At 40.3% G+C, this 57671-nt stretch carries 53 protein-coding genes (2 of these 53 cut by a window edge); 27 read left to right on the top strand and 26 right to left on the bottom strand.

All coding sequences use genetic code 11. The annotated features are described in order from the left end of the window. The 9 genes from ACYVFA_RS20640 to ACYVFA_RS20600 form a co-directional block, all read right to left on the bottom strand. Positions 1 to 110, bottom strand: partial view of an SRPBCC family protein gene (locus ACYVFA_RS20640; RefSeq protein ID WP_460473753.1) — the start only. Its footprint begins 361 nt before the window's first position; 110 of the gene's 471 nt are visible here — the first part of the coding sequence; it begins with the start codon at positions 108 to 110; the stop codon falls past the left edge of the window. 103 nt (positions 111 to 213) lie between these two features. Further along, complete coding sequence (locus ACYVFA_RS20635) at positions 214 to 2202, bottom strand: plastocyanin/azurin family copper-binding protein (protein WP_460473752.1); 1989 nt, start codon at positions 2200 to 2202, stop codon at positions 214 to 216. A gap of 225 nt (positions 2203 to 2427) precedes the next feature. Beyond that, entirely contained in the window at positions 2428 to 2910 is a 483-nt protein-coding gene (locus ACYVFA_RS20630; RefSeq protein ID WP_460473751.1) for a hypothetical protein, read from the bottom strand. Then, positions 2910 to 3362: a hypothetical protein gene (locus tag ACYVFA_RS20625; protein WP_460473750.1), complete on the bottom strand. Its 453-nt coding sequence runs from the start codon at positions 3360 to 3362 to the stop codon at positions 2910 to 2912. Before ACYVFA_RS20625 ends, ACYVFA_RS20630 begins: the two co-directional genes overlap by 1 nt. Positions 3363 to 3427: 65 nt before the next feature. Then, positions 3428 to 6139, bottom strand: coding sequence for a hypothetical protein (locus tag ACYVFA_RS20620; protein WP_460473749.1), 2712 nt, complete (start codon positions 6137 to 6139; stop codon positions 3428 to 3430). Beyond that, positions 6136 to 6939 carry a hypothetical protein gene (locus ACYVFA_RS20615; RefSeq protein WP_460473748.1) on the bottom strand — a complete coding sequence of 268 codons (804 nt, stop codon included), beginning with the start codon at positions 6937 to 6939 and terminating at the stop codon, positions 6136 to 6138. Before ACYVFA_RS20615 ends, ACYVFA_RS20620 begins: the two co-directional genes overlap by 4 nt. Positions 6940 to 7031: 92 nt before the next feature. Beyond that, a complete protein-coding gene (locus tag ACYVFA_RS20610) occupies positions 7032 to 7595 on the bottom strand; it encodes a hypothetical protein (protein ID WP_460473747.1) in 564 nt (187 codons plus the stop codon). 308 nt (positions 7596 to 7903) lie between these two features. Continuing rightward, positions 7904 to 9211 carry a hypothetical protein gene (locus tag ACYVFA_RS20605; RefSeq protein WP_460473746.1) on the bottom strand — a complete coding sequence of 436 codons (1308 nt, stop codon included), beginning with the start codon at positions 9209 to 9211 and terminating at the stop codon, positions 7904 to 7906. 263 nt (positions 9212 to 9474) lie between these two features. Next, the gene (locus ACYVFA_RS20600; RefSeq protein WP_460473745.1) at positions 9475 to 11172 is read right to left on the bottom strand and encodes a LamG domain-containing protein; all 1698 of its coding nucleotides are present in this window, start codon (positions 11170 to 11172) and stop codon (positions 9475 to 9477) included. A 137-nt stretch (positions 11173 to 11309) separates the two neighbouring features. Between ACYVFA_RS20600 and ACYVFA_RS20595 the strand changes: the two genes are divergently transcribed. The 3 genes from ACYVFA_RS20595 (at position 11310) to ACYVFA_RS20585 (ending at position 13939) form a co-directional block, all read left to right on the top strand. Next, positions 11310 to 12209 carry a nucleotidyltransferase family protein gene (locus ACYVFA_RS20595; protein ID WP_460473744.1) on the top strand — a complete coding sequence of 300 codons (900 nt, stop codon included), beginning with the start codon at positions 11310 to 11312 and terminating at the stop codon, positions 12207 to 12209. A gap of 18 nt (positions 12210 to 12227) precedes the next feature. After that, entirely contained in the window at positions 12228 to 12701 is a 474-nt protein-coding gene (locus ACYVFA_RS20590; RefSeq protein WP_460473743.1) for a GNAT family N-acetyltransferase, read from the top strand. Between the two features lie 158 nt (positions 12702 to 12859). Then, positions 12860 to 13939, top strand: a complete 1080-nt coding sequence (locus ACYVFA_RS20585) for a dipeptidase (RefSeq protein WP_460473742.1) — start codon at positions 12860 to 12862, stop codon at positions 13937 to 13939. Here ACYVFA_RS20585 and ACYVFA_RS20580 read toward each other — a convergent pair whose 3' ends face one another. From ACYVFA_RS20580 to ACYVFA_RS20570, 3 genes are all read right to left on the bottom strand, one after another. Further along, positions 13940 to 14305 (bottom strand): LytR/AlgR family response regulator transcription factor, encoded by a 366-nt coding sequence (locus ACYVFA_RS20580; protein ID WP_460473741.1) that lies wholly within the window; start codon positions 14303 to 14305, stop codon positions 13940 to 13942. It lies immediately after the preceding gene. Positions 14306 to 14540: 235 nt separating this feature from the next. Next, positions 14541 to 15611, bottom strand: coding sequence for a zinc metalloprotease (locus ACYVFA_RS20575; protein WP_460473740.1), 1071 nt, complete (start codon positions 15609 to 15611; stop codon positions 14541 to 14543). Positions 15612 to 15618: 7 nt separating this feature from the next. Continuing rightward, on the bottom strand, positions 15619 to 17064 hold the full coding sequence (locus tag ACYVFA_RS20570) for a hypothetical protein (RefSeq protein ID WP_460473739.1): 1446 nt from the start codon (positions 17062 to 17064) through the stop codon (positions 15619 to 15621). 188 nt (positions 17065 to 17252) lie between these two features. On the opposite strand from ACYVFA_RS20570, the gene ACYVFA_RS20565 reads away from it, so the two are divergent. Further along, positions 17253 to 19430, top strand: a complete 2178-nt coding sequence (locus ACYVFA_RS20565) for a tetratricopeptide repeat-containing sensor histidine kinase (protein ID WP_460473738.1) — start codon at positions 17253 to 17255, stop codon at positions 19428 to 19430. On the opposite strand, the gene ACYVFA_RS20560 is transcribed toward ACYVFA_RS20565, so the two are convergent. Then, positions 19396 to 20028 (bottom strand): response regulator, encoded by a 633-nt coding sequence (locus ACYVFA_RS20560; protein WP_460473737.1) that lies wholly within the window; start codon positions 20026 to 20028, stop codon positions 19396 to 19398. The genes ACYVFA_RS20565 and ACYVFA_RS20560 overlap by 35 nt on opposite strands. Positions 20029 to 20182: 154 nt before the next feature. On the opposite strand from ACYVFA_RS20560, the gene ACYVFA_RS20555 reads away from it, so the two are divergent. The 9 genes from ACYVFA_RS20555 to ACYVFA_RS20515 all read left to right on the top strand — a co-directional run bounded on the left by ACYVFA_RS20555 (position 20183) and on the right by ACYVFA_RS20515 (position 29287). After that, a complete protein-coding gene (locus ACYVFA_RS20555) occupies positions 20183 to 20410 on the top strand; it encodes a putative signal transducing protein (RefSeq protein ID WP_460473736.1) in 228 nt (75 codons plus the stop codon). Beyond that, complete coding sequence (locus tag ACYVFA_RS20550; protein ID WP_460473735.1) at positions 20382 to 21215, top strand: phosphatidate cytidylyltransferase; 834 nt, start codon at positions 20382 to 20384, stop codon at positions 21213 to 21215. Before ACYVFA_RS20555 ends, ACYVFA_RS20550 begins: the two co-directional genes overlap by 29 nt. Positions 21216 to 21286: 71 nt before the next feature. After that, positions 21287 to 21997, top strand: coding sequence for a carboxypeptidase-like regulatory domain-containing protein (locus tag ACYVFA_RS20545; RefSeq protein ID WP_460473734.1), 711 nt, complete (start codon positions 21287 to 21289; stop codon positions 21995 to 21997). Between the two features lie 356 nt (positions 21998 to 22353). Beyond that, positions 22354 to 23457: a carbamoyl-phosphate synthase small subunit gene (gene carA, locus ACYVFA_RS20540; RefSeq protein WP_460473733.1), complete on the top strand. Its 1104-nt coding sequence runs from the start codon at positions 22354 to 22356 to the stop codon at positions 23455 to 23457. Between the two features lie 90 nt (positions 23458 to 23547). Further along, positions 23548 to 23772: a hypothetical protein gene (locus tag ACYVFA_RS20535; protein ID WP_460473732.1), complete on the top strand. Its 225-nt coding sequence runs from the start codon at positions 23548 to 23550 to the stop codon at positions 23770 to 23772. A gap of 221 nt (positions 23773 to 23993) precedes the next feature. After that, positions 23994 to 25310: a threonine synthase gene (thrC, locus tag ACYVFA_RS20530; RefSeq protein WP_460473731.1), complete on the top strand. Its 1317-nt coding sequence runs from the start codon at positions 23994 to 23996 to the stop codon at positions 25308 to 25310. A gap of 115 nt (positions 25311 to 25425) precedes the next feature. Beyond that, complete coding sequence (locus ACYVFA_RS20525; RefSeq protein ID WP_460473730.1) at positions 25426 to 27018, top strand: LytTR family transcriptional regulator DNA-binding domain-containing protein; 1593 nt, start codon at positions 25426 to 25428, stop codon at positions 27016 to 27018. A gap of 136 nt (positions 27019 to 27154) precedes the next feature. Beyond that, positions 27155 to 28159 carry a hypothetical protein gene (locus ACYVFA_RS20520; RefSeq protein WP_460473729.1) on the top strand — a complete coding sequence of 335 codons (1005 nt, stop codon included), beginning with the start codon at positions 27155 to 27157 and terminating at the stop codon, positions 28157 to 28159. A gap of 120 nt (positions 28160 to 28279) precedes the next feature. Further along, on the top strand, positions 28280 to 29287 hold the full coding sequence (locus ACYVFA_RS20515; RefSeq protein WP_460473728.1) for a Gfo/Idh/MocA family oxidoreductase: 1008 nt from the start codon (positions 28280 to 28282) through the stop codon (positions 29285 to 29287). Between the two features lie 174 nt (positions 29288 to 29461). On the opposite strand, the gene ACYVFA_RS20510 is transcribed toward ACYVFA_RS20515, so the two are convergent. The 5 genes from ACYVFA_RS20510 to ACYVFA_RS20490 form a co-directional block, all read right to left on the bottom strand. Next, the gene (locus ACYVFA_RS20510) at positions 29462 to 30451 is read right to left on the bottom strand and encodes an aldo/keto reductase (RefSeq protein WP_460473727.1); all 990 of its coding nucleotides are present in this window, start codon (positions 30449 to 30451) and stop codon (positions 29462 to 29464) included. Positions 30452 to 30516: 65 nt separating this feature from the next. Then, positions 30517 to 31374, bottom strand: coding sequence for a helix-turn-helix domain-containing protein (locus tag ACYVFA_RS20505; protein WP_460473726.1), 858 nt, complete (start codon positions 31372 to 31374; stop codon positions 30517 to 30519). 122 nt (positions 31375 to 31496) lie between these two features. Continuing rightward, on the bottom strand, positions 31497 to 32549 hold the full coding sequence (locus ACYVFA_RS20500; protein WP_460473725.1) for a hypothetical protein: 1053 nt from the start codon (positions 32547 to 32549) through the stop codon (positions 31497 to 31499). A 111-nt stretch (positions 32550 to 32660) separates the two neighbouring features. After that, the gene (locus ACYVFA_RS20495) at positions 32661 to 33644 is read right to left on the bottom strand and encodes a hypothetical protein (protein WP_460473724.1); all 984 of its coding nucleotides are present in this window, start codon (positions 33642 to 33644) and stop codon (positions 32661 to 32663) included. A gap of 126 nt (positions 33645 to 33770) precedes the next feature. After that, positions 33771 to 34442 (bottom strand): hypothetical protein, encoded by a 672-nt coding sequence (locus ACYVFA_RS20490; protein ID WP_460473723.1) that lies wholly within the window; start codon positions 34440 to 34442, stop codon positions 33771 to 33773. A 495-nt stretch (positions 34443 to 34937) separates the two neighbouring features. Here ACYVFA_RS20490 and ACYVFA_RS20485 point away from each other — a divergent pair, with 495 nt between their 5' ends. The 7 genes from ACYVFA_RS20485 to ACYVFA_RS20455 all read left to right on the top strand — a co-directional run bounded on the left by ACYVFA_RS20485 (position 34938) and on the right by ACYVFA_RS20455 (position 42733). Continuing rightward, a complete protein-coding gene (locus tag ACYVFA_RS20485; RefSeq protein WP_460473722.1) occupies positions 34938 to 35354 on the top strand; it encodes a hypothetical protein in 417 nt (138 codons plus the stop codon). Between the two features lie 228 nt (positions 35355 to 35582). Next, the gene (locus tag ACYVFA_RS20480) at positions 35583 to 38324 is read left to right on the top strand and encodes a DUF1553 domain-containing protein (protein WP_460473721.1); all 2742 of its coding nucleotides are present in this window, start codon (positions 35583 to 35585) and stop codon (positions 38322 to 38324) included. A gap of 154 nt (positions 38325 to 38478) precedes the next feature. Next, complete coding sequence (locus tag ACYVFA_RS20475; RefSeq protein WP_460473720.1) at positions 38479 to 39177, top strand: TapB family protein; 699 nt, start codon at positions 38479 to 38481, stop codon at positions 39175 to 39177. Between the two features lie 174 nt (positions 39178 to 39351). Further along, positions 39352 to 39885: a gluconate 2-dehydrogenase subunit 3 family protein gene (locus ACYVFA_RS20470; protein ID WP_460473719.1), complete on the top strand. Its 534-nt coding sequence runs from the start codon at positions 39352 to 39354 to the stop codon at positions 39883 to 39885. 30 nt (positions 39886 to 39915) lie between these two features. Then, the gene (locus ACYVFA_RS20465; protein ID WP_460473718.1) at positions 39916 to 41631 is read left to right on the top strand and encodes a GMC family oxidoreductase; all 1716 of its coding nucleotides are present in this window, start codon (positions 39916 to 39918) and stop codon (positions 41629 to 41631) included. 155 nt (positions 41632 to 41786) lie between these two features. Continuing rightward, positions 41787 to 42179 carry a DUF3592 domain-containing protein gene (locus tag ACYVFA_RS20460; RefSeq protein WP_460473717.1) on the top strand — a complete coding sequence of 131 codons (393 nt, stop codon included), beginning with the start codon at positions 41787 to 41789 and terminating at the stop codon, positions 42177 to 42179. A gap of 98 nt (positions 42180 to 42277) precedes the next feature. Further along, entirely contained in the window at positions 42278 to 42733 is a 456-nt protein-coding gene (locus tag ACYVFA_RS20455) for a DUF3592 domain-containing protein (RefSeq protein ID WP_460473716.1), read from the top strand. A gap of 73 nt (positions 42734 to 42806) precedes the next feature. Here ACYVFA_RS20455 and ACYVFA_RS20450 read toward each other — a convergent pair whose 3' ends face one another. Next, positions 42807 to 43442 (bottom strand): hypothetical protein, encoded by a 636-nt coding sequence (locus ACYVFA_RS20450; RefSeq protein ID WP_460473715.1) that lies wholly within the window; start codon positions 43440 to 43442, stop codon positions 42807 to 42809. Positions 43443 to 43564: 122 nt separating this feature from the next. Between ACYVFA_RS20450 and ACYVFA_RS20445 the strand changes: the two genes are divergently transcribed. From ACYVFA_RS20445 to ACYVFA_RS20435, 3 genes are all read left to right on the top strand, one after another. Continuing rightward, a complete protein-coding gene (locus tag ACYVFA_RS20445; protein ID WP_460473714.1) occupies positions 43565 to 44299 on the top strand; it encodes a hypothetical protein in 735 nt (244 codons plus the stop codon). A gap of 40 nt (positions 44300 to 44339) precedes the next feature. Next, positions 44340 to 45083, top strand: coding sequence for a hypothetical protein (locus tag ACYVFA_RS20440; protein WP_460473713.1), 744 nt, complete (start codon positions 44340 to 44342; stop codon positions 45081 to 45083). Positions 45084 to 45149: 66 nt separating this feature from the next. Beyond that, positions 45150 to 47162, top strand: a complete 2013-nt coding sequence (locus ACYVFA_RS20435; protein WP_460473712.1) for a beta-L-arabinofuranosidase domain-containing protein — start codon at positions 45150 to 45152, stop codon at positions 47160 to 47162. Between the two features lie 78 nt (positions 47163 to 47240). On the opposite strand, the gene ACYVFA_RS20430 is transcribed toward ACYVFA_RS20435, so the two are convergent. Next, on the bottom strand, positions 47241 to 48503 hold the full coding sequence (locus ACYVFA_RS20430; RefSeq protein ID WP_460473711.1) for a replication-associated recombination protein A: 1263 nt from the start codon (positions 48501 to 48503) through the stop codon (positions 47241 to 47243). Between the two features lie 155 nt (positions 48504 to 48658). Here ACYVFA_RS20430 and glgB point away from each other — a divergent pair, with 155 nt between their 5' ends. Then, a complete protein-coding gene (gene glgB, locus ACYVFA_RS20425; protein ID WP_460473710.1) occupies positions 48659 to 50629 on the top strand; it encodes a 1,4-alpha-glucan-branching protein in 1971 nt (656 codons plus the stop codon). 118 nt (positions 50630 to 50747) lie between these two features. Here glgB and ACYVFA_RS20420 read toward each other — a convergent pair whose 3' ends face one another. The 6 genes from ACYVFA_RS20420 to ACYVFA_RS20395 form a co-directional block, all read right to left on the bottom strand. After that, positions 50748 to 51413 (bottom strand): MCP four helix bundle domain-containing protein, encoded by a 666-nt coding sequence (locus ACYVFA_RS20420; protein WP_460473709.1) that lies wholly within the window; start codon positions 51411 to 51413, stop codon positions 50748 to 50750. A gap of 149 nt (positions 51414 to 51562) precedes the next feature. Beyond that, entirely contained in the window at positions 51563 to 52207 is a 645-nt protein-coding gene (locus ACYVFA_RS20415) for a TerD family protein (protein WP_460473708.1), read from the bottom strand. 42 nt (positions 52208 to 52249) lie between these two features. Beyond that, complete coding sequence (locus ACYVFA_RS20410) at positions 52250 to 52507, bottom strand: hypothetical protein (protein ID WP_460473707.1); 258 nt, start codon at positions 52505 to 52507, stop codon at positions 52250 to 52252. Positions 52508 to 52787: 280 nt separating this feature from the next. Continuing rightward, positions 52788 to 53516, bottom strand: coding sequence for an MBL fold metallo-hydrolase (gene bla, locus ACYVFA_RS20405; protein ID WP_460473706.1), 729 nt, complete (start codon positions 53514 to 53516; stop codon positions 52788 to 52790). A gap of 238 nt (positions 53517 to 53754) precedes the next feature. Next, the gene (locus tag ACYVFA_RS20400; protein WP_460473705.1) at positions 53755 to 54255 is read right to left on the bottom strand and encodes a GNAT family N-acetyltransferase; all 501 of its coding nucleotides are present in this window, start codon (positions 54253 to 54255) and stop codon (positions 53755 to 53757) included. Positions 54256 to 54304: 49 nt separating this feature from the next. After that, positions 54305 to 54916, bottom strand: coding sequence for a DJ-1/PfpI family protein (locus ACYVFA_RS20395; RefSeq protein ID WP_460473704.1), 612 nt, complete (start codon positions 54914 to 54916; stop codon positions 54305 to 54307). 130 nt (positions 54917 to 55046) lie between these two features. Between ACYVFA_RS20395 and cmk the strand changes: the two genes are divergently transcribed. The 3 genes from cmk to ACYVFA_RS20380 form a co-directional block, all read left to right on the top strand. Then, complete coding sequence (gene cmk, locus ACYVFA_RS20390; protein WP_460473703.1) at positions 55047 to 55748, top strand: (d)CMP kinase; 702 nt, start codon at positions 55047 to 55049, stop codon at positions 55746 to 55748. Between the two features lie 4 nt (positions 55749 to 55752). Continuing rightward, positions 55753 to 56811 carry an NAD(P)/FAD-dependent oxidoreductase gene (locus ACYVFA_RS20385; protein ID WP_460473702.1) on the top strand — a complete coding sequence of 353 codons (1059 nt, stop codon included), beginning with the start codon at positions 55753 to 55755 and terminating at the stop codon, positions 56809 to 56811. A 167-nt stretch (positions 56812 to 56978) separates the two neighbouring features. Next, positions 56979 to 57671, top strand: the 5' end (the start) of a protein-coding gene (locus ACYVFA_RS20380) for a BamA/TamA family outer membrane protein (protein ID WP_460473701.1). 1629 nt of this gene lie beyond the right edge of the window; the window shows 693 of its 2322 coding nt (coding positions 1-693); the start codon lies at positions 56979 to 56981; its stop codon lies beyond the right edge, outside the window.

The following is a 57671-nucleotide window of genomic DNA, read 5'->3' as shown; positions in this document are numbered from 1 at the left end:
GTCATCTCACCCGGTGCCATCCAGACTTCCAAGGCTTTTGGGTCGGTAAAAGCTTGATAAAGCACCTCGACAGAAGCCCTGATATCTCTTGAATTTTTAGTTGTAGACATAAGTTTTCATTTTATCAATTAAAACAAGAGCGGCTTCTTATTGTTTAGCTATACGCTGAATCAATAAAAAGCCGCTCTTCAATTATATAATATATATAATCTCTTACTTTACCACTTTCAAAGTCCCCTGCATCACTGTATAATGCCCTGGATAGGTACATACAAAGGTATAATTACCCGGTGCAGTGGGCGCTACAAAATAGATAGATTCCGATGCCTCTGGTTGCATCAAGGCTGTATGGGCAATTACCTCCGGTAAATCCGGTACATAGGCTTTGCTCTCTCCGTCCAATCCCATTTTAAAGGCTGCTTCTCCCACTTTACCTACGGTGCCTGGTTTTACCACTACAAAATTGTGTAGCATATCATCGTTATTATTAAACACAATCTGGATTTTGCTACCTGCTTTTACCTGAATGTTGGCAATGTCAAATTTCAAACCCGGTTTAGTGGCTATCGTGATCGTCTGGTCTGCTTTTCCTCCCCAGCTTTCCGGCATTTCTATTACACGTTTGGCACTGGCTTTCATTTCAGTTTTAGGCATATTGCTCATGCTATGCCCTGCGTGCTCTTCGGCTGCTTTTTTCTCAACTACTGCATATTTCTTCACATCCATCGCAGGTGCGGCATCGTTGATATTATTCAGCGTATAATACCCGAAATTATGCAATAACGGGCGGTCTTCTGCACTTCTGATACCTTCTAAACGCAATTCATGAATATATCCTAAACGTAAAGAATCAATCGCCAGACGAACACTCATACCATCTTCTGCCACCTGAATCGCCTTGATTTTCAAAGCTTTGGCATTGATAATCGGGCTACCGTAATTGTGATGATATTTATAAGTAAAGCTATTGGCTTTGTATGACTCAATGTCTTTGGCAATGTCTTTATTGACAGGTTGCGTAAACTCAATCAGGAACCCATCAGGCATTGATTTGATAGTTTTCATTTCGAAAGGCGTTCGGCCTGTCCATTCCAGACGTTGTAAACCAAACTCATCTTTCCCTGTTGATGACCAACCACGGCTGGTCATACCCACAAACATTGAGTTATCCAGACCCCATTTCATACGCAGAATACCCGATTGGAAACCCTCACGGAATGGGAAACAAGCACCCTGGCTTTTGCCTTTTACTTTCTCCAGAAACACACGCATAATCTTGCTATGCCCTTGATCACCCACAAAAAGCTGTCCTTCAAACGGCCCGAATTTACCAGCTGATAAATCTTCGGCAATATCAGAAGTAGAAATACCCATTAAGGTATGCGGAAACCAAACCGCAGGCACTTTCAGATTAGGTACTTTCGGTGCAATGTCATACATCGGCTCGCCTGTATCCAATACATTCGAAGCTTTCAGTTTCAATGGCGAATTAGGCTCTGATGTCCAGATTAAACCCTCAGGATTTCCGGCGAAATCACCTTCTTCCAGTTGCGTCATACGTCCAGAACCTACCCAGTCGCCCTGGTTTTCGGTATAATAAATATCTCCGTTTTTCAATACGGCAAATCCAGCCGGAGAGCGTAAACCTGTTGCCCAGGGAGTCATTTTTCCATCAGGTGTCAGGCGCAACATCCAACCACGCCATTTAGATAAACTAGCTCCATGACCAATCCAGCCCAGATTGAGCGTAATCAACATATCGTTGTTTGGCAATAAAACAGGGCCATAAGAATATTCGTGATAATTACCCGAAAGCGGGAATTTATAGAAGGCACTATAATCGTCAGCAACGCCATTGCCATCGGTATCCTTCAGAATCGTCAGTTCACCTCTTTGCGTAGCCCAAAGGTTACCGTTGATATAATTTAAGCCCAATGGCTCGTGCAGACCAGAAGCAAATTTCTTGTAAGTTGGCGTAGTGCCATTTTTCATGTAAGGATTTGACACTAACCATACATCGCCACGACGGGTACAAACCCCCAGGCGGCCATCCGGTAAAACAGTTAATCCACCTACTTCTAACTGGATGCCTTCCGGCACAGGAAGTGTGACGATACGATAAAAATCTTCTTCAACTAAAGGACGATTCTGTGCAAAAACACCAGAAACAGTAAACAGGAATAAAATGAATATTTTTTTCATTTCTAATGGGTTGGTTGAATATCTGAAAAGCTATAAATGTCAAAATGACAGGTAATAGGCTTTCCTGTACAAATGTAGGAAAAATGTGCATAGATTATCATTAAAAATTGTAATAATGACACGGATAAATAATTGTGGCGCTAGCTTCCAGCTCGCAGTTGGTATAAACACAATGTGTCTGGTAATCAATGAAACCGCGAGCTGGAAGCTCGCGCCACATTTAAGTCAAGGACTAGAAATCGTATAAACCACCGTAGTAGAATAAGATTGCGCAGGTATCAGCACAGATAGCCCTCTGATTTCATATTGTACGTTAATAGTGGCCGCAGATAAAGAAAGTACAATACCCGTAGAAGCCGTAAAAAAAAGTTGATTGCTTGCCGTCAACTGAAAATAGTTAGAATTCCCGGCGGGTGAAACATTTCCTAAGGCACCTATGGTTTCGCCTGTTTTATGAATCCACAAGCTAAGATTCGAGTTCCAGCTTACATCTGTTTTTTTTACATAGACCGTATAACTGGTAAGCCAGGCTAAAGAAATAATAGTCTGATTGGTAAGGCTCGTCCAGTTGCTGGTATAGTTTTCACCGGCTTCGGTAATAGTACTGGCAGGAATACTGCTTGACCACGCACCAGAGACGTTTGGCAACTGAGCAAAACTTTGTGCATGAACCAATAAAAATAACAGGACTGGCAGATACTTTTTCATTAATTATCAATCAAAGTATAAATAACACTAAACGACGCACTCGCTTTCAGCAATTGGCTATAATTCTGTATTTCAAGTGTATACGTCAGATTATACCCATTATTGTCATTGCCTGTGAAGGCCCCGCCAATGCCATTGATAATAGTTGTGGCACTGGTTGTAAGATAGACCGGGCTTGTAACTGAGCCAAAAGTGCCGCTTCCGATACCAGAAGCCACTCCGGTTTCTAATTTTAACCGCACACCATTCGGAACACTCCCCGAAACCACCTGCGCCGTGATTCTACGGGTAGCACCAGAGGCCACCGCCGAAGTAAGATTAATCCATTTGGTACTATTGCTTGCCGGAGCAGTAATAGGTGACCCAGCTTCGGTGGGCGACTGAAAGGCCATGGTAATAGCCGAGTTATTATTCAAATCCAATAGAGCAATGGCCGGCAACGTGACACTCACGCTTGCACTGGTTTGCCCCAAAACCAATTGTGTAAGCAAACAAAACAATATACTGCACGCCCATCTCATGGTTGCATCACTACCTGATAGCTTTTATTAGAAAAATGGATTTTACGTTGTGTCGCCAACACATTAAACGCCATGTTGTTAATCACTCCTTCTTTAATTACAATATTCTGCTCTGCATTCTCAATCGTCAGCTGATTCTGTTCATTAGGAAACCATGCTTTGATTTTCCAGCTACCGGGTTTAATTTCTTTGAACGAAAAAGCATTTTTATCGTTAGCTTTTGTCAGAAAACTCTCATTCTCATTAGAAATCTTAATCAATATCACAGGATTTTGTTTTTTTGCCTTTTCTTCATCCGTCATAGCAAAATTCAATTTGCCTTCTAAACCGCCCGATTTAAGCAGAGGAATAGTCACAATTCGGGTACTATCTGCTGTTACATTGATCTCAATCGGAGTTTTGATAGCAGAAATTGCTCCCGAACTCAGAGATGATTTGTCGAGTGTCAGATAATATTTATCCGGTATCAAATCATTAAAATAAAAGACACCGTTGGCATCGGTTACATATTTCTTATTCCCCAACTGAATCATAACGCCTTCCTTTTTTACAGATTCTGTAAGCCCGGAAACTTGCCCTCTGATATGCCCGAGGTTTCTGTTTTTTGCCAAAGGGGTATTCAACACAAGCGTATATTTCAGCAGAAAAAATAGCGTATTCTGATTAAACTCGGTATAGTTAGGGATAAATACCCTGCTGCCCGTCAGGCTTAATCTGCTATTACCGATATTCCAGTTGACTGTTAAATCCATAAAAGTACGCCGTTGCACCAGTTCGTCGGGCGCATATCGGTTTCTGTACATAAAATACGCATTGAAATGCTTGTTGACATTGGCCCGCATAGACCCTCCATAAAATATATAACTCATAGGCTGATTATTGGTCGAAAACTTATGGGTATACTGATGTTCCGTAAAAGCACCTATCCAGACCTTCTTTAGAAGCTGTATCTGCGGCTGAACCATGTTTGAGATACTCTTGCCGCGAACATTTTTATCTACATGATCCAATAAGTTTTCAGCATAGCCGTATCGACCATCATATACCAGATTGAATTTTTCGGTATTCAGGTAATAATTTAATCGGGCATAGTTCTCCCGGTAATAAAATGCTTTGGGCATCTGCCTGTCTTCTTTCTCTTGTATATTATAACTCAGAACCAGCTGATGCTTGTTATTGGGCGAGAACGACAGCAATGCCGTGTGATTGGAATAGTAGGGAGACGTAGTTGAAAACAATAAATCAAAGCCCGGATTGACACGCGTCACATTGTTCATCAGTCCTAGACTGATTTTCTTCGATAAAAAATAATTGACCGAATTGACCAATTGCCAGCTATTATTGAAAAAGCCATAGAAACTCTTTCCGGCATAAATCAGATTATTGCTGAACAGGAATTTCTTATATTGAAAACTCAATCGGTTAAATGCCCCGAAATCGATTTTTGCATTGGCAGCACTTAGCGCCACTTCTGTTTCCAGTGTAAGCGTTTCAGTTTTCAGGTGAAGCGATGTACCCGCAAAACTGGCCCATAACCATTGGTTCCGTATCTGTACATTTTTAGTCAGATAATTGAACGAAACAGCTAATTTATCTTTTGGAAAATAGGTAAACCGGCCACCAAAAGTACTTTTCTGAGAAAAATAAAACCGGGGCTGTAAATAGAAAACCGAAAAACTGGTTTTGGTAAAGTGCTGGTCAAATTTCACTCCTCTGCCAAATCTCCCGAATTCCATCAGGTTATTAAAAGACAGCGAATAATCACCTATCTGAACAGTTGTATTCTTTTTATAGGTATAAGCCAGCGAATATTGACTGAAACTGCTCATCATGGGCATATTCAGCTGGTTGGGCCCATGAATCAGAAAGTCGAGGTAGTGTTTTTGCTTGAAATCCAGAAAACCTCTGCCTTTCACATCATACTGATAAGCCCCCACCTGATAATCACTATTCACAAACCGGCTATAACCCAAACCCACTTCCAAAGGGAAGCGCAGATAGGGGTCGTTTTTCTTATTCTTTTTTGAATAAACCGGAACCGAGAGTATCTGCATAATAGGGTCGGCAGAGTTACTCATAAATACCTTAATTGTAGGCGAAATAGACCACGAACTGCCATCACCTTCCGGTACTTTCTGAGCTGCATTCACTTTGATATTCTCTCCGGGTAGTATTGTCAGCGAATCACCCTTATGGTTGCGTTTCCCGCTTATGGTTTCAACCCAAACTTTTTCTGTATTATTCCCCAAATTCTGAATGAGATACTCTATTTTTAATGAATCGCCTTCCTGTAAATACTCAGGCACTGAAATGGGTGTCACTTCTATTTTTCGTTCCTCAATCACATGAACCGTAATAATCTTTTGTAGCTGTTCAATGCCATTCTGATATACCGTGATTATAACCGGATAATTGCCAGAAGGTGTAATAGGCGCAGTAGCTACTGTATAAATATACCGTATGGCTGATTGCCCGACTATGGTCTGCGGATTTTTGACAATCAACGTATTCCAGCCGTTTGGTAAGGTCAGCCGAATGCTGGCAGAATCAATAAAAGGGCTGAGACTCTGAACTTCGAAAAACAGACTGAAATGAGTATGCGGGTTAATAGAAGACGGGACATTAAGTAACCGGATACTTAAGTTTTCCTGTGCAAGTCCTATATAAAAACTTCCAATGAACGATATAGAAAATGCAAGCTTTTTCACTGAATGCTGATGGTAATATTGGCCCCGAAGAGCTCTTTCCCGTTATCTGCTACCACAATTCCGTCATATTTGCCCACAGGCAAGCCTTTGAGTTCCAGATCAAAGTCATTACATTTTTTAGGATACAGCCTTTTGGCCTGACTTTCAATTACTTTCAGTTTTTCACCATTGGCACCATATACTTCCAGTGTCAGTTTAGTTTTAGAGGCATAGTCGCCTTTATTGGCCAATAGCACATGAATAGTCTGGTTTCCAGCCTGATTCTTCTGATAGACAAAGTTTTCAAATGCCAGTTGCGGACTCTGAAACGTGCCTACATCTACAATCATCTGCACAGCATATCTTACCCTCGATGATATTTTTACGCCTTCCTTATCATCTTCTTTCACGGGGTCGGCGCCTTCAACCATGATAATATTCCAGTAAGTGCCCGATAAATCGGCCGAATTGGGAATCGTAATTGTATACAAAATATCGTATTCTTCGCCCGCAGCCATTAGTTTTTCGTCTATATTGGTCTGTATCCAATTTCCTGAAGAACGGGTGTTGTTGCCAAGCTCGCTATACTCCACAGCACTGCTGCAAGACAAGCTCAGGTCTTGTTTGTATACCAATATACGTTCTTCATTTTTGCTCAGATTTTTCACCCTTATTTTGCCTGTCATTACATTTCCGGCTATGCCCGAATGTGTATGTGTAAGGCCATTTTGTACCTGTATTCCGGCAAAAGAGGCGATAGGAATAATGAAAAGGCCAATCAACTGAAGTCTCAGTAAACGGAAGTAGATTTTTAATTTCACAGTAAAAGTTATTTTTTAGTTAATATTAGCAAAAGTATGTCAGGGTAACAGGCAAAGCCCATTACCAATTGCCTATTACCCTGTTACAGGTACTAGTTATCCGTAAGTGTATACGTAATAGTAAGTGTAGTGGCGGTTTTCTTCAAATCGCCATAACTACCGCTGGTAGGTGCAAACGAATAAGTCAGGTTACTCCCTTTAGATGACCCATTTCCAGTATAACAACTTCCGATAGCTGTAACCAAATCCTGATCAGTTGTAGAAAGTGTTAGTGCTGAACCCACAATTGTGCCTTTAGTACCCTCCCCATCGGCACTAAGCGCACCAGGTTGTACTTTAACGTCTAAGCCTGAAATAGTGGCATTCATTTTTACCTTAATGGCACGCGATGGGTCTGTGCCTGCTCCATCAGTTACAATAGAAGTCCAGTTTAGCCAAAGGTCAGTATTGTTTGATATACTCTTTAGGGCATCACCCGCATCATCAGGGGCTTCAAAGGTAATGGTAAAATTTCTGGTGCCGGCGGTTTCGATGTCAAGAAGCGCAACTTCGGGAATGTTCACGGTAATCGTGTGATTGTCGGTTTTAGTGTCTGTTTGTGCATAAGCACCGATACTCAGACCAAGCAAAGACGCAAGGAGAGACAGTTTTCTCATTTTTTTAGTTTTTAAAAATTCAACAAAAGTTAATTGGTAATAATACACACATAATCTTTAACAGCATTTTGGTACCTAAAAACTGTCTTCAATTACTAGGTATTAAAGCCAATGCAAAAATTAAGCCATTTTTTTATTGCTTGGGTATACTCTTATCTCGTTGCGGATAATCTTATAGGGTGGAGTCAGTGTGAAAAATATCAATAGTATTTTTACAATAGTAGATTTAGTAATACTAAAGAAAGGAAAAAAAATGATTATAGTTTATAATAAATGATAATCTTATCGGGCGGGTACGTTTTTTGACATCACTCCAACATTTTTCTCAACGCCTCAAAATCATAATGTGCCATAAAATTATTAAACAACCTTTCTGAAAACCCCCGTTCAGGGCTTATCTCATACCGGAACTGCACTTCAAATAGTAAGGGCTTGGTAGGGTCTCCTGCGGCTTGTTTAAAATATTGAGGATTATATTGATACAAGGCAATGGTTTTTTCGCCCTCTTGCTCAAAGAATTTGCCAAGATCAGCCACTCGTTGATTGCCATCAGTAATATTTCTGCCGTAGGAAGCTACTACGGCTGGTTTTTGTAGGAAATCGGCTTTTTCGGTTGCCAATATTTGCTGCACTTTGGCTCTTTGAGCTTCGTATAAAGACAGATATAATCCTTTGTCGGCTTCCAGCACGGCTAATCTTTTTTTTGCGAAGTCAGAAGTATTGCCCGCTAGGCTCTTGATTTGCTCTGCGTGGCTGTAGAAGAAATTGGCTTTTTCTATTTCATAATATTCCAACAGGTCTTCTAGGTATTGCTTTCGGGTGATAGGTATTAACAAAGGAACCCCCGGTTTGGTAATCAGCCAATGTTTATCTATCCAATGATACGCTTTAGGATTAGGTTTATCATACCTGGACCCCGACATCCAGTTTTCAACAGCACCCTCACCATTAATGAGTTTCAAGAAATCGGTATGAAAGTCTTTATAGTTGTTCGACCGACTTGTTAAGACTACTGCCTCTGATATATATCTGGAGATACGGCTCGGGTTAGTTATTCTGTCTTTGTCATAAGTAGGCCCCATCTTCGCATCAATCGGAATCTCGTAATGAGCTGTATTTCTATCTGATAAATAAAAACTGCCTGTACCACCTGGAACCACCTGTCCATCGGCAAACGTCGGATTGATATCTACCCGTAGCACTGTCCGGTATTCATCCACTGTCTTTACTACGTGTTCAGTTACATGGCATACATTCATATAAACGCCCAACTGATACCCGTATCTGGTATAAGTCTCATTTCGGTAGGTGGTCTTACCCCAATTGGCAAAACTGACTCTGGCCACACAACCTGTGAGTGTAAAATCTTTGCGGCTGGCTTCTTCCAGTTTTTCCAGCACAATTAAGTTTTTGGTCATAGCAGCCTTTTCCGTTGCCGTACCTTTAAGATTAAAAGGGTATTTTGGCTGTGTATGGTCAGTATATTTTCCTGGCAGCCTGTCTGCTTCGGCTTGATCCTGACAAGGGACTGGCGGAGTAGGGGAGGTAGCAGCTTTTTGTGCGTAAATATTTCCAAAACTTATAAGCAATAGTAAGAGTGCGGCATATTTTTTCATACCAAATAGTTTTAGGTTGATAAACGTTTCAGATGATTATCGAAGGAAAATTACAAAGGTTTGAAGGGGAGGCAATGGAAAGGAGCAATAAAATACTGATAAATTTACTGGGAGGCAGATTCCAGATATATCAAAATTCGTAGGGGTTCAAAATTTTGAACCCCTACCGAGTACCCTTTTATTGTAAAAGATATTTCAACAAAAAAGCCGATCTGAATCTAAAATTCAAATCGGCTTCTATCATAATAATCTATAATAACCTCCTACCACATAGTAGTATAACTCACACTACCCGATAACGGCAGAATAATCTCTTGTCCGGCTTTGGTGCTTCTTACAACGGCTTTTAGTTTCGGGTCAAGCTGAATATAAGTATCGTTAGATGGGCTTTCCAAAAGGTAATAGCCTTTATTAACCATTGTAATGGTTTTGGCTTCACCCAGTTTCACATAAAGGTTACTACCGCCATTAGCTGTAATAGTGGTAGAAATACCACCATCCGTTGATGGTACCAGTTTTTCTGTCAGTTCAGCACCTTTATATTGGTATTTGAAAGTAGGCAAACCTTCGCCATCCAATGAATACCCTTTAAATATCAGGTCTTTATAATCATCCAGTGTATCAGGCATTATACCATTGGCATCAGTCAGCATCGCAACGGTTGGTTTGCCAGAGAAAGTAGTTTTTACACCTCTTGGTCTTAATAATTGTGGCTCACCACGTTGATAGAACATTTCGGTTACATCAGCAAAATCTCCACGCCATGCATAAAGCGGAGCGCCCTGATCTAAATCATACGTATAATGCGTGCCTGCCGGAGTACCCACCGAAATCACGTGTGTACGTTTCTTTCCATCAAACATCACAAACGAACGAATCAATTCTACCTGGCTGCTCGGCGTAATATCAATCTCACCCACAGCCTGTGGCGAAGGAAGAGAAGTTTCGGCATGAAGTGCATAAGGTCTGATTTCCGGCCCTGCAGCAAATAAGCCTAGTTCAGCTTTCCACCATACTTTATTATAACGTAGTTCGAACGGATGCTTGCCTTTTTTCAGGTCTATAAAAGCCGCTCTTGGTTTTCTATAGCTTTCAGGCTCCATCGGCAATAAATCTTTTCCATCAACAGTCAAAGACCCTTTTCCGGCATAATCAGCAATCAACGCATAACTACCATCTTTATCTACATCAATATTTCCTCTGAAAACCAATAGGAAACGATTGAAACCTGCACCGAAATCTTTGGTTAAGGTTGTAGCTGTACCTTGGCTGTTTGGCTTTTCGCTCTTTGGTGCAAACTGCTGGTTCCAATCCCAGGTTTCATACATTTCATAGGCCAGGTCAGTCAGTTTCAAAGGTTTATCTTTGCCGTATTTCAGATATTGTACGTTTCTTACAGCCACTGTTCCACTCTTGTTTTCAAAAGCCAGCGGGCCTTCGTTGGTGCTTGTAGTAGGAATCACATATCCCTGATGAATCACCACACCATTCAATGTTACATTTTCTATCACCAATGCTCCACCAAAAGGCGCATCCGAGAAAGTCACTTCCAGACTTTGCCATAAACCTACAGCCTTGCCTGCATTTTGCTCCGGCAATTGCAATGTCCCATCAGGTCTGATGATTGCACCCATTGCACGGGTATTGCTCAACACAATGCCATGGCGACCCTGAATGTAGAAAACGCCGTCGCTGTTATTGCCCAACATAAATTCAAATCTGACTTTGGCATCGGCTGTTATGAGTTTTGAAGAGGCTTTGCCAGGGGTGTTTGAGAATAATATTTTATTACCGGCAGTGAATCCGGCCTTTTTACCGAAAGGATTATCTACGGTTTCGGCTTGTTTCCAATTGCCCGAATCCCAGTTATCAGTAGCTAGCTGATTCAATGGAAATTCTTGTGCAAATGCCTGAAAACAAAGAAGTAATGCCCCGAAAATGGACAGCGAACGTAGGGTCATGGTTGAATGTGTTAGAGTTCTTTGTACAAAACTAGGCGATTAACTGTATTTTTTACAATTAAAATCGAAAAAACTTTTTGATGGTTAATAAAACAGTTTTGTACTTTTGTTGAGAATTCATGAAACCAAAGCATTTTATGTCAAAACCAACATTATTGATTTTGGCGGCCGGAATGGGAAGCCGCTATGGAGGAATTAAACAATTAGATAAGTTTGGGCCAAATGGCGAAACAATTATCGATTATTCATTAAATGATGCTATCAAAGCCGGATTCGGTAAAATAGTATTCATTATCAGAGAAGAACTCAGACAAGATTTTCAGGAGATATTCGGCCCGAAACTGGAAGGCAAAATTGAGTACGATTTTGCTATTCAGAGCGTACAAAGCTATGTGCCAGCCGAATTGGGCACGATAGAACGCACCAAGCCCTGGGGAACAGGCCACGCCGTGTTGTGTGCCTGGGAACAAACCAGCACCCCGTTTGCAGTAATCAACGCTGATGATTTTTATGGCTACGAAGGCTTCAAAATCATGGCCGATTTCCTGTCGACTAATACCGACGAAACCTGTCAGGCAATGGTAGGCTATCAGATTAAAAATACCTTGTCAGAAAACGGTTCGGTATCAAGAGGCGTTTGCGAACTGGATAAAGACGGTTTTCTGGAAGTAGTAACCGAACGCACCAAAATCTACCGCCAGCCAACCGGACAAATCGTATTTGAAGAAAGCGATATTCTGACCGAACTGGAAGAGGATACCATCGTATCGATGAATTTCTGGGGCTTTATGCCATCTGTATTCCCGATAATCAATGAGATGTTTAAAGAATATTCTGCCAAAAATATCAATTCACCTAAAGCAGAGTTTTATATCCCAACCGTCATGACTTATCTGATTAAGAATGATTTGGGCAAATGTAAAGTATTCTCAAACGAATCTGAATGGTTTGGTGTAACTTATCCGGAAGACAAACCAACCGTTACCGAAGCCCTGAGAAAATTGCACGAAAACGGTTTATATCCTGTTGAAGCCTGATAAACTGCCTTATAAAGTATGAATATCACCTACCGTAAAGCCACCCTTGCCGATATACCAGAGTTGGCAAGGCTCAGGGTTGAGTTTCTGAAAGAAGTCCAGAACCCGGAAACCTATTTAGTGAATGAAACTCAACTAAATGAGATTCTGCAGGAATTCTTTCAGCAACACATAGAAAACGACGAAATAGTGGCATGGATAGCCCTCGCCGATGGTGAAGTGGTGTCTACCAGTGGCCTATGTTTTTCTACAATCATGCCAGGCTTTACGTTATTAGATGGTCGTGTGGCCTATATCATGAATATTTATACTTTACCCGACTGGCGCAAAAAAGGTATTGGCAGACAGGTCTTTCATCATATTCTTGAAGCTGCTAAGGAAAGAAATTACAAAAGAGTAATACTTCACGCCACAGAAGATGGCAGACCTATCTATGAGAAATTTGGCTTTAAAGCTACGAATGATGAGATGGAGCTGAGAATTGCGAATTAACGAATAGCGAATTAGTGAATAATTATGATCCATTTACTAAGCATCCCTTTGCTTTTGAGTATATAGTTGTAAAAAATAATTTGTCAGCTAATTCAGAATTAAAATATTCACTAATTTACTATTCGCTAATTCGCAATTAATCACTAAATGAATTAAATATGCTAATCATCGACGCCCACCTGGACATGGCCATGAATGCCATTGAATGGAACAGAGACTACCGACGCCCGGTAGAAGAAATTCGGAGGATGGAGAAAGACATGACTGATAAAATAGATCGTGCCAAAGGCGTGGTATCATTGCCTGATTTACGCAAAGGCAAAGTTGCGGTGGTTGTAGCTACCCAACTGGCACGATACAGCGAAAGCAACGGCAATATGCCCGGCTCAGGCTGGAACTCCCCTCATCAGGCATGGGCCATGACACAGGCACAGGTATCCTGGTATCAGGCAATGGCTGAGGCTGGCGAAATGGTGCAGATTACCACAACAGCGCAATTAGATAACCATATTGCCTTATGGGAAAATACCGCCATTGACGACGTTACCAAACCCGTTGGTTTTATTCTGAGCCTGGAGGGAGCCGATTCTTTAGTCAATCTATCTTATCTCGAAAAAGCCTATGCCTATGGTTTACGCGCCATTGGCCCTGCCCACTATGGCCCGGGAAGATATGCGCCCGGCACAGGTATGACAGGCGGACTGACCAGAGAAGGGAGAGAACTCGTAAAAGAAATGGATAGACTCGGCATGGTGCTGGATGCTACTCACCTGACCGATGAGGGCTTTGATGAAGCTCTGGATTTATTTCAGGGACAAGTGTGGGCGAGCCATCATAATTGCCGCACCTTAGTACCTCACCAACGCCAGTTGAATGACGAACAAATTAAAAGACTGGTAGAAAGAGACGCTGTTATCGGTGGCTGTCTGGATGTATGGATGCTGAAACCCGGCTTAACACAAAGACTGATAAACCCACGTGAAATTGGAGCGAATCTGGAAGTATTGATAGACCACTACGACCATATCTGCCAGATAACAGGCAATAGCCTGCACATTGCCATTGGTAGCGATTTAGATGGTACTTTCGGCACTGAACAATCGCCGTATGATCTGGATACCATTGCTGATTTACAAAAATATCAGCACCTGCTTGCCAAAAGAGGCTATTCAAATGCTGATATTGAGAATATATTTCATAAAAACTGGCTAAGACTCATGCGAAAGGCATTGGCCTAGTTACTGGAGACGTTTGAGGGGGGCTTCTTCCTCAAATTTCTTGATTTTTCTTCTCGATACAAAAATTCTTTCGCCTGTCGACAGATACGCCCAGTTACCTTCCACATTTTTTTCAAATCGTTTCAGGTATTTCAGGTTCAACAATGTGCCTCTGTGAATACGCGTGAATTCTCCTTTGCTTAATAAAATCTGTTCATAAATTTTCATTGTGTGCGACGATAGAAACTGTCGGCCATTGTTCAGATAAAACCTGGTGTAGTTCTCAAAACTTTTCAGATACACCACGTCATCGGCGCGAATACATTTTTTTCGGTGATTAAACCATATGAGGTTGGTTTCGGGAAATACGTCATTTCTAGTTTTCATGATTTAAAAAGGGGCTTTTGGCTTATAAATAGTTTTTTACTTTATGATAGTTTACGAGTCTGAATCTGATTTGAGCGGCTATTCGAAGTACAGATATTGGTACGCAACAAAAGTCGCGGATTAAACCGTGCGTGTCAATCACGGTAAACCGTGATTTATTCATACAGGAAAACCTGTAGGTGGCTTTTGAAAGCCGCGGGGTACTTCGTATGGCTGATATGCCCTTAATCCCTGATTAATTACAATAAGGATTAGATTTAACAGACACCTTTCCACTGGCAGCAGGCGAAAACTTTGTGCCTGATTTTACCAGAACTTTCTTCGCCTGATAAAACTGCTTTGCCGTTCCATTAACCGTAAGATTCGAATTACCATCTGATATATACACCAAATCCCGGGCTAGAGTATAACCTGTGCCGCTTGAAATAGTAACATTGCCAAATACCGGCGTATAAAGAATATCATGTAAAGTGAAAGCTTTGAGAGAATTATTGGTTGTCAGAAATGTTCGCATTCTATCACCTTGCCCGGCCGTAAAAGTATCATTACAGGCAAAATTTCCATACCCCATCACGTTGTTGGTCATCGGAGAATACGAGGCATTACAGGCATCTTTGCCAATACCCGTATAAACACAAAGGGCATTCACGCCTCCATTATCATCAGCGGGAGTATCACATAGCACGTCTCCGGCAGTAGTACAGTTTTCACAATTACCCGAGCGAGCTACATTTTCCTTATTGGTAGGATTCCCGTTATTATCATTCCAGGGTTCAAACGTATGATATAAGCCCAGACAATGCCCCATTTCATGTGCCAGAATTGCATCAACCCCAAGATTCCCCACAATGCTCAGATAAGTATTCGGAATAGCATAGGCATATCCTGAATAACCGGGTAAAGAGCGGTGGACAAAAATATTCAGAAAACCCGATTCCATATATGGTGCCAGCTCGCTCTCTTCTGTGTCTACATTCTGGGTATTCAGATCCGTATTATTTACCTGCTTCATACCAGCCATCAGAAAACAGATATTATGCGATTGAAAAACATTCGACATCACCTGCATATACCCTGCAATACGAGCATCAGTATCAGCCCTGTTACCGCCATTATCATCAGCGAAAACAGTGATATAAACCTTTACGGTATAAGGAGTATTAATGGCATTAGTGAGCTTAAGGCTATCTTTTGTTTGCTGTGAGAAAATGATAGGTTTTCCTTTGCCATAGGTTCCACATATCTTGGTTTGTGCCTGAGCAGCCACACCTGCCAGAAGCAGAAAGAATAAGCGTAGTTTTTTCATGGTCTGATTAATTCTGAGATTTTATACTAGCTAATTCTTTCTTCAGGGCCACGTTTTCATCCTCTACTTTTTTCAATCGTTTATTGATTTCGATTAAATAAAGCGTCAGTTCCTCAATCTTTTCCATTTGTAGTTTACTCATATTCCCCACTGCCAATGCTTTATTCTCAATTTCTTCTGCCTTCGGTATATTTGGCAAATGCCCGTTAGTCAGTATAAAATTCTCTACCTCAGGCAATGGTTTTAATCGATAGTTGGGTTTAAAAACATAATCAGGCCAAGGGGTAACTAATACCTCCAGTTCGGTGCAGATAACCTTGCCATCTACACTCATTTTATAGCCAGCCGGAATGGTAGAACCGCCAAACTGAAAACGCTCGTCGGTAGTAATCGTAAGTGCAGGTTGACCATTATTTACAAATAAAGCCAATGGGTGATTAGAGATAGTGCCAAACCAACCCGCCGAATAACCGACAAAAGTTCCTACCTGAATCCCGACATTATTGGCATGAACTATCCCTGCGCTGTTGCCAATGGTATTTACCTGTAATTTATAGGTAGGGGTTGTATTAAAGCCTATCCCTACATTACCGTTGTCGAGGATAGTCATCACATTTCCTGAGCTGGCGTGTTGCTTGAAAAGATAGGCATTCCCGTTGTTTGCATACCATTGATAGCCCTTGGCAACATTGCTTCTGTCATAAAAAAGGTAGCCGGCATCAGACCCCTGGCTTTGTATGTTGCCGTTTCCGGTAATTCTCATTTTTTCAGCAAAAGCGGCACTTCTACCTACACCAAGAACAATGTTGTCGGTAGTTGTAGGTACAAATAATTGAAAGGCAGCTCCCTGTATACCAATGCCATAATGATTGTCTGTAGTAGCAGTATTGCCTCCCCAGAGCGAAATTTTATCACCCACAGCATTCGGGAATGTCAGCGGGTGCTTTGGTGTCATCGTTCCTATACCCATTTTGGTATTGGTCATGTCAAACCCGAATTTCCAGTTTGAGACAGCACCCATGCCAAAAAGCCCAAAAATATCGTCGTTGTACATACCAACAAATGCCCCTTCTGTATTATTCGCTTTATTGTACCAGATACCCGCAGTTTCATTGCTCAGGTGTCTTATTCTGCTTCTTCCTTTTACATCCAGCCAATAAGCAGGAATATCAGAACCTATACCGATTTTTCCATCAGTATTAAGAATAAACTGCTGACCAATACTATTGGTACCAAATCTTAGCGCATGATTGGTGTAAGTCTGAATATAAGCTAAACTGTTGTTGACAAAAGTACCTAACTTAACCGTACCGGTGGCATCTGTTTGCTCAAATCCCTTTCCGGTTTTTGTGATAAAAGTATTAGCCTGAAGCCCGGATGCATCGGGTCTGATTTCTACAGATTGCCCCAGAGCAGAGGCAGAAATCAGGATAAATAATATAAGTTTTTTCATGGGTTACTAAAGTTTAAATTTGTCTGAAATCGTGTCAACAAAATTCAGACTTTGCAGGATAGAAATCAATTACGGAAATCCGTTATTTACCTCACGGAAAACCGTGAATTTTAAACGAAATCACTTGTATATTAGTAGATTCAATTAATTTTATGAACAATTGCATATCCATGAAACCGAACCACTAAATGAAAAACGGCTCTCATTTATTCTTACGTTTTCTATTGTCAGGGATACTTCTTCTGCTGATACCGCCCGCTTATGCGCAATCATCAAAAATTCAGATTCCAAGATTTAAACAAAGCCGGAATGGAGAGCAAGCCTATGAAGACAGCCTGAAACGGGTGGGTAAACAACTGGAAATAGCACTGGCAGACAAACCCCAGACATGGACCTACGATTCTTTACGCATTGCACTTTTCTGGATGATGAGCGAGGTCTATGTAGATGCCAACCGTTATAATCTTGATACAGCCTCAGCTTATGCAGACCAGCTTTATAAATATGCCAGAAAATATGATAAGAAGCGTCTGATGATGGATGCGCTTTTCAGAAAAGAAATCAGACATAACCGCCTGCATGAATATTCTGAATCATTGAAACTATGTTTTGAAGCCATTGATTTATGCGATCAACTGGGTAAAGACTGTGGGCAACGCTGGAAAATCGAGCAGATTATGGGCAATGTTTTTATGTACTCAAGAGACTATGCCAATGCCGAAAAATATATCCTGCAAGCATTCAACAGCATCAACGACCCTGCCAGCAATGTAAAAACAACGCTACTAATCAATAAAGGTGTTTTGCAGGGTACTCTGGCAAAGATTTATAGCCGATGGAAAAAAAATGAAGAAGCTGAAAAGGCTTATATGCAGCAACTGGAAATGATGAAAAGCGCCAAGTGGGAGCTAGCCATAGCCAATGCCAACGAAGAACTGGGCGATTTTTATAATTCCAACGGAAACTCCACCAAAGCCTTACCTTATTTTGATGAAGCTTTGCGTATCAATTTCGCAAAAAATAATGAAGAGGGCATCGCTACTGTTTATAACAGTATTGCGTTGGCAAACCTGAATCTGAATAATAACCAAAAGGCATTAGAATTTGCCGGAAAAGCTTTGGCTTATTCAGTCAGAAATAAGTTAGTCTTGCTACAGCCCCTGACTTATGATATTATTTATCAAGCTCAGAAAGCTCTGGGGAATGAACTGGAAGCCCTGAGAGCCAACCAGAAATACTGGCAATTAAAAGACAGTATAGACCTCAAAAAGAGACTCATTGATTTGGGCGATGTGAGGCGGCTGTACGAATTGAATCAGGCAAAAATTCAGCGGGAGAAAGAAAAAATCATTGAAGATTACCGGGTAAATTCGATGCAGAAGCAATACGAACTGGCCAGTCTGAAAAGCGAAAAACTGATGCAGGAATATAAGCTGACAGCCGTGAGTGAAGAACTAAAAAAAGAAGAGGCACTTGCTACTACCGAACAATTGAAGATTCAGGCAGAAAGACAGAAGCATGAGCAGGAAAAACTGCATAAACAAATAAAACTCAACGAACTAGGCAGTAAGCTGACTCTGGAACAGCAAAAACGGACTTCTCTGGGCTTTATCATGGGTTTGATTTCAATTCTTGGCATTTTCGCCATTATTTATAGTCTGGTTTTACAGAAAAAAAACAAACAATTAAAAATCAAAAACCGGGAGATTCAGGAAGCTTTATTGAAAGGACAGACCATTGAGCGCAAACGCGTAGCATCCGAACTACATGATAATGTAGGCTCGTTACTTTCGGCAGTGCGGGTAAGTTTATTAACCCTTGACAGTGAAAAACTACCAAATCAGGATCTGAAAATTTATAGGCAGATACAACAGATGGTAGAGGATGCCTGCAAGGAAGTACGTTTAATCTCACATAATCTTTTGCCTGAAGAACTTGAAAAATTTGGTCTCGAAAAAGCCCTTGAGAAAATGATAGAAAGGCTGAATTTTTCTACAAAAATAGAATTTACCCTCAACACGAAAGGCTTAAAAGAGGTTACCCTTGATAAAACCGCAAGTTTTCACCTGTATTCAATCTGTTTAGAGTTGATCAATAATATTCTAAAACACGCCGAAGCTACCGATGGCGTAATTACCTTTCGGTTTAATAACAATACCCTCGAATTATTTGTGCGCGATAATGGCAAAGGCATAGCTGTTAATCTCACACAAGCTCAATCAAAAGGAAAAGGATTGACTATTGTAGAAGAGAGGGTAGGGGCTATGGGAGGAATCATTGACATTACGTCTAACGAAGGTACCGGAACACTCACCCATATCAGTATCCCGATTATTCAACCAGTTTATGCCGCATTGCAAACTTAATGAGGCCAACTACATTTTTGGCATCCAGTTTTTTTATCAGGCTTTTCCTGTGCGATTCTATGGTATTGACGCTCACAAAAAGCTTATCGGCTATTTCGTTGGTAGAATATTCCTGCGCAATGAGTTTGAGTACATCTATTTCACGATTGGATAATTGTGCCAGTTCGTTGCGCTGAAAACCATTATTGCTTTTTTCGCTGGTAATCAGTTTTAATACTTTCTCACTATAATAAGGTAAACCCCGATGAAGTCTTTCAATGGCTTCTTCCAGTTCGGCCTTGTCGGTATCTTTTAAGAGGTAACCTGCTGCACCCGCTGCCACAGACTGTCTGATTTTATAAGGCTCATCGTCAATAGTTAAAATCAGAACCCTTATTTCCGGATATTTTTCATGAAGCACAGCTGTAAGTTCCAGACCATTCATTTCAGGCATTTGTAAGTCTGAAATGATAATATCAGCCTGATTGTCTTGTAAATAGGTTAATACTTCTGATGCCTTTCTGAAAACATTTATCTGCTGTACTCCTCGCATTTGTATAAGCAGAGAATAAAGCGATTGTCCGAAAAGGTAATGGTCATCCAACAGAATGAGACGCATGAATATATTTTAAATAATATATGGCGAATAACAAGCAAGTTAGTTTTTTTTTCGGCTTGCTGAAAAAAAAATTAAAAAACCCGGTGCAATCAGACAAAGGATACACATTTAAAGAAATTACCTCTATATTTGATGAAAAAATAATATTGAAAAGATGGTAAAATGGGTAAAGGTTTTTGAAACCCCTGATGTTTTTAAAGCCGAACTCCTCAAGAATGAATTACAGAATCACGAAGTGATGGCCGTAGTTTTAAATAAAAAAGACCGCAATTACCTGCTGGGATGGTGTGAAGTACAGGTACCCGACCATCAGGAGAACATTGCAAAGGTGATTATTGATATTTTTAACCAAAATGACACAGAAACTCAACCAATTATCTAACCTAACCCAACGAATCATTGCTGCTGTTGTAGGAGTAACCATCATATTAGCCGCTGTGCTCTATAATGAATGGACATTCTGGATTCTGTTTCTGGCTATCAGCGTACTCACACAGCGGGAGTTCTATAAATTATTAAAACTGGACGCCAATCTTCCGCTAACCTTTTACGGAACATTCTGTGGTATTGTCTTGAACGCCCTGACATTCTTTATAGAAAAAGATATGCTTCCGTTTAAGTTTTATTATGTGATTGTACCTCTGCTGACTACTACATTCTTTATAAAACTTTATAAAAAGAAAGATTCTAAACCCTTTGCCAACCTTGGGTACACTTTTTTAGGAATTACTTATGTGGCCGTGCCATTCGCCTTAATTAACGAACTGGTACTGACCGACAGAGGCTACGAGCCGAAATTGATTTTAGGCTGTCTGCTTATCTTGTGGGCTAACGACACTGGTGCCTATTTTGCCGGAAGGTTTCTGGGCAGACGCAAATTGTTTGAGCGTGTATCGCCCAAAAAGACCTGGGAGGGGTTCTTCGGAGGTGCAATATTGGGGCTCGTAATAGCGTTTATTTTAACACAGTACTTCGACTGTATTTTGCCCTGGCAATGGTATGGAATCGCTGTGATTATTTCTGTTACCGGAACCCTCGGAGATTTGGTAGAATCATTATTTAAACGTAGTATTGCTATCAAAGATTCGGGAAGTATTATTCCAGGCCACGGCGGATTTCTGGATAGATTTGACGGACTCTTACTTTCGATGCCTTTTATCGTAACGTTCCTGAAGATTTTTGTCTAGTCTTTTCTGAACTTATCTGATTGAAAAAACTGTTTTTAATTTTTGTACCAAGTACCCTTATTGACTATACTATGAAAAGAAATCTTACATATTTATTTATTTTTATTTGCTTGGTAGTGAGTAATTTAGCCCACGCGCAAGGCGAAATAAAGAACATCACTTTCTCGGGTGTAGTCATTGACGGACAGACCAAAGAACCATTGCCGGGTGCTTATATCACCCTTCCGCAAGCTGGTAGAGGAACCTTGTCTAATAGCAGAGGTTATTTTGCGATTTCGGTATTTCCGGGCGATACAGTAGTGTTCAGCTATCTGGGTTTCAAAAAGCAGTTTCACGTGATTCCAAGAAAAACTGATGTCGATTATTCGGTATTTGTGGAGTTGCAGGTAGACTCTAAATTGTTAAAAGAAGTTAAAGTTTATCCGTTCAGCACTGAAGAAGAATTCAAGCAGGCATTGGTAGATATGAAGCTACCGGATGAACGTGAAAGACAGATTCTGCGTGAAACTTATAGTGCTGAAAACATAGCCAAAATGGCCTCCGTACATGGCATGACTGCCTACGATAACTTTAAATACGGGCAAAACCAATATATCAAACAAATTGAAAATCGTGGACAGTTGACAACCAACCCACTACTGAACCCTTTCTCATGGGCGAATTTCGTGAAATCAATTAAAAGTGGCGCATGGAAAGATAAATCATGGAAAGCTGGTGCTGAAGCTGCCCCAGCTGATAACGTAACCCGCGACCAGTATTTCAGAAATATGGGTAAACCTTGATTAATGGATTCGTACGATACTCTTTTTCGTCATTATACCCAGTTGTTGCTATTTAAAACACCAGAGACACATTTAGTATATCATGCGGACTTGAGTCCGCATAGATAAAAAATACCTTTGTTTGCTTAGACGGCGGACCGTTTCTATTCGCTGTGGTTTCGATGATGGTAATTGTATATTATTTGATTAATTTGCATTATAAAAAGAAAAAATACGCACTATCATAGATTTCTTCCCAACGTATCCAATTTTTTTATAACTTTGTTCTCCGATACTGTACTGCAACTGAATGCCCCGGTGCATCGAATCAGACAGGTTATTTTCATATTTATCGGAACATATACAATCTCCTTTCAATGACTCATACACCTTCTGACGCCATTTTACTTCTTGAAGATGGTACTTTTTTCAAAGGTAAAGCTCTTGGTAAAATTGGTACTTCGGCTGGCGAAATCTGTTTTAATACCGGTATGACCGGCTATCAGGAAATTTATACCGACCCGTCTTATTTTGGCCAAATCGTTGTCAATACTACTTCTCACATTGGTAATTATGGAGTAGTGCTGGATGAAGAAGAAGAATCTAAAAGCGTGACCATCAGTGGTATGGTTTGTAATGCATTTGCCAACCATTATTACTCACGCACAACAGCAGATTTTTCTTTGCAGGAATATTTCGAGCGTGCAGGTATCGTGGGCATCTGCGATGTAGATACACGTCAGATTGTTCGCCATATCCGCGACAAGGGAGTAATGAACTGTATTATTTCTTCTGAAATCCTTAATCCGGAAGATTTAATGGTAGAATTGAAAAAATGCCCGTCTATGGAAGGTCTTGAACTTTCGTCGGTAGTAAGTACACCAGAGCCATATACTTTAGGTGCAGAAGATGCCAAATATAAAGTGGCGGTGCTTGATTTCGGTGTGAAGAAAAGCATCCTGAAAAACTTTACTTCAAGAGATTGCTACATCAAGGTTTTCAATGCAAAAACGAGCATCGAAGAAATTAACAAATTCAGTCCTGATGGTTTCTTCTTATCAAACGGCCCAGGCGACCCATCGGCCATGCCTTATGCAGTAGAGACTATCAAAGAAGTAGTAGAAGAAGGTAAACCGGTATTCGGTATCTGCTTAGGCCATCAGCTATTGGCACTAGCCAGCGGAATTGATACCTATAAAATGAAAAACGGACACCGTGGCCTGAACCATCCTGTTAAAAACCTGATAACAGGCCTTTGCGAGGTAACTTCTCAGAATCATGGCTTTGCCGTAAAACCAGATCAGGTTACAAATAATGAGAATATAGAACTGACACACGTGAATCTGAACGATAATACAATTGAAGGTATTCGTCGCAAAGATAAACCAGCTTTCTCGGTTCAATACCACCCGGAAGCCTCACCAGGCCCGCATGATTCAAGATATTTATTTGATGATTTCGTGAAAATGCTTGATAAATAATATCCGCATGGTATGTTATTAAAAGCGATGATATAAATTGATAGGACGGTTTTTTAAATCGTCCTATATTTGTAAAAAAGGAGGTGAATCATGATGGAAACGACAAAGACTAATCGTCCCCAGAGAAGATCCAAAAAAACCTTTATTCCAAAAAGTAAAGACCCCGAGCTAAACTTATATAGTCCAAGCGATATTATAAAAGCTGGAGGTATAGAAGCTTTTAGTAAATTAATTGGTAATGATAAACCTATACCTCCACCAGGCATTCATTTCACAGAAGAGAAATGGGATGATATAATGAAATACCTAGATTAGAATAAATTCATTAAAATATATCCCTTAGGGATAATATATCGGTAGAAAAACATCTAACATCAATACACTAAGTCCCGTAGGGACGATATATTAATATACCGTCCCTACGGGACTCCATTTAATCCACCTTTACATTTTCTACCGATATATCATCCCTACGGGATTGTAGTTAATAGCGAATAACTGTTAACTCTATAAACCAAACCTCTGAAACCATTCCTATGCAATTATACAGTACCAGACACCAAAGCCCTGATGTAGCCTTAGAAGAAGCCATTTTCCGTGGATTACCCCCTGATAATGGCCTGTATATGCCTACAACCATCCCGACATTACCGCAAACCTTCTGGGATAATGTAGAAAACCTGAGCTTGCAGGAAATCGCCTTCGAAATAGCCCATACCTTAATTGGAAATGACGTACCAGCCGATGATTTAAAGGCTTTGGTCAATAAAGCCATAGATTTTCCGGCACCATTGGTTGAGGTAGAAGATGATACCTATTGCCTGGAATTGTTCCATGGCCCTTCTATGGCATTCAAAGATTTCGGAGCGCGTTTTATGGCGGCTCTGATGTCGTATTTCTTACAAAAATCAGAAAAACAGATTCATATTCTGGTGGCCACTTCCGGTGATACCGGCGGGGCTGTGGCCCAGGGCTTCTACCAGACACCCAATATTGATGTTACAATCCTATACCCAAGTGGTAAAGTAAGTGATATTCAGGAAAAACAGCTGACAACCCTTGGCAAAAACGTAAGTGCGCTCGAAGTTGAAGGCACATTTGATGATTGTCAGGCATTGGTAAAACAGGCTTTTCTTGACAAAGACTTAACCGCTCAGTTTTCTTTAGCCTCGGCCAATTCTATCAATATTGCCCGTTTGATTCCACAGGCGTTCTATTATGTGAATGCCTATGCACAATTGAAGAAAAAAGGCTTGGCTAACCAATTGGTGATAGCTGTACCAAGTGGCAACTTCGGCAACCTGAGTGCCGGCATCATTGCCTGGCGCATGGGTATGCCTGTGAAACAATTTATAGCAGCAACCAATGTCAATAAAGTAGTGCCTGAATACCTGCAATCAGGTATTTATCAACCCATCAGCCCGTCATTATCTACCATTTCTAATGCCATGGATGTGGGTAATCCGAGTAACTTCCCACGTATGCAGGCTTTGTTTGATAATGATTTAGCCCAAATGCAGAAAATGTTGACAGGCTATTTTTATACTGATACCGAAACACGCACAGCCATGCGGGAAGTATACGAGCGCACAGGTTATGTAATGTGCCCGCACACAGCCGTAGCTTACTTGGGCTTACAAGATTATATCAAAACCCTCGACGAACCCGTAACAGGCGTATTTTTATCGACTGCTCACTATGCCAAATTTCTGGATGTAGTAGAAGAAGTAATCGGCGAACAAGCCATTCCTGAAAGGCTGTCAGCTTTATTGGATAAAGAAAAACAAGCTACCAGGATAAGTACAGACTACCAAGGGTTTAAACAGACACTTGTAGCAGCTTTTAAAAGCTGATTTGCTAAAGTTTGTCAGAGATAAAAGTCTCTGGGAATAAACTATTTCAATAAAACCGTTGGATTGCGCAAGTAATTTGCTATTTTGGGATAAAATGCCCTGTCGTATCCCAAAAATGAAAGCAATCTATACGGTTTTGTTGTTGTTGGTTCTTTCATCTCCTTGTCTGAGCCAGGAGTCCCTGCTAAAAGAGGGTTCGTATCGTATTGATACTGATACTACTGCAAAGCCCTTTAATTTAAAGGATACGCTAAGCTTTAAAAAAACAACCAGACAACTGATTCTACCTGAATTCTCTACACTCAGGTTTAAATTTCATCTGAAAGGCAATACCGACAAAAATACTATTGCCTATATCTACTGCAATAACCAGGGATTAGTAAAACTCTATCAGATAACTAAAACAGGTCTTGAACTGATTGGGAAAACAGGTTTTACTTGTCCCTACCACGAGAGGTCGGTACGTGATGAAATTTCATTCATTCACTTATCTATCCCGCAAAATGAAACCTGCGAATATTTATTAGAAATAAAGAACTACGCCATAGAGCATGATGACCTGGTTCTATTGAAATATGATTATAGCCAGTATCAGGAGAGAAAAATTAACCAGTCCAATAGTTTTGTCAGCAAATATGCCCAACCCATTTTTCTTGGCGTAGTAGTATTGATTCTGATAATCACGGCCATTCAACTATTCCTGTTTCGAGAGAGAATCTATCTCATATACCTGCTCTATATCGTTTTTATCCTGCTCAGGGTAGCCATGAGCATAAGTCTCTTGGTAATTGAAGACATATTTACAGGGCTTCGGGAAGTTGGTTTCATCAGCCGTTTCTCGCAAACATTCTCATTCCTGTCAATCATCTGCTACCTGTTTTTTATCCGCGAATTTGCCAATATCCCTGCCCGATGGCCAGCCTTTAATAAATTCATCAGGTTTCAGGTACTCTTTATGGCTGTTTACATGGTGGTTGAGCTTTTCTTTGTGGTCGAAAAATATACTGTTCCGCTTTATATATCAGTTCATAATGGCTTCGAGTTTGTAGAAATGATCCTGAGCATGATTACGCTTCTGGGATTACTGAGATTATATAATCAGCAGAATAAATTCCTGATCTGGGGGGTATGCTTCTTGTTTGTAGGGGCCTTTGTCGGGCAGCAGGTCTTGTTGCGACTGAGTACCCTGAGCCGACTTGAACAGGATGAATACCTGCAATTGCTCTGGGGGATTTCGTATCTGGGAGAAATGGCATTTTTCACTACGGGCTTATTTCACCGGACTGCCCTGATGAAACAAACCATTGAAACCCAACGCAACGAGCACCAGAAGCTCCTTGAAGAAATCAATAAGACTAAAGAGAAGGAGATTATTCCACCACATGAGACCTTGCACATTGCCACTAATAAGGGTACAATTATTCTCAGGCAAGATGATATTATCAGAGTTGAGGCGGCAGGTAATTATACCATTTTTTATGTACAGAACCAGAATCAGATAATGGCATCGAGCACGATGGCAGAGTTTGAAGAGAAACTGAACCCTTTCAAGTTTATCAGAGTGCATAAATCTCACATGGTTAATTTTGGCTTTGTGTCTACCTATAAGCGTGGCGATGGCGGTAGCCTGATTATGCAGGATGGCGCTGAAGTACCTGTTTCGAGAAGCCGCAAAGAGGAACTCCTGAAAAAACTCTTTGCCAGTTAATAAATTTTGCTGTTATTCACGAAGTGAGGTCTGTTATTCACTCATTGGTTAGTATAACCGTTACCAGAGCGGCTGATAATTATCTATTTTTCATGACTTAATATGATAAACTCCTATCAATTTAACATTTCAAGACATGAAAAAACTTATCTACGCCTGGGCTTTTAACCTGACTGCATTTTTACTGTTTTTTAGCGCTAACTCCGCCTTCGCACAGAGTATTACGATTTTACCTGAACGAACAGTATTAGACAACAATAGCTGGGGTGATAATATCAAGTTATCTTCTAATAGTGCTATCTTAGGCATTCAATCGCTAAGATTCAACGGCACCATCTCATCAAAATTACCAGTATTACAAGAGGATGAATTATTCAGAATAGGTGGGGGAGGATATTATAACTCTTCGAACATTTTCACAGAAAAAGCAGCTATATTTTTCAGAGCATCGCAAGACTGGAACACTGGCACAGCAGGTACTAAAATAGCGTTCATGACAACGGCTAATAATACCACGGGCCTTACTGAAAGAATGATGATTGATCATAATGGTAATGTCGGGATTAATAATGTAAGTCCAACGGCTAAACTTCACATCAACCATCTGGCTTCGAGCGGTTCTCCGCATTTACAATTAAACAGCACAGGTACCAGCTCATCAATCATTAAAACTACCTCTACCACAGGTAATAGTTGGGAGAATCATTTTTTGTCAGGGTCTACAGCTGGCACCAATCTGGTATACTGGACAAACTCTGTCAATAGTGCTACGCCTTTGATTTTAACAGGTGATGGCGACGCAATAGTAGAAAAAAATACTTCAATAGGAGGCTATACTAATTTAGGAACCGGAGCACCTAAAATAAAAATGAAACAACTATCTATCAATACCAGTGTAACGGCCGGGGGAGTAGCCTATGTGGCACATGGAGTAGCGCTAGAAAAAATACTATCAGTATCGATTCTAGTTAATGCTTCAACCGGACACGATTTCCCACCAAGCTATGGCTCTACCACAGCTACAGGTTTTCAGTATTTCTATTTTATTACCTCAACACACGTAGTTATCGAAAATTCAATGACAAGCTATACCAATATCGCCAACCGCCCGGCCAGAATTCTGGTTACTTATAAAGAATAATTGCCAATAGAAAGATACTAAGTAGCATATAAATACCAGAAAAAAGCCTTTTTGTATACTTGCAACCAGGCTTTTTTACTTAATTTAGCCCATCATTTACAACCTTATTTGATTAAACCCATGATTAATGTAGCCTTAGTCGGTTTTGGACTGTCGGGGAGATACCTTCAAGCTCCTTTCTTTGAATTGAACCCTAATTTCTGGTTAAAAACCATTGTTTGTAATAGTCAGGATCCAAGGGCAATTTTTCCGAACGTAGACGTAGCCAAAAGCATAGATGAGGTATTGGCCGACGATTCAATAGATCTGGTAAGCATCTGTTCGCCAAGTGCTACGCACCATGAATTGGCTATTAAAAGCCTCAATGCCAATAAACATATTCTGGTAGAAAAACCTTTTACCTCAACCGTAGCAGAAGCTGAAGAAATCATTGCTCTGGCGAAGGAAAAGAATAAAGTGGTATATATCTTCCAGAACAGACGTTTCGATGGTGATTTCAGAACTGTGAGAAAGGTGGTAGACAGTGGTATTCTGGGCGAATTAATCAGTTATGAGGCACATTATGATAGATATAAACCAGTATTGAACCCTAAGCCCTGGAAAGAAGCCGTGATTCCGGCTAATGGTATTCTTTATGATTTAGGCGCGCATATCATCGACCAGACCATCACCTTATTTGGTGCACCGCAAAGTGTTTGGGGAGAAACCTATATCCAACGGGAAGGCTCGGCGATTGATGATGCTTTTGACATCAGACTGGATTATGGCAAACTGAAAGTAACACTTAAATCAAGTCTTCTGGTAAGAGAAGAAGGCCCGAGATATGTGCTACATGGAACTAAAGGTTCCTTTATAAAATATGGACTTGATGTACAGGAAGACCACCTGAAAGCCGGATTAATGCCGGGAATGACCGGCTATGGCATCGAATCAAAAGCCAATAGCGGTATACTGAATGCAGAAATCAATGGCGTATCTTTCAAAGGACACGTAGACACCGAACCGGGTAACTGGGCACTCTTATTTCAGAATCTTTACGAAGTTATCGCCGAAGGCAAAGAACAATTCATCAAACCAGAACAGATTGTAGAGCAGATGAAGATTATTGAGGCAGTGAAGCAATTGTAATTGGATGTTAGAAGCCCGCACATAGAGACTAAGCAAATAATATCCGTATTGTTTTATAAACTGTTTGAGTTAAATTTTTAGAATCATTTTGATTCTAAAAATTTAACTCAAACAGTTTATAAAATAGATAAAATTAACCCTTTTTTAAAATAAAACCGCTTAATGAGTGTAAAATTACCTTCCCAATGCCCCCAAAAAACGCTCAGGATAACGAGTGCCTGATACAATGCCTACGGGCATAATTGCTTCAATGCTTTGTAAATCTTCCTGAGTCAGTTTTACGTTTTCAGCGGCAATGTTTTCTTCCAGATATTTTATGCGTTTCGTACCCGGAATCGTAATAATATCTTCGCCCTGTGCCAATACCCAGGCAATAGCTAACTGAGAAGCAGTACAGTCTTTTTCGGCAGCCATAGCCTCTATCTTTTCTACCAGCTCCAGATTTTTGTAGAAATTCTCTCCCTGATAGCGTGGCATATACATGCGGCTATCTTTTATATCTTCCGGTTTTTTGAATTCACCACTCAAAAATCCCCGGCTGAGTGGCGCATAAGCTACCAATCCAATTCCCAATTCACGAATTGTCGGAAGTACCTCAGCCTCAATCTCACGACTCCAAAGAGAATATTCTATTTGCAAGGCAGTAATAGGATATACCGCCGCTGCTTTACGAATAGATGCCGCTGAAGCTTCAGATAAACCAACATAACGGATAAGCCCTTTTGCTACCAGATCAGCCAATGCACCAACTGTCTCTTCAATAGGCACATCAGGGTCTACCCGTGCGGGTGTGTATAGGTCGATATAATCCGTTTTCAGGCGTTGAAGGCTATAAAATACAGCGTTCTGAATATAATCAGGACGACCACATACCGACCCCGGCCCCATCGATTTATTTGGCCCGGCAGTAATTAACTGGCCTGTTTTCACCGAAAGAAAAGCTTTGTCACGCTTACCTTTAATCGCCTGAGCAATAAGTTCTTCGTTATGACCTACCCGATAATAATCGGCCGTATCTAAAAAATTGTGTCCGAGTTCAAGTGCACGTTCAATAGTGGCGATAGATTCCTTATCGTCAGATTGTCCATAAGCACCCGACATACCCATACAACCCAGGCTTACGGCTGATACCAATGGGCCATTCAATCCTAATTTTCTGTTCATTGTCTTGTCATTTTATGTAAGACAAAGGTCAGCAGGAAACAAGGAAACGGGCTGGACAAAACACATTAGTTCCCTGACAAATCCTGAACGAAGGCCGTAATGGTTTTACCAGTTTCTTTTTTAAACAAACGGGAGAAATATTCGGGGTCGTTAAAACCCAGATCATAAGCCAGTTCTTTTACTGAACTTTCGGCGTAATACAAGCGGCGTTTAGCCTCTAATATGAGGCGATTCGTAATAAATTCTTTAGGGGAAAGGCCGGAATATTGCTTCACAATATAATAGAGGCTATTGGTATTAAGTCCCAGTTTTTTAGCAATAGTGCTGATGGAGGTGTGGTCTGTGAGGTTTTCTTCAATGAAAAGCTTAAAACGGATAAACTGAGACATCTGAGTATCTGCAAGGCTTCTGTCGGCAGCAAAATAAGCTGTGTTGATTTCGGTTAACAAGCTATTGAGATGCGCCAGAATTAACTCAGAATCGGTATCTGCTGCACTTAATAAATCCTGTAATATTTTGAAGATGGCTGTAAGCCTTGTCGCAGCAGGGGGCATAAACCGTATTTTTTGCTGATTGAAAGGATTAATCAGGAAAGGGTATTGCTTAGGCAATTGTGTAAGACATTCTTCATCGAACCCCAATTTAAAATAATCGGTACCATGTCGGGTATCCGGCAACCGGTGGATTTGATGTGGTAAGATAAAAAGAAGCTCATTCTCTTCTATATCAAATTGCTGTAAATCGACTCCATGGTGGGTGCTGCCTTTCAGCATAAAGAGGAAAAAATAGTAGAGCTTGCGGTGTGTAAGCCCATAATTATCAATAATCTCGGCAGGCAAATGCCCAAAATCAGGAGAAATCAGGCGAATAGATAAATGGTTATTTTGCTTATAAGAATTGAGAAATGATTCGTTGTATAGCATAACTGCTGACCTCCCTTAAAAGAGGATTTGAATTGCATATAAATTAAAATGAGTGATCTAGCAAATTAATCACCGCGCGCGGCGGCCGCTAAATCACTCATTCACGCCATCACTAAATATGATTAATTAGGCAAGCCCAACAAGAAACCAATCGTAAAGTTGGCATCCCAGTCGAAAACAAATTGTTCGGTTTTGGTTGCATCTTTAATCGCTTTGTAAATATTTATACCTGCTCTGTCTTTCGCATCTTTCAGGTCTTTATAAGAAGCCGGGTCACCTAAGATTGTATATCGCTCGTTACCGTTTCTCACCTTTTTCGCCATTGAGAAAGGTACACCACCGATAATAAAACAGGTTTTACGTTTCATGCTTGGTACAGCTGAGGCTTTTGCTTTTACCTCATCATATACCTTTCCATCATCTTCTCCATTCTGGAAATATTTCGCTCCATAGGTTTCCAAAGCCGAAACACCACCATTGTTTAACCATGAGATTTTAGTATTACCTGAGCCAATATCAGTTACAAAAGCTTCATCTTCAAAATCTTTAGGTAGCGTACATTTCAAGGCTAAAGCACCTTCCTGTTCTGGTGTTACCGTGTTTACAAAGTAGTTAAGCGCTTTTAAGTTCTTAACAATTTTCTGTGTCACATCGGCTTTCACAGCGCCCGAGCTCACTACGAAGTGGATATCACGACCGCTCACACCGAAATCAAGCATACCACCGATATATTTTTTCAAGCCGGTTCTGATGTCTTCATCAGTAGCCATATTTTCAGTTACGAGGCTATTTCCGAACTCTGATTTTTCCTTTTTCCAGTTTTTGTCTTTATCGATTCTCACAATAAATGAGTTGAAACCACTAGCGCCTAATTCTACAACCCCTTTCAGTTTGCCATTCACAGGCTCAGGTGCTACAAAACTGAATGAAGACGAGCCTGTAGCCGTTGCTTCATTATCACTATTAGTTGATGAGGCCGTAGAAGAACTTTCGGCAGCAGGGCCTTCTTCCGGTGCTTTGGTTGTCGCATCTGTTGTGGTAGTCTCATTACCTTTGTTCATCAAAGACTTGCCCCAACTGGTATTCTCTATAATATATTTGCCTCCAAAAAATAGACCCGCCAAAATAACAAGCGTAATCATAAATCTAGCAAATGGTGTGAGTGTTGTTTTCATTGTGTTAAGTGTTAAATCTACTGAGATTTTGTGTATATAAGATAGATGATAAAGTTTAGTATATGCTTAATGCGGGTATCTTTACCAGAAGTATTGATACCCGGTTTTTTCTTATTCAAAAAGTTTATCGTATTGATTACCAGACGGTTTGCTTGATGAAACATCTTTACCGGCAATCAATGCTTTTTTATCATTGCCTAATAATAAAGATACACCTTCATCTTCCCATTTCTCAAGCATCTTCAAGCCTTCTTCTTCAAATACGCCATTTTGCAGGTCGATAGAATCCATAAAGTTCGACGACATTTCCATGAAACGCTCCATTTCGCCCACTTTCTGGCTCACATCATCAGCGATAGATTCCATGGCCATATCAAACATCTGGCGTTGGTCTTTGTTACCGTTCAGGATATTCATGGCCGAACGCATAGCCGAGTGGCTGGCACGAATGGCTTTACGCTCCTGTTCTTTTACCGTTACCTGATCTTTAATGTCTTCAAGCATAATCTCCGAGTTTTCGTACATTTTGCCTAATACACGGTAAAGAATCTCCATCTTTTTGTATAAATCTTCCAGCTTGATATTCGATTCCTGTAAACGTCCGGCTTTGCGGGCTTTTAATACCATCATAGCCTGTTTATCAGTGTCTTTCGCTTTGCTAGCCAGATTTAAATCATTCTGAATCTGTTTTTTATTGGTTTCGATAATGGTTTTCAGGTTATACATCTGGCCTTTCAGCGTCGAAATCTGCTGATTCATTTTGCCCAGATTCCCTTTCAATTCATCTATATATGTTTTCAGGATACCGATTGGGTCAAGTTGTACGAAAAGCCCCGTTATCCAGCGCATAATACTTTTGTAAATGTAAAAAATCAGATTTCTCATTTTAGGGTCAAGTATCATATAGATAACTGCCGCCAGTACTATCAGCAAACCAGCCAGATACAGCGTGTTTGAAGCCAATGTAATGAGGTAAGGCAGCGCTTTATACAAAAGCACACCACCACCTAATAGTAAACCTGCGCCTAAAAGAGTACCTGTTTTGCCCTCAGGGCGTTCCCAAAACGATTTGGGTTTCATTTCTTGCATTTCCATATTTTATCAGGTAACCCTCCGCCCCCGGAGAAGTCTTATAAAATTCATAATGTATGTTTATAATTCCAGTAGAGTAAAGGGGCTTTCTCTTTCCGGAATCAGGGTTTTACTTATTCACAATTTTACCTATTTCAGGTATTTTCCCATGTTTTCCACGTCTTTGTTGATTTGCCCAGTCAGTTCGTCGAAAGTAGCATGGAAATCACTTAGTGTCGTTTCAATTTTTATCACCGCATCCGAAATCTCCGCTTTCATCTTCTCCATATCGGTCTGGTGTTTCTGTATTTCTTCGGTCAGCCTGGCAATCTGCTCGGTTTTGCCTTTGATAGTCGCCTCCATATCAGCAATGGCTTTTTCTTTGTTGCCAATCTGTTTTTCGCGTTGTGCGGCTACCGATTCCTGAAACTTTGCGTCTTCTGATGCCAGTACTTTCAGATAAAAAGTAGCCGAATCCGTTAGTTTCTGTGATGTCACACCCATTGCCTGTGCCGCAGCAAAAGCCGAGAAATAACGCGTCTGCTCGTCCATAGGCATTTTAGCCAGTGTCTGCAATGATTTCTTATACTCAAAATAATCAAAGCCTTCCTGGTTGTTGGCCTCCATGGCACTCAACAGAATGTCGTAAAACTTTTCTGATGCTTTTCCGGGAGGCGGTGGCGGTGTGGAACTTTGTGCGGTGCTGTTGACAGACGTTTCAGCTTTGGCCGGAGTAGCCTTGTCGGTACTTTCGGTAGTTTCGCCCTCAGATGGGGTCTGTACAACAAAAAGGCCCTTTAATGTTTTGAAAATATCGCTCATTTCGTTTACTGAACTATGTTTGCTAGCTTAAATGAAATAATAAATGGACTGGTGACTATAACCGTTTGGTTAATTTTGATTCAAATGTTGAGGTATTGCAAAGATTGTACAATCATAATCATACAACACAAGTAAATAGTAGTGTCGAATGGTTAAATTTAGTGATGATTTTTGAAATCTTTCAAATCCGTCGGGATTTTTGTTGAATATCTTTATTAAATGAGGGATTCAGCCTTTTAAAGTCGAGATGTCGAGAGACAGCGACTGAAACGGTCCGCCGGGCGGTAAGATTTAGAACCGACGCTCCGCGTGGTAAAGCGACTAAGGTGCGAAGAATATAACAACAGTATGATTTGACCAGAAATCACCTCAATCAATTTGAAAATACAATTCTAAGTCGGAAATTTATTAGATAACAATCCGCAACTAGTCGTCCACAACTAGTCGTCCACAACTGGTCGTCCACAACTGGTCGTCCACATAACAATTATTGCAATGAAAGAAGAAAAAAGTATTGTCAATATAGGTGGCAGAGGCATCACCACTTATCTGCCGGAGTATGACGAGCAAGCCTACAAGATTTGTCTGCTAGGTGCAACCTTAAATAAATGGATGAAAAAATATCCGGGTTTTCGGGAGGCTATTAAAAAGGCTAAATTGCTAGCCGATGCAAATGTGGCAGGGAGTCTATATAAAAGGGCGGTTGGTTATAATTATCAGCAAGTAGTTCTGGAGCCTATTCAAGAATCATCTAGTGAAATGACATCAGAAAAGGTAGTCGCTACGGTGACTACCTTTTTGCCAGAGGACATCGATGGTTTCCGGAGTGCCAAAGTAACTACTAAAGCCAATATATGCATGCCCCCATTTTTAAATGGGGTTACAATAGAAAATTATCCGAATTGGCTTTAGCCAAAACTGATCTCAATATTTGGCTAAAGCCGATTCGGATGTAAACCCCCAGCTAAAGCTGGCGGACGCCGCGCGGAGGCAATTAACTAAATAGCCTTCAATATTAAATACATATATTTCATTCGTTTTTATTTCAAAGGAATTTAATTAAAAATCTTCGAAGAATTCAATGCGAATACCGCAAACAGTTTTTAAATTTGTAAAGATTTATTGTTGTATAGACAAGTTATGAGATACTCTAAGCTTTTTCTCTTTTCTCTGATAGTGGTTGCCGCTGGTGCTATCATGGCTTTCAGTTTCAATCCTTTTTCAGATAAGGTTGATTTCAATACCGAAATCAAGCCGATTCTGAATAAGCATTGTGTGTCTTGCCACGGAGGCGTGAAAAAAGCTGCGGAACTGAGTTTCCTGTTTTCGCAGGAGGCCCTGAATACCAAAGGCAAATCAGGTAAAATAGCCATTATTCCGGGTGATGCCGATCATTCTGAATTTTATAAACGCCTGATAACAAATGATACCGAAGAGCGGATGCCCAAAGGTAAAGATCCGCTCAACAAAGAAGAAATTGCCTTATTGAAAAAATGGATTGACCAGGGCGCACCCTGGGGCGACCACTGGGCTTACCAGAAACCTGAAAAACCCGACGTACCATCGGTCGGTGGATTTTTTGCCCGTTTAGGACTGATTGAAGATGAGGAGACCCGTTTTGCCAAAAACGAGATTGATAATTTTGTTCTGCACAAACTCAAAGAAGAAGGATTGGAACATTCCAAACCTGCCGATAAAGGCACTTTACTACGCCGTGTTTATCTGGATTTAACAGGCTTACCCCCAACCGAAGAACAGTTACAAGCCTTTCTGAACGATAAATCTCCCAATGCCTACGAAAAAGTAGTTGACCAGCTATTGGCATCCCCAGCTTATGGCGAGCGCTGGGCAGCTATGTGGCTAGACCTGGCCCGTTATGCCGATACCAAAGGTTATGAAAGAGATGTGTATCGCAATATCTGGCGTTACCGTGATTATGTGATTAAAGCCTTTAATGAAGACAAGCCTTTCGATAAATTTACGATAGAACAGCTGGCCGGGGATTTATTGCCGAACCCGACCAATGAACAACTCATCGCCACAGGTTTCCACCGGAATACGATGAATAATGACGAGGGTGGAACAGTAGACGAAGAATTCAGAGTAGCAGCAACCATTGACCGTGTGAATACCACTTTTGATGTTTGGCAGGGCACTACGATGGGTTGTGTACAATGTCATACCCATCCGTACGACCCATTCAGACATGAAGAGTATTATAAACTCATGGCATTTTTTAACAATGCCCGTGATGAAGATGTGGTGAGCGATACGCCTTACCTGAGATTTTATAAGTCCGAAGATTCAACCAAAATAGAAGAACTGAAAAGCTGGATTCTGGCCAAGGGTAAAAACGAAAAGGAGTTCGAGAAATTTGTCAGGATTTTAGAACCTAAAGTTAATTCGCATGATATAGAGCCGCTATCGGCAGGTACATCTTCTTTATTAGATGCCAAGTATGTAGGCTTACAACACACAGGTTACGGCCGATTAAAAGGCGTAACATTGACGGATAAAAACCGCCTGGTAATGAATTTCAATACAGGCACCGAAAAAGGTGTGCTGCACATCAGAGACGGTAAAGTAGATGGCAATATCATTCTTACAATTCCGGTTTTTGCGGCTCGCGATACAGTCATGTTTTATCAGCTACCCAAGCTGGAAGGGCAGCATGATTTATTCTTTACTTTCATCAATCCGAAAAAGCCAAAAGACTGGTTCCAGATTAAGTGGCTCTCATTCCAGAAAACTTTTGGAGAGGGCAAAGAGTATGAGTCTGTCGAACTTAAATACAAAGAAATACTCAATGCCAAAGCCGACTTCACACCTATCATGAGTGAAGGAGAAGGCGATCTGGCGCGTGAACAACATATCTTTGAGCGTGGTAACTGGCTGGTACATGGCAAAGAGGTAAAAGCTGATGTACCAACGTATCTCTCAAAAATGCCCAAAGATTACCCACATAATCGTTTAGGATTGGCCAAATGGTTGGTTAGTGGCAATAACCCGCTTACGGCTCGCGTAGCAGTCAATCGTTTCTGGGAACAGATATTCGGTACAGGTATTGTTGAAACCGTAGAAGATTTTGGAACACAAGGATTCAGCGCATCAAATCCTGAATTACTCGATTATCTGGCGGTTACCTTTCAGGATGATATGCACTGGAGTATAAAACAATTGCTGAAAAAAATTGTGACCTCTGGCACCTATCAGCAATCGTCTGATGTGAACAAAGAATTATTGGAGAAAGACCCCTACAATCGTTTCTTAGCCCGTGGCCCACGTATCCGCCTCACAGCCGAGCAGGTGAGAGATCAGGCACTGTTGGTAAGTGGCATTTTATCTCATAAAATGTATGGCAAGAGTGTGATGCCTTACCAGCCGGATGGATTATGGCAGTCGCCTTGGAATGGAGAAAACTGGAAACTCTCGCAAGGAGAAGATAAATACCGTCGTGCCATTTATACTTTCTGGAAACGTACGGCTCCTTATCCATCAATGATGTCGTTCGATGCCCCAAGCCGTGAGTTTTGCCAGCTCAGACGTTTACGCACCAATACCCCTTTGCAAGCCTTAGTAACACTCAATGACCCTACCTACGTAGAGGCGGCACAGGAATTAGCTAAAAATATGCTCAAAAAAGGCAAAACCCCGGAAGAGCAGATACAAGCTGGTTTCAACTTGATTATGATGCGGAATATTGATAGCCGGAAATTGCAGGTACTTGCCAAACTTTACCGACAAACTGAACAAGAATACACCAAACACCCGATAGAAGCCTATAAATTCTTCGGTCGCTCAGATGTTTCTCCTAAAATGGCAGCCATGGCCGTAACCGCCAATGCCATGCTGAATCTGGATGAAATTGTGACGAAGGAGTAGGCTAAGGCGCCGCCTTCGACTGTGCAATGGCCATTTTTGGGATGTACCTATACTAAACCCAAGATACCTTAATTACGTTTAATAAATTTTCAGTTTTATTAATACCAAAAACCGCTGATATTAGTTTATTAGGGGTATTAAACTATAATAAACCATGAAAAAAATACTCTCGCTTCTCTCGGCACTTATTTTCATTTTAAATATCCATTCGTCAATCGCGCAGGATTGCGGCGGTTATTTTGCTTTCAAAAAAGGAATGAAAGTCGAAATGACTTCTTACGACAAGAAAGATAAGCTAACACTCACAACCAGATATGAAGTAATTGATTATAAGCCTATTGACGGTGGTATCTCCATGTCATTTGCCCACGAAGTATACGATGGCAAAGGCAAATTACTATCGAAAAGTGAATCGACAGGCAAATGTGTGGGCGGAGATTATTATACCGATATCCGCAATATCAGTGGTGAGATGATGCCTAAATCGCCGGATATGAAAGTAACTGTTACCGGCGACCAGATGATATATCCAAGAGATTTAAAGGTAGGAGATGCGTTAAAAGATGCCAGTATCAATGTAAAAACCGGATTTGAAGGCGGCATGACCATCATGAACATGAATGCCAATATCACTAACCGAAAAGTAGAAGCTTACGAAACTGTGGAAACGCCTGCTGGCAAATTTGAGTGTGCCAAACTGACCTATACCATGAACATGAAATTCATGGGCAACCGCACCCTGAAATGTACCGAATATCTGGCTAAAGGCGTAGGATTGGTAAAAACCGAACAATATGACGAAAAAGGCAACCGCCAGACTTATATGGTAGTGACAAAGATCGAAGGACAGTAGAAATATATTGAATCGATTATAGACGGAGTAGGGGGTCAAAATTTTGAACCCCTACAACATTTTATATTTTAAACCACAATAAAAATATCTCCCCAAATCAATCGGTCTAGAACAACGATTTTAAAAACAGATGATAAATCTGTAAATTGCATAAATTTTCAACCTATCACTATCATGCAACGACGAGCGGCCTTAAAAACCTTTGCCTTGAGTATTGGCAGCACCCTTGTGCTCCCATCATGGGCCAATGCCTGGAGCAAAGAAACACTCAGCCAGTCAGATATTATTCTCTCTTCTTCACAGGAAGCCTTATTGGCAGAAATCGTAGAAACTATCATCCCGAAAACAGATACACCTGGAGCCAGAGAACTGAATGTAGATAAATTTGTGACTCTTATGGTGGCCGATTGCTACGATGCCAAAGCACAGGAAACATTCAAGAAAGGTTTGTCGGCAGCAGATGAAATCGCAAAGAAAAATTACAATAAAGCCTTTACAGAAGTCGAGCCTGCGCAAAGACTGGCTGTATTAAACAAAATGGATAAATCAGGCAATGATACCGAAAAAGGGTTCATCAGACTAGTGAAAAACCTGACGATTCAGGGCTATCTGAATTCAGAATATGTGATGACCAACCTGCGTGTCTTTGAATTCATTCCGGGGCGCTATCATGGCTGTGTACCTGCCAAACCGCAGGCTGGCAAATAAATATCCTAACCCTATCAAAAATCTAAAATCATGTCATATTTTAATATAGATGCCATTGCGGCGCAAACTTTTGATGCCATCGTGATTGGTTCGGGTATCAGTGGAGGCTGGGCTGCCAAAGAATTAACCGGAAAAGCACTTCGTACTCTTGTTCTGGAGCGTGGGAAAGAAGTAAAACACGTAACAGATTACCCCACGACCATGATGCAACCATGGGAGTTTGAACACCGCGGACAATTGAAAAAAGAGGTACGCGATGCTAACCCGATTGTCAGTAAATGCTATGCTTTCTATGAGGGTACCCAGCAATTTTTTGTAAAAGATGCCGAGCATCCGTATGTACAGGAAAAACCTTTCGACTGGATTCGTGGCTACCAGACAGGTGGTAAATCTTTACTTTGGGCTAGACAAACCCAACGCTGGTCGAAATACGATTTTGAAGGCCCAGGTCGTGACGGTTTTGCTGTAGAATGGCCGATTGGCTACGATGATATTGCTCCTTGGTACAGCTATGTAGAGAAATTCGCAGGGATTTCGGGAAATAAAGATGGTGTAGCCAGCTTGCCTGATGGTGAGTTCTTACCACCACACGAAATGAACTGCGTAGAGAAATATTTCAGTCAGCAGGTAGCCAAAAACTATAACGACCGCCATATTATTATGGGTCGCTGTGCGCATATTACTGAACCTAAAGCAATACATTTGGCACAGGGCAGAGCTAAATGCCAGCACCGCACCATCTGTGAGCGCGGTTGTCCGTTTGGAGGCTATTTCAGTAGCAATGCATCTACCTTGCCTTGGGCTGCCAAGACCGGAAAAATGACGCTTCGTCCTGATTCGGTGGTGCATTCTATCATTTTTGATGAAAAGAAAGGCAAAGCGACCGGCGTAAGAGTGATTGATGCCAATACCAAACAAATGACCGAGTATTATGCGCGCATCATCTTTGTAAACGCAGCGGCATTGAACTCGAACCTGATTCTGTTGAACTCTATTTCCAGTCGTTTCCCGAATGGCTTGGGTAATGATAATGGTTTGTTGGGTAAATATGTGGCTTTCCACAATTATACAGCTACCATAAACGCTGATTATGAAGGCTATCTGGATAGCACAACTGATGGTCGCCGTCCGAACTCGCCTTATATCCCTCGTTTTCGCAATGTATTCAAGCAAGAAACCGATTTCTTGCGTGGTTATGCTTCGGGTTTTCAGGCAGGCAGATATATGCGTGACGACAGAAGCGCGATGGGCGAAGATTTGAAAAAAGGCTTATTGAATCCATACTTAAGCAATGTATGGAGCGTAGGCTCACACATGATGGGAGAGACTATTCCGAAAGAAAGCAACTATGTAAGATTAGATAAAACAAAAGTTGATCCTTGGGGTATCCCGCAGTTAAGTATCTCGGTTGATTATGACGATAATGACCGCAAGATGGTAAAAGATTTCTTCGAGCAACTCACAGAAATGTATACCAAAGCAGGTTTCAAAAATATCCGTACCAATGATTCGAACCGCACGCCCGGCTTGGATATTCACGAAATGGGTGGCGTAAGAATGGGTAAAGACCCTAAAACATCTCTACTCAACAAATGGAATGCCCTGCACGAATGCAAAAACGTATTCGTAACCGATGGTGCCTGTATGACCTCAACTTCAACACAAAACCCATCATTGACTTATATGGCACTCACAGCCAGAGCCGCTGATTATGCGGTGAAGGAATTGAAGAAAGGGAATTTGTAGGGGGTATTTAATGATATGAAAGAGCCTTGTCTGTGGGAATGGACAGGGCTTTTTTATTATTTTTTTTTAGGCTTTTATGAATAAAAATTTAGTGTAATATTTGCGTAAACGGGATATTTGTGCAACAATTAAACTGTTAAAAATGCTTTTAGAAAATGAAAATAATTTATATACTTAGTTTCTTAATATTCGGAGTAGCTTTTTTATTTAGAACCTATGAGAGTTTTAGTGAATTCTTAGTTTTTCGCAAGCTAAAGAAAACGGGTCTCAAAGCAAAAGGTAAAATTAAAGAATTTGAGAAAGAGGTAGGAGATACTTCTGATACCTATCACCCGATTATTCAATTTTTCACTTATTCAAGTGAAGAGATTATTGGGAAGCCGTTCAGTGGTGGATATACTGAAAGTGAATATTTTTACTCTCCCAGAGAAGTAGAAATTATATATCTGGAATCAAATCCGGAGATATTTATTATTAAAGGGCAGGGATTTGGCTATATAGCTTTTTTCATATTCAACGTAGCGATTATTGGCTTTCTGTTTTTATAATAAAAGCATTCCAACAAAGTCTTTGAAGACCCCAAACATTTTTTAGGTAAATTTTAAAAACAAAACCTTTTGATAAATCAAAATTTCAATCAAATCAGATGCTTGCTATTCTTGTTAAGTTAGTTATACTATCAAGTATGTTCTATTGGATATACATTGTAAGTAAGTCGTATGTTAAATTCCGTAAATTAAGTCAGCACGGCTTAAAGTCCAAAGGTATTATTTCAGGATTTGATAAAGTAGAAGGAGAGAACAGTGATACTTATTTTCCGATTGTTCAATTCAGAACATATTTAGGGCTGGAAATTAAAGGCAAACCAATTGAAGGATATGATGAAAAAAAATACCATGATTTACCAAATGAGGTAGAGGTTATTTATCTGGATTCGGAGCCCGAAAAATTTATCATTGAAGGACAGAAATTTAATCGTATTCACTTATTGATTGTACCTTTCCTTATATTCATGGGTTATGATATTTTTACAAGTTTGGCAGAACAAAATCCTGATTGGATGAATGAAATTATGCAATATTTTAAGAATCTGAGTTTCTGATTACATGAAAAGGCCTTATCTGTGGAAATAGACAAGGCTTTGTAGTATAGTCAACTATATTATTTATGGCAACTTATTGAGAATATTTTTCTCTTGCCTTTTTTAAGAGCGATGGCCTGACACTTAGTTTAAGCTGGTCACTATCAGTATAACCTATGACAACTGTTTCAATTTCACTATTAGGCATAGGATAAAAACTATAATCCATTTCTCCCTCATCCAGGAACTCTGTAAAATCAATTTGACCTCGAGTGTGCTTATGGTGAAAAGATAAAGAGATTTCAGAGGGCATAATCCAATTAACCCTACCTGTTAGTAAAGTGCCGATTGGAATTTTTTTAATAAATCTCTCTCTATTAGTGCCCAAATCGATACTTTTAATAGTACCTTGACTGAGCAACTCATGCGCTTCTTTTAAGCGAGAGGGTTTAATACTCAATTTGAATTGATGCATTGTGGGATAAGCATAGGCATGTACACCTAATACAACCGCTTCAATTCGAGAACCAAGCCGTGGAAAGGAATGGAGATGATAGGCCATCGGCGGTTCGTCTAAAAATTCTACTATGTCAACTACAGCATTAGTGTCTTCCATGCCAATGTCTAAAAAGATACCAAATGGCGCTTGTGCTGTTACCGTTCCTTTGATTAAAGAACCTGGCGGGATTTTTTCATTGAGTTCATTTTCAATTAATTCTTTTGAGTACATATTTATTAGATTAAGCTGCAAAAATAGGGATTGTATTTTATTTGTTTTATGGTATTTTTGAGCTTGCTAATATTACTTTATTAAAATGATTAAAACTTATTATTAATACTTTGTCCTTAAAAATGAACACATCTTTCTTTAAAATTGAACCTGATATAAGTTTTCCATATGTTAAAAGCGAACTTCTTGGTGAGACAGGCGGCTGGAGATATAATTCTTTTATAGATAAAATTACTGATGAAAAGCTTTATTATGAACTGACTCCCATAGAACTGGTTTTTGAATATAGTGAAGATGGATTCAAATTTGGCGATTTTCATTGGTATGGCGGGACATTTGCAACAACAAAAACTCTTATTGTTTCAGAAAAGCTCAAATCAATTCTGGAGCAATTAACTTTACTACCACATCGATTTTATCCAGCGATTATAAAGACCTATTTGCAAGGCATATTAACCGAAAGAGCAGACTATTTTGTTTTTCATTTTTTACAGGATTACCTTCAGGAAATTGACTTTAATCATTCTCAGTTTGCTGTGGGTTGGTTTAGCAAATATAAAGAAGAAGGAAAGCGTAGAGAAAAGTTCTTTAAGATTTTTGAAAGAGGAGAAATTATAGATTTAGAACATTATCATGCTAAATTAGATGAAGTTTTAGGAATGGGGCCTGTAATTTTTCCTTTAGAGTTAAAATTTAAAAAATTCTATGATGTGTTAAGTGCAAGATTCAACATGCATTTTAGTCAAAAGGCAAAGAAATTAGTAGAAGAAAATAATATAACAGGAATAAGATTTGCAGAATATAATGCTGAGGCTGAATTAAGTACTGTCTTTTATATTCCGAAGATAACTGTATGATGAAAGAAAAAAACAACTACAACACGCTTACTTTTAAACTATGAACACACCTTTTTATAAAATTGAACAATATTTTAGTTTCCCGCAAGTTAAAAGCGCACTTACTGATGTGACGGGAAAGAGTTATACTTATTATGTAGATAAGATTACCGATGAAAAGTTTTATTCTGAAAAGCTTCCCATAGAACTTGTTTTTGAGCGTAGAGAAGATGAAAGAAAGTTTGGCGATTTTCATAAGTCGGGTGGAATGGATACCTTTGACTCAAAAAACACTTTCATTGTTTCAGAAAAATTCAAATCAATTTTGGAGCAGTTAGTTTTACCACCGCATCGGTTTTATCCGGCTATCATAACAACCTATTTGCAAGGTATATTAACCGAAAGGACAGATTATTACGTGTTTCATTTTTTACAGGATTATTTTCAGGAAATTGATTTTAATCAATCTCAGTTTGCTGTAGGTTGGTTTGGAGAGTTTAATGAGGAGACATTCAATATAGAACAGTTCTTTAATCTTTTAGAAATAGGAGAAATAAAGAGCAATGAAGATTATATAAAAAAATCAGAAGAAATAAAAAATTTAGGATTGAGTGTTAAAGTTTTTCCACTCGAATTAAAGTTTAAAAAATATTACGACGTCTTAAGTGCAAGGTTCAATATGTATTTTAGTGAAAAGGCAAAGAATTTAGTTGAGGAAAACAATATAACCGGAATAAGATTTGAGGCATATAATCCGGAAGCTAAATTAGATAGTGTCTTTTATATTCCTAAGATAAGGGTATGATGCATTATATTATCATCTACTGAGGATTCGTATTTTCCTTATATTTGCAAAAATCTCAATCGCCTCATGAAATCAACCCTACTCACCTTACTAACCCTCCTCACCCTCTCAACCACCCTAAAAGCCCAGCCACGAAACACCCACTACATAACAAACCAATCACCCTTATACTCTCAACCTTACACAGCTTTGCCCTTAGGCAATATTCAACCAAAAGGTTGGTTAAGAAAAATGCTGGAAACACAACGGGATGGATTGACCGGAAATCTGGATAGTGTCTATGCACTGGTTTGTGGAAAAAATAATGGTTGGCTAGGAGGTACAGGCGATAGCTGGGAGCGTGGGCCTTACTGGATTGATGGCTTAGTACCCTTAGCTTATATACTCAATGATGCCAAACTAAAAGCCAAAGCACAGGAATGGATAGAGTGGAGCATCAAAAACCAACGTCCTGACGGTTATTTCGGGCCGTATCCGTTTGATGCTAAAACCATGAAACCTATCAAAGGCACGCAACAAACCATAAGCGAAGACTGGTGGCCTAAGATGGTGATGTTGAAAGTCTTTCAGCAGTATTATATGGCTACGCAGGATAAAAGAGTAGTGACGCTCATGGACAAGTATTTCAGATACCAGTTAAAAATGCTGCCGACTGTTCCGCTGGGTAAATATACTTTCTGGGCAGAGCAAAGGGGAGGAGATAACCTGCAAATTGTCTATTGGCTCTACAACATCACCAAAGAAAAATACCTGCTTGATTTAGCTGAAATCATCCATAAACAATCCTTCAACTGGACAACCATTCTGACCAACAATACTATCCGTAAAATGAATCCTTATCCTGATTTACATTGCGTGAATGTAGCGCAGGGTATCAAAGAGCCTTTAATTTACTACCAACAACACCCCGAAGCGCAATATAGCTATGCTGTAAAAGAGGGTTTATCGGCCTTACGTGATGTACACGGCTTTGTGAATGGTATGTATGGCGGCGATGAACAATTGCACGGCAACGACCCTACCCAAGGCTCAGAACTTTGTTCGGCAGTAGAATTTATGTACTCGTTTGAAAGTGTGCTACCCATCACAGGCGATGTCTATTACGCTGATTACTTAGAGAAGATTGCCTTCAATGTACTACCCACCCAACACGACGATAAGTATACTAAGAAACAGTACTTTCAACAAGTAAACCAGATAGAAATAACAGATAAAGGTAGAAACTTCGCTGATGACCGCGAAGCACGTCTGGTTTTTGGTACTACCACAGGCTATCCTTGTTGTGTCTCAAACATGCACCAAGGCTACCCTAAATTTGTGCAAAATCTCTGGTATGCTACGGCAAATAATGGCTTGGCGGCATTGGTGTATTCAGCGTCAACGGTAAAGGCAAAAGTAGCTAATGGGATAGAGGTAACCTTTGCCGAAGAAACCAATTATCCGTTCTCCGACCAGATTAAGTTCATTTATCAAACCAAAAGTAAAACCCAGTTCCCTTTACATTTAAGAATACCTGAATGGTGTACAAAACCAGTCATAAAGGTAAATGGCAAAGAGCAAGCTTATAATGGTGAAAAGATTGTGATTCTCAATCGTCAATGGTCAGAAAATGACGAAGTGATTTTACAATTGCCCATGGAGTTCAGGTACTCTTATTGGTACGAAAAATCAGTAGGTATTGAGCGTGGCCCATTGGTTTATGCCCTGAAAATCGGGGAGAAATGGAGCGAGGTAAAAACAGATGATTATCCTGATACTTTCTATGAAGTAACCAATACTACTCCCTGGAATTATGGTATTTCAAAAAAATACATCAGCGCCGACTCTATGACCGTAAAAGTAAATGAAACCGTGTCTGATTACCCCTGGAATTTAGCAAATGCCCCAATCACTGTAAAGGCCAAAGGCAGAATTATCCCATTCTGGGAAAAGACGATGAACTCAACAGGAAAAATCCCGTTTCCCTCACACCCTTATAATAATCTAGGTACGCCTCTGGAAACGCTTACCCTGATTCCTTATGGTTGTACAACCTTGCGAATTGCGCAGTTTCCGGTAGTGGATGCTCATCAGCGGTAGCGAAACTTTTGTGGCGCGAACGTCTCGTTCGCAGTTAGATATAAAATTGCGAACGGGACGTTCGCGCCACAATGATACTTAATACCCATACCACTCAGCCCACCACGCCTGCAATTGTCGGCGAATTTCGTTTTCGCGTGCATTATTGCTGGGTTCGTAGAGTTTTGTGCCTTTCAGGTCGTCGGGTAGGAAATTGAGTTTGGTAAAATTGCCCTCGTAGTCGTGGGCATATTTATAGTTTTTTCCGTAGCCAATCTGCTTCATCAGCTTGGTAGGTGCATTGCGTAAAGCCAACGGCACAGGCAGATGAGAAGTCTTTTCAGCCAAAGCAATGGCATTTTCAATAGCCATATAAGAAGCATTTGATTTGGGCGAAGTAGCCAAGTAAATAGCAGTCTGGGAGAGAATGATTCTGCTTTCTGGATACCCAATCGTCTTGACTGCCTGCATACAGTTATTAGCCATAATCACAGCCGTCGGGTTGGCATTGCCTATATCTTCTGAGGCCAGAATCAACATCCGTCGCGCAATGAATTCTACATCTTCTCCGGCTACAATCATACGCGCCATCCAGTACAAAGCCGCATTAGGGTCTGAACCCCTGAGTGATTTAATAAAAGCCGAAATAATATCATAATGTTGCTCGCCTGATTTATCGTATCGGGCAATATTGCGTTGCGCTACTTCTTCTACCAAATCATCGTTAATGATAATCGGCGTATCAACCGGAAAGGAAAAAGTAATGATTTCAAGTAAATTCAACAGCTTCCGCCCATCACCGCCTGAAATACGCATCAACGCCTCATACGATTCAACTTTTATATCCCGTTTCTGTAATTCTACATCTTCCTGAATGGCTCTATCGGTCAGTTCTTTTAATTCCTTTTCTCCAAAAGATTCCAATACATAAACCTGACAGCGAGAAAGCACCGCACCATTAATCTCAAAAGACGGGTTCTCTGTCGTAGCACCAATCAATGTAATCTGGCCCTTTTCTACGGCTGCTAATAGCGAATCCTGTTGAGATTTATTGTATCGATGAATCTCATCAATAAATACAATGGGAGGGAACAAACCTGACGGGCGGCTGATAACTTCCCGCAATTCTTTCACCCCTGAGCTCACTGCATTTAACTGATGAAACTGCCGTTTGGTAGTTTCGGCTATCAATAAGGCTAAAGTCGTTTTTCCTGTTCCGGGAGGCCCCCACAGAATCATTGAAGGTACCAGATTGGCTTCAATGGCTTTGCGTAATGGTTTATTTTTGCCCAGAATATGCTCCTGACCAATATAGTCATCTAATTTTTTCGGACGCAGGCGTTCGGCTAATGGTGCAGTCATTTTTAATGTTGTTATGAGATTTATAAATAATCTTAGTAGCGATAGAAATTTAACAAGAAATATTTTCAATGACAAATATACGGCGCTTCTTGGAATTGTAGAACCACTCCTCTATTTTTACCCATTCGAAAACAAAACCAGATTAGCTTCGACCTATGGCAAAGAAAACGACTTCTACCAAGCAACAAGAAGAACCTCAAGAAGAAAATCGCCCCAGTTTCAAAAACGTAGAGTCTTTCAGTTTATTTACCGATTTTGATATTAATCTTTTCAAGGCAGGTAAGCATTATCGCCTCTATGAAAAGATGGGATCGCACGTGATAGAAAATCAGGGCGTCATAGGTACATACTTTGCCGTTTGGGCACCTAATGCCCGCTATGTGGCCGTTATTGGAGGGTTCAACGGATGGACTCGTGGAGCGCACCCGCTGAATTCGCGTTGGGATGGTTCAGGTATCTGGGAAGGATGGATTCCGAATATAGGTAACGGAGAAGTCTATAAATATTTTATCGCCTCAAGTACCGGAGAAGACCTTGAAAAAGGAGACCCTTTCGCCTTGAACTGGGAACACCCGCCTAAAACGGCATCAATTGTCTGGGATACGTGGTATGAATGGCAGGATAAAGACTGGATGCAGACCCGCCGCCAGAACAATGCCCTAAATGCACCAATTTCGGTCTATGAAATCCATTTAGGTTCATGGCAACGTGATCCGGGCGACCCTGAACGCAGATTGACTTATCGTGAAATTGCCAATACATTAGTGCCTTATGTGAAAGAAATGGGCTTTACACACGTAGAGTTTATGCCTGTAATGCAGCACCCGTACGAACCTTCGTGGGGCTATCAGATTACCGGCTATTTCTCTACCAGTAGCCGATTCGGCACGCCACAGGATTTTATGTATCTGGTTGAGCAATTGCATATCAATGGTATTGGCGTATTGCTGGATTGGGTTCCGTCGCACTACCCGAATGATGCGCATGGTATTTACCGTTTCGACGGTACAGCGCTTTATGAACACGAAGACCCACGAATGGGTTACCACCCTGATTGGAAAAGCTATATTTTCAACTATGGTCGCTATGAGGTGCGTTCGTTTTTAATCAGTAATGCCATCTTCTGGCTTGACCGTTTCCATGCCGATGGTTTGCGGGTAGATGCCGTAGCTTCTATGCTTTATCGTGATTATTCACGTAATGCCGGAGAATGGATACCGAATATTTTCGGTGGTAGAGAAAACCTTGAAGTAATCTCGCTATTTAAAGAACTGAACGAAGAAATATACAGAAGTTTCCCTGATACACAGACCATTGCCGAAGAATCGACGGCGTTTCCGGGCGTTTCAAGACCGGTTTATACAGGTGGCTTGGGCTTTGGTATGAAATGGATGATGGGCTGGATGAACGATACCCTGCGCTATTTTGCCAAAGACCCGATGTATCGTAAATGGCATCAGAATGACATCACTTTCAGTGTGGTATATGGTTTCTCTGAAAACTTTATGTTGCCACTTTCGCATGATGAAGTGGTATATGGAAAAGGCTCATTGATTGAAAAAATGCCGGGTGACCAATGGCGTAAGTTTGCCAACCTTCGTTTGCTGTTTACCTATATGTTTACGCACCCCGGCACTAAACTCTTGTTTATGGGTGGAGAGTTTGCGCAATATGCCGAGTGGAATTTTAAGGAAAGTCTGGACTGGCATTTATTGGAGCAACAACCAAACAAAGGCGTAAATGAGTTGATGAAAGACCTCAACAAATTGTATCGCGGAGAAGCAGCTTTATTTGACAAGCAATTCTCGCCGGATGGTTTTGAATGGATTGACACCAGCGACCGTGAAAATGCCGTAATTGTATATGCCCGCAAAGGTTTCAATGAAAAAGATACCGTTGTCGTGATATTAAACTTTACGCCAATGCCACGTTCACCTTATAGAATTGGTGTACCAGCTTCGGGAACTTACGAAGAAATTTTCAACAGTGATAACCAGAAATATTGGGGCTCAGGCGTAGTAAATGGTGATTTGAAAACCGACAAAATCCCATTACACGGAAAAGATAATTCAGTAGAAATCTCACTGCCGCCATTAGGGGGCGTAGTGTTGAGATTGAAGAAGTAAAAACGAAAGGCTCTGAGAAATCAGAGCCTTTTTTATGAGTTTGTAACCCAGAGATTGTTCGGTGGCTTGGACTACGCTCAGCCGCCGAACAATGGAGTGATTTATGTCAATAAAATACCTAATTCAAAGAAGAATCCCTCGGAATCTTTGGCATAGTAGAGTTGGAAGTAAAAATCAAAGTCAGAATAATCGTTCCCAATACAATCAGCAACGTCAATTCAAAATGTGTATCAGAAGCTGAACCTAGTACAATTTTCTGCGAAGTTTTATTCAGTTTGGCTCCTTCTGTAATCTGTATGTTTGAAAGATGATTCAAAGTATTCAAAACCCCATAAAAAGCTTCATCTAATATCTGTTTGCTTAAGGCTGCATTGATGAAATCTGATTGATGGATATGTGTTTTCTCTAAAGCCAATCCATTCGCTATTTTTTTCTTAAAGTCTTTGAATAAAACCTCTTCCGTAGGGGTGAGTTTCGTTTTTTCATAAGAAACAATTAATCCTTCAATCGCGTGATTATGCGCTTTTAGTTTATCGCTAATCTGATTTAGGTCGGTCTTTGTATGGCATTCATCTACGAGCAATTTCTTGCGTGATAAATGATTCGACATTTCATATATATAGCTCTCAGCCAGCAGACGGTCTTCATAAACAGCCGAAAAACTATCGCCCAGTTCATTAAAATGCCTTTTATCAGAGACATTCTTGATAAACAAAAAAACAAAAATAACGGTGAGTGCCATAGCGGCTTTCATCTTCTGCTCGATACTATATGCCCATTTCATGATGAAGTGATAAAATTGATTTAATACAAATATAAGTAAAAATAACTATATTTTATTGGTAATTAATAAGGAAGATTAACCAGAAGGGCAAAAGAAAAGGAGCTATTAAAGATAGCTCCTGAAAATATCTTTCTAAGACTCAATCAATATTAATTGATGTATTTTCCAAGTAGATCACTAAAGTTATCGGCCGGACTTGGGTCACCGATAGCTCTGAATTTCCAGGTATTGTCTTTGCGATAGATTTCTGCAAAGGTCATCGAACACATGCCGTTATACGTACTATCGCTCGAAAGATTATAACGGGCAATCTCTTTGCCTCTGGCATCTACGGCTCTGATGAATGCATTATGAAGCATACCAAAGTGCTGATTATTCATTTTGCCCTGATAAATCGTTACCAGAAATACAATACTATTATATTGCGGGCTCAGCGAATCCAGCAATACAATGATTTGCTCATCGTCACCATCTCCCTCACCTGTACGGTTATCTCCGGTTGATTTTAATTGACCAGACGGATGCTTCTGGTTATTATAGAAAACAATATCACTGCCAATAAAATTGAAATTATTACCATTGTAAGGTACTGTTCTGCCTAAATTCGCGATTTTATTATTGGCGTTTAATACAAAAGCAATGGCATCAAGGTCATATTCTGCATCCGACGAATAGGCGCTTTTCTGACGAATATCCCAGCCCAAACCGATAGTTACTTTTGTTAAATCAAATACTTCGCCCTTATCATTTTTTCGTAAGTCGATAGTTTGTCCTTTTAGTAAATTTATAGCCATATAATGAATGTCTTTTAATATAAATAAGTAGATAGGATAGGGTTAATTCATGCACTGAGCCACCGACGCAATCAAACTGATCATTCCGACAATAAATTTCAATACGCCAAAAAAACTTATTTCTTCTTCTTGAGCAGGTTGGGGTTGCGACGAAGCCTGCACGCTCTTAGTACAGTACTTGATGGTAGCGATGTCCAGAATATGTTGCGCTTCTGATGGAGTAGCCCCCTTGGCAATCAGGTCCTGAATAATGCTGGCATGCGGAATGTCTGCGGCATATTTAAGATATGCGTATTGCAATAATAAATCATTCATTTTTTTAAGGTAGATAAGTGGTTTTCTTTTTTAGAATACAAAACAATGGGTGAGGTAAAAAATGTAGTAGTCATGCAACAAAACCAACAGCTGAATATACGCTCACTTCTCAGACAAATTTAATAAAAGGCAACTAGAATGACAAATGAAGGATATTAAAAAACTCGCTAATGTTTTATTAGCGAGTTTTTTAATATCCTTCATTTGTCATTCTTTTACATTTTACCCTTATTATAGAAGAAGTATCAGCAAAGCATCATACCTCTTAATGCTTATTATATTTCTTCACCATATCTAGTGTATACTGCATGGTTTTGTTGCTTTTCCACGATAAATGCCCCGGTATTACATACTTCGGCGCAGGATATTTTTTGATAGAACGGGTCAATGATTTCTCCCATTCTACCGGATTTGCATCTGATAAGTTACCCACATCAGTAGCCTCTGTACTCTTTATAAAGCATCCGCCGTATAGTACCTTATCTTTTTCAAACCATACCATAATATTATCTGGCGCATGGCCTTCTCCCGGATAATAGGTTTTAAAGCTATATTCGCCCACTTTAAAAGTAGTATCTTTCCTGAAATGATATTCTGCCTCCTGTTCATTAAATTTTTTACAAAGCTCCCAGGTCTGTAGGCTTGAATAAGTTTTAATTCCCTTAGCTTTCAGAATATTCAACCCCGCAGTACGATCGGCGTGGAAGTGTGTTGAAATACTCATCACTACTTTTTTGTTATGGCGCCTTTCTATGCTATCCAGTAGTGGAAGCATCTGGTTTTCATCCCAAGGGGTGTCTATCATAACAACCCCATCTTTTGTTACCACATACATACTATTGGCCGGGTAAAGCGTGCCTTTGTAATCATTGTAAGTAGTGTAGACATAAAAATCTCCTGTCAGATGTTTAATGTCAAGGCGGTTGGTTTGGCCGAATGAAGAAATGCTAAAGAAAAAAGCACTGATGAAACTGATTAATGGAATGGTTTTCATTGATGAATTTTATGGATGATGTTTAATTGGAAAGCGGAACTTAAAGACTATTTCGTTGGTATGGGTATTTTTTACATTGAACTTGTTTAATATTAATTTCGCCAATAAAAAGGCTTGTAAGTTTATTCAAAATAATTTTTATGCTAGTGCAGACTTTAGTCTGCACTAGAAAGATGACATTTCCTTTGTTATTTTAGACGGCGATCGCAACGGCGCCCGTTTCATTCGCTGTTACTTATCATAATTCAAGCAAATAAAGCCAGTATTTTTTACCCAGCCTTGACGGTAATTCTTTAACCCTGTTGAAGCCCATGCTTTCGTATAAATGACGGGCGGCGTCCATAAATTCAGACGTATGCAGGGCAATGACGGTCTCTCCATTGGCTCTTGCGTAGTCAAGACATATTTCAATCAGGCGGCGGCCCAGACCTTTTCCGGCATAGGCTGCATCGACACCTACCATTCTTAAATAAGACCAGTCTTCCCGAAAAACCTCTGTCGGGTTGCCTCTTGGAATAAGAAAGGCCATACCAACCACTTCACCATCATGTTCACAGACAAAGCATGTTGATTGGTTTAGTAATTCAGGATAAGTATTTTCACCAGTCAGGTATTTGTTCAGTTTCTCCCAATTATCTTCAGTTAACTGGTTTTTAAAATTCCCAAATGAGTTTAGGCCGATTAGTTTAAGTTTTTCAATATCCTTGATTTCTCCCTTTCTAAAAGTGTATTCCTGCATTAGAATCAATGAGTGGTTTAATGTGGTTTTAGTAGTGATTACTATGCTTTCAGAGCCGCCAGTAATCATACTGAATATACTCGGCAGTCTCATTGGCCACGTCCTTTCCCAAAAGTTTAGACAATACATATAACGACATATCAATCCCGGCTGATACCCCAGCAGAAAGAATAATTCGCCCATTATCGACCCAACGTTCTTCGGGATATAAATTTGTATTTGGTGCTGCCTCCCGCATTTGGTCTATAGCTTTGAAATGTGTAGTGGCTGATAGTCCTTCCAACAAACCCGCTTTTGCCAGAATCAGAGAACCTGTACAAACTGATAGGAGTAATTCCACTTTTTCGTTCATGGCTCTTAGCCAGTCAAGCAGTTTCTGATTGTGCATTTCTCTTCTGGTGCCAAAGGGCGTGCCATCCGGTTTAAAGCCTCCTCCTCCCGGAATCAATAGAATATCAGGTGTCGGGCAGTCTTCAAAAGTATACGTAGCTTCTACAATCAGGTTATTACGGGCCGCAATTTTCGGCTTTTCGGCTACTGTAAATACATCAAAATACCCTGCTTTGCCACCCTGTTTTCCGGCTACGCCGAAGATTTCAAACGGGCCGGTAAAGTCTAAAACCTCTACTTCATCAAAAATAAAAATAGCAACCGATTTCATAAAAAAAGGGAATTACAAGCTGGTTTTTTTTTGAACAATTGACAGAATACTGCGAAAAATCCTGAAATCTGGTCTGTGCAAATTGTTACTCTCGCAAATTAGATTTTTCTTTGCAAAAAATTCAGATTGCATGCAGAAAATTACTATTGCCGTGGATGGCTATTCGAGTTGTGGGAAAAGTACAACAGCCAAAAGAGTGGCAAAGAAATTAGGCTACAGCTATATTGATACCGGCGCCATGTATCGGTCGGTGACACTCTATTTCCACCAACACCTGGTTACGCTTACCAACGATAGAGAAGTAGAAAAAGCCCTCGAAAATATTCATATCGAATTCCGCCATAATCCGAATGATGGCCGGAACGAAACTTTTCTGAATGGCTTGAATGTAGAAGACGAAATCAGAAAATTATATATTGCCAATCAGGTGAGCGAAGTAAGCGCCATTGCCGCTGTGAGACATGCCATGGTAGCTCAGCAACGCCGGATGGGGAAAAATAAAGGCGTAGTGATGGATGGCCGGGATATCGGCACGGTGGTTTTTCCGGATGCCGAATTAAAAATCTTTATGACTGCAGACCCGATTATCAGAGCCAATCGCCGACAAATAGAATTAGCCGATCGTGGTGATTTAGTAGATTTGGAGGAAATAATCGAAAACATCAAAAAACGCGATTTAATAGATACTACCCGTAAAGAAAGCCCACTAAGAAAAGCCGAAGACGCAGTTGAAGTAGATACGTCCCACATGACATTAGATGGACAAGTGGAGATAGTCTGTATGCTGGCTCAAGAGGTTTTGAGTAAGAAACTCAAAAATTCTGCTTCTTAACCTCATGCAACAATTTGATTATATCATTGTCGGGCAAGGCATTGCAGGGTCTTTGCTAGGCTATCAGCTTCTGAAAGCGGATAGAAAAGTATTGGTGCTGAATGATGAATCCATCCCCACTTCGTCAGCCGTTGCCGGTGGGATTTTTAATCCCATTACCGGAAAAAATCTGGATAAAACCTGGCTGGCTGATACCATCTTTCCCTATTTCAAAGAGTTTTATCTTTCGCTTGAACGAGAAACCCATAGCTACTTTTATCAAGAAACCAATCTCTTTCGCCCTTATGCCAATGAGCAACAGCGCAAACATTTTCTGCAATTGACTGATGAATATGATTTGGATAAGTACATTTCTTTAGTGAAACCGGATTCCTACCAGGAAGTAGAAAATCCATTAGGAGGCTTATATACCAGTTTTGCCGGATGGGTAGATGTACCTTTGATGATTGATGCATTGAAGCAATTATTCATCCAGTCAGATGCTTATCAGGCCGAAAGATTTGATTATCAGGCATTAGAAGTCTCACAAGAGAGGATTATTTATAAAAACTTTCAGGCAAAAAGAATCATTTTCTGTGAAGGCTATTATGCTTCTCAGAATCCTTATTTCAAATGGCTTCCTTTTAATCCGGCCAAAGGTGAAACCCTGATTGCTAGCATGAACGACTATTCTATCAAGGAAATCGTTAATCAAGGCTCGTGGATTATTCCATTGGGTAATCAGCAATACAGATTTGGCTCAACCTATGTCTGGAATCAGCTGGACTGGCAAACAACTCAGGAGGGTACAGAAGCCATTACCAGCAAAATTGATAAATTCCTCAAAACTTCTTATCAGCTCGTTGATCAGCAGGCAGGTATTCGCCCGACTACCAAAGACCGTCGCCCTTTTCTAGGCAACCATCCGGCTTATGCCAACGTCTATGTTTTTAACGGATTGGGCACCAAAGGTGTTTCGCTTGCGCCTTATTTTGCCGAGCAAATGTTATTTTTTTTGGAAAACAATAAAGATTTAATGCCAGACTCTAACATTCAGAGATTTTATTCGTTATATTCGTTATAAGATTAAAAGTATATCTTAAAATAATGTTTTGGCCTTTAATTCTCTCTTTTTTCAGTTTTGCACGGCCACAACAATAGAATTTGATTATATACTAAGCATATAACCCATAATCCAGGAAATTAAGTGTTTTGAGACCCGACCGAAGGAGCGGGATTATTCAGAGAGCTATGGAAAAATTCTCTACTTATCGCCGATGCGCTTTGCGCCTATTTACCCTTAATGCTCTTATTTTCATAGGAATACAAACTGCTTTTGCCCAAAATTATTTTTCGTCTACACAAGAAGAATTTGGTAAAAATCGTATTCAGGAAAAAAGATTCGAGTGGCTCACTATCAGAAGTAATAATTTTGAGTTTAATTATTACCGTGGAGGCGATAAAATTGCCCAAAGCGCTGCCAAACTTTCAGAAAGTGAATATGACCGTATCACCGAGTTATTGGGTTATACGCCTTTCACTACCATGAAGATTTTCCTGTATAACTCGCCTAAAGATTTAGCCCAAAGTAATATCGGACTCACTGCTCCTATAGACCTCGACGGGAGTATTCTGAATCTGGCCAAGTCACGCGTGCAGATTGCGTATACAGGTAATGAGGAAACTTTCAAGAAAGAATTAATCAGACAAATATCCCGTTTGTTTGTATACGATATGCTCTATGGAGGGTCTTTGAAAGAAGTACTCCAAAGCTCACTTTTATTGACCGTTCCTGAATGGTATATGGCGGGTATTTCGGCCTATATTTCTGAAAACAGTGAAGAACCTGCTGTCCTTGATCGGCTGAAAGTAGCGGTAATGAAAAATAAGGATAAAAAGATTTCTCACCTCGAAGGCAAAGATGCCGAGCTGGTAGGACAATCT

The organism is Emticicia fontis (genome assembly GCF_054779675.1).
This window is presented reverse-complemented; position numbering and strand designations above follow the sequence as displayed.

Bases quoted from the DNA above. Each gene is read 5' to 3' on its own strand.
- ACYVFA_RS20635 (WP_460473752.1), bottom strand. From the start codon at position 2,202: ATGAAAAAAATATTCATTTTATTCCTGTTTACTGTTTCTGGTGTTTTT.
- ACYVFA_RS20630 (WP_460473751.1), bottom strand. From the start codon at position 2,910: ATGAAAAAGTATCTGCCAGTCCTGTTATTTTTATTGGTTCATGCACAA.
- ACYVFA_RS20610 (WP_460473747.1), bottom strand. From the start codon at position 7,595: ATGAGAAAACTGTCTCTCCTTGCGTCTTTGCTTGGTCTGAGTATCGGT.
- ACYVFA_RS20605 (WP_460473746.1), bottom strand. From the start codon at position 9,211: ATGAAAAAATATGCCGCACTCTTACTATTGCTTATAAGTTTTGGAAAT.
- ACYVFA_RS20600 (WP_460473745.1), bottom strand. From the start codon at position 11,172: ATGACCCTACGTTCGCTGTCCATTTTCGGGGCATTACTTCTTTGTTTT.
- ACYVFA_RS20595 (WP_460473744.1), top strand. From the start codon at position 11,310: ATGTCAAAACCAACATTATTGATTTTGGCGGCCGGAATGGGAAGCCGC.
- ACYVFA_RS20590 (WP_460473743.1), top strand. From the start codon at position 12,228: ATGAATATCACCTACCGTAAAGCCACCCTTGCCGATATACCAGAGTTG.
- ACYVFA_RS20585 (WP_460473742.1), top strand. From the start codon at position 12,860: ATGCTAATCATCGACGCCCACCTGGACATGGCCATGAATGCCATTGAA.
- ACYVFA_RS20580 (WP_460473741.1), bottom strand. From the start codon at position 14,305: ATGAAAACTAGAAATGACGTATTTCCCGAAACCAACCTCATATGGTTT.
- ACYVFA_RS20575 (WP_460473740.1), bottom strand. From the start codon at position 15,611: ATGAAAAAACTACGCTTATTCTTTCTGCTTCTGGCAGGTGTGGCTGCT.
- ACYVFA_RS20570 (WP_460473739.1), bottom strand. From the start codon at position 17,064: ATGAAAAAACTTATATTATTTATCCTGATTTCTGCCTCTGCTCTGGGG.
- ACYVFA_RS20565 (WP_460473738.1), top strand. From the start codon at position 17,253: ATGAAAAACGGCTCTCATTTATTCTTACGTTTTCTATTGTCAGGGATA.
- ACYVFA_RS20560 (WP_460473737.1), bottom strand. From the start codon at position 20,028: ATGCGTCTCATTCTGTTGGATGACCATTACCTTTTCGGACAATCGCTT.
- ACYVFA_RS20555 (WP_460473736.1), top strand. From the start codon at position 20,183: ATGGTAAAATGGGTAAAGGTTTTTGAAACCCCTGATGTTTTTAAAGCC.
- ACYVFA_RS20550 (WP_460473735.1), top strand. From the start codon at position 20,382: ATGACACAGAAACTCAACCAATTATCTAACCTAACCCAACGAATCATT.
- ACYVFA_RS20545 (WP_460473734.1), top strand. From the start codon at position 21,287: ATGAAAAGAAATCTTACATATTTATTTATTTTTATTTGCTTGGTAGTG.
- carA (WP_460473733.1), top strand. From the start codon at position 22,354: ATGACTCATACACCTTCTGACGCCATTTTACTTCTTGAAGATGGTACT.
- ACYVFA_RS20535 (WP_460473732.1), top strand. From the start codon at position 23,548: ATGATGGAAACGACAAAGACTAATCGTCCCCAGAGAAGATCCAAAAAA.
- thrC (WP_460473731.1), top strand. From the start codon at position 23,994: ATGCAATTATACAGTACCAGACACCAAAGCCCTGATGTAGCCTTAGAA.
- ACYVFA_RS20525 (WP_460473730.1), top strand. From the start codon at position 25,426: ATGAAAGCAATCTATACGGTTTTGTTGTTGTTGGTTCTTTCATCTCCT.
- ACYVFA_RS20520 (WP_460473729.1), top strand. From the start codon at position 27,155: ATGAAAAAACTTATCTACGCCTGGGCTTTTAACCTGACTGCATTTTTA.
- ACYVFA_RS20515 (WP_460473728.1), top strand. From the start codon at position 28,280: ATGATTAATGTAGCCTTAGTCGGTTTTGGACTGTCGGGGAGATACCTT.
- ACYVFA_RS20510 (WP_460473727.1), bottom strand. From the start codon at position 30,451: ATGAACAGAAAATTAGGATTGAATGGCCCATTGGTATCAGCCGTAAGC.
- ACYVFA_RS20505 (WP_460473726.1), bottom strand. From the start codon at position 31,374: ATGCTATACAACGAATCATTTCTCAATTCTTATAAGCAAAATAACCAT.
- ACYVFA_RS20500 (WP_460473725.1), bottom strand. From the start codon at position 32,549: ATGAAAACAACACTCACACCATTTGCTAGATTTATGATTACGCTTGTT.
- ACYVFA_RS20495 (WP_460473724.1), bottom strand. From the start codon at position 33,644: ATGGAAATGCAAGAAATGAAACCCAAATCGTTTTGGGAACGCCCTGAG.
- ACYVFA_RS20490 (WP_460473723.1), bottom strand. From the start codon at position 34,442: ATGAGCGATATTTTCAAAACATTAAAGGGCCTTTTTGTTGTACAGACC.
- ACYVFA_RS20485 (WP_460473722.1), top strand. From the start codon at position 34,938: ATGAAAGAAGAAAAAAGTATTGTCAATATAGGTGGCAGAGGCATCACC.
- ACYVFA_RS20480 (WP_460473721.1), top strand. From the start codon at position 35,583: ATGAGATACTCTAAGCTTTTTCTCTTTTCTCTGATAGTGGTTGCCGCT.
- ACYVFA_RS20475 (WP_460473720.1), top strand. From the start codon at position 38,479: ATGAAAAAAATACTCTCGCTTCTCTCGGCACTTATTTTCATTTTAAAT.
- ACYVFA_RS20470 (WP_460473719.1), top strand. From the start codon at position 39,352: ATGCAACGACGAGCGGCCTTAAAAACCTTTGCCTTGAGTATTGGCAGC.
- ACYVFA_RS20465 (WP_460473718.1), top strand. From the start codon at position 39,916: ATGTCATATTTTAATATAGATGCCATTGCGGCGCAAACTTTTGATGCC.
- ACYVFA_RS20460 (WP_460473717.1), top strand. From the start codon at position 41,787: ATGAAAATAATTTATATACTTAGTTTCTTAATATTCGGAGTAGCTTTT.
- ACYVFA_RS20455 (WP_460473716.1), top strand. From the start codon at position 42,278: ATGCTTGCTATTCTTGTTAAGTTAGTTATACTATCAAGTATGTTCTAT.
- ACYVFA_RS20450 (WP_460473715.1), bottom strand. From the start codon at position 43,442: ATGTACTCAAAAGAATTAATTGAAAATGAACTCAATGAAAAAATCCCG.
- ACYVFA_RS20445 (WP_460473714.1), top strand. From the start codon at position 43,565: ATGAACACATCTTTCTTTAAAATTGAACCTGATATAAGTTTTCCATAT.
- ACYVFA_RS20440 (WP_460473713.1), top strand. From the start codon at position 44,340: ATGAACACACCTTTTTATAAAATTGAACAATATTTTAGTTTCCCGCAA.
- ACYVFA_RS20435 (WP_460473712.1), top strand. From the start codon at position 45,150: ATGAAATCAACCCTACTCACCTTACTAACCCTCCTCACCCTCTCAACC.
- ACYVFA_RS20430 (WP_460473711.1), bottom strand. From the start codon at position 48,503: ATGACTGCACCATTAGCCGAACGCCTGCGTCCGAAAAAATTAGATGAC.
- glgB (WP_460473710.1), top strand. From the start codon at position 48,659: ATGGCAAAGAAAACGACTTCTACCAAGCAACAAGAAGAACCTCAAGAA.
- ACYVFA_RS20420 (WP_460473709.1), bottom strand. From the start codon at position 51,413: ATGAAATGGGCATATAGTATCGAGCAGAAGATGAAAGCCGCTATGGCA.
- ACYVFA_RS20415 (WP_460473708.1), bottom strand. From the start codon at position 52,207: ATGGCTATAAATTTACTAAAAGGACAAACTATCGACTTACGAAAAAAT.
- bla (WP_460473706.1), bottom strand. From the start codon at position 53,516: ATGAAAACCATTCCATTAATCAGTTTCATCAGTGCTTTTTTCTTTAGC.
- ACYVFA_RS20400 (WP_460473705.1), bottom strand. From the start codon at position 54,255: ATGCAGGAATACACTTTTAGAAAGGGAGAAATCAAGGATATTGAAAAA.
- ACYVFA_RS20395 (WP_460473704.1), bottom strand. From the start codon at position 54,916: ATGAAATCGGTTGCTATTTTTATTTTTGATGAAGTAGAGGTTTTAGAC.
- cmk (WP_460473703.1), top strand. From the start codon at position 55,047: ATGCAGAAAATTACTATTGCCGTGGATGGCTATTCGAGTTGTGGGAAA.
- ACYVFA_RS20385 (WP_460473702.1), top strand. From the start codon at position 55,753: ATGCAACAATTTGATTATATCATTGTCGGGCAAGGCATTGCAGGGTCT.